This window comes from Allobosea sp. P4_H5 (assembly GCF_056400825.1).
In genome coordinates this window covers 385,022-440,678 of record NZ_JBFUKM010000004.1, presented here as the reverse complement: position 1 = coordinate 440,678, position 55,657 = coordinate 385,022, and the positions used below count along the sequence as shown (strand labels likewise).

The following is a 55,657-nucleotide window of genomic DNA, read 5'->3' as shown; positions in this document are numbered from 1 at the left end:
GATCGGCGGGAAGGTCATCTTCAACCAGCGCCAGTCGACGCTGGACTGCACGATCAGGAATCTGTCTGAGGACGGCGCACTGCTGGTATTTCCGAACAGCGTCGTCCTGCCCGAGCTGTTCGAGCTCTATTTTCCGCTGAAGCGCGAGAGCCGCATGGTGCGCAGCCGCTGGCGCGACAGCGAGCGCATCGGCGTCTCCTTCGCCGCCGCGACAAGGCAGGACGACGCCCCGATCCCGCTCGACCTGGCGCGACGGCTGCGTCAGCTCGAACAGGAAAACACGGCACTGAAGGCGCGCATCGTCGAGCTGACGGAAGGCGCCTGATTTCCGGCTGAATTTGGCCGGCTTGCGCCGCCGACATCGCGCCCCGTTTCGAGGGGATAGCGATGAAACGACTCTGGCTCGCTGCGGGCATTGCCGCCGTGGCTTTGGGCGCCACCGCATTCGTGCAGAACACCGCGCTGCTGGCGCCTGCAGCGACGGGGCGCCCTGTCCTATTGGCGCACCGCGGCCTGGCACAGACCTACCCATCCGGCGGCGTCACCGATACGACCTGCACGGCGAGCCGGATCAATCCGCCGGAGCACCCCTATCTCGAGAACACCATCGCTTCGATGGACGCGGCCTTCGCCGCGGGCGCCGACATCGTCGAATTCGACACCCACCCGACCACCGACGGCCAGTTCGCCGTGATCCATGACTGGACGCTGGACTGCCGCACGAACGGCACGGGCGTCACCCGCGAAAAGACGCTGGCCGAGCTCAAGGCGCTCGACATCGGCTATGGCTACACGGCGGACGGCGGCAAGACCTACCCGTTCCGCGGCAAGGGCGTCGGCCTGATGCCGTCACTGGATGAGGTGCTGGCGCGCTTTCCTGACCGGCGCCTGCTGATCAACGTCAAGAGCAACGATCCGCGCGAGGGCGAGGCTCTTGCCGAGCGCCTGCTGAAGCTCCCTCCGGCACAGCTTTCCCTGCTGATGGCCTATGGCGGCGATCGGCCGATCACGGTGCTGCGCCAACGCATCCCGACCCTGCGCACCATGTCCAAGGAGGCGGAGAAGCGTTGCCTGATCCATCACCTCGCACTCGGCTGGGCCGGACTCACACCGCAATCCTGCGAGCGGCAGCTGCTGCTGATCCCTTCCAACTACGCCAGCTGGATCTGGGGCTGGCCGGCGCGGTTCACTGGCCGCATGCGCGCCGCCGGCAGCGAGGTCATCGTCGCCGGCCCACTGGTCGGCGGAGACGGCTCCGCCGGCATCGACCGGGCCGAGGATCTGGCTGCTCTCAAGCGGCCCTTCCCCGGCATCTGGACCAACCGGATCGACCGGATCGCGCCGCTCGTGCAGGCCGAGCGGCGTTGAGGCAGCCTCAGCCTTTCGCCGGCTGCGCGACCGAGAGCACGGTCTTGCCTGCATAAGCCTTCACAATCTGCTCGCGCTTGCCATAGGGCAGGACGCGCTCGACATCGTCGAAACCGTTGGGCGCCAGCGCCTCGACCGCATCGATGACGCGCTCGGGACCACCGGCGCGGTTCATCGCGACGATCTCCGCCGTCGCCGGCAGACGCAGCGCCTCATAGGCGGCGAGCGCATGGCGCGGGTGCTCGGCCTTGACCAGGAGGTCGGCGAGGCAGCGCGCATCCAGGATCGCCTGCGATGCGCCGTTGGAGCCGACCGGATACATCGGGTGGGCGGCGTCGCCGAGCAGCGTCACCCGGCCATGGCTCCAGCGCGGCAGCGGATCGCGGTCGCACATCGGATACTCCCAGAAGGTGCCGCTCGCATGGATCAAGGCGAGGATGTCCAGCCCGGGCACGGTGAAGCGCTTGGCGAAGGGCAGCACGTCCTCCAGCCGCCCGGCCTTCGACCAGGCCTCCTTCGGCGGCGGCTTGGCGGGGTCGCCCGTGCGGATGTTGACGACCCAGTTGGTCAAGCGCGTGCCCGGCTTCTTGCCCTCGGCGATCGGGTAGAGCACCAGCTTGCCGGCCATGCCGCCGGCGATGATCATGCTCTCGCCATCGAGAAAGGCCGGCCAGTCGCAGGCGCCGCGCCACATCTGGACGCCGTTCCAGCGCGGCCCGCCCTGGTTCGGAAAGTAATGTGCCCGTACCGTCGAATGGATGCCGTCGGCTCCGATCAGGATATCGGCGCGCGCCGTTTCGCCGCCCTCACCCAGCTTCGCATCAGCGAAATGCGCGGTCACCCCGCCCTCGTCCTGCAGGAAGCCCTGCAGGCGGCGGCCGGTGCGAATAGCATCCGGCCCCAGCCGCTCCGCAACGGCATCGCGAATGACGCCCTGGAGCCGGCCGCGATGGATCGAGAACTGCGGCACCGGAGCGCCCGCGTGCAGTCCGCGCAGCTCGCGCCAGACGGTCTGGCCGAAGCGGTTCATGTAGACCAGCTCGCGTGTCCGGATCGCCACTGCATCGAGGGCCGGCAGCAGGCCGAGCTCGGCCAGTTCGCGAATCGCGTGCGGCAGCGTGTTGATGCCGACGCCGACCTCGCGGATCTCGCTCGCCTGCTCGTAAACTGTCGCGGCGATGCCGCGTGCGTGCAGCATCAGGGCCAGTGACAGCCCCCCGATGCCGCCGCCGATGATGATGGCCTTCATGCCGCGTTCCGCTCCCCTGAATTATTTCAAGCTTCAAATAATTCAGGGCAATTTGTCAATCGCTCCACAAAGCTGGTGAAAACCGCCGCAATTTCGCGGCTTTTGACAGGAACGAAGCCGATTGCTGTGCGTATGTACGGCCGTTGCCGTCGTGTTTCGGCGGCAAGCATGCCAAATGGCGGGTTCGTGCGCGAGAGCGCGTCGATTCGCCGCGTTGCGCCCGTATCCGTTGGGATTCGGCGCAGCGTCAATTTTAACAACATTGGTCTCTAGGAGGTTTTCATGACCAAGAACGAACTGATCGCCGCGATCGCGGACGAGACGGGCAAGACCAAGGCCGATGTCTCGGCCATCCTCGGCTCGCTCGCCGGCGTCGTCGCCAAGACGCTGAAGTCGGGCGGCGACGTCACGCTCGGCGGCATCGGCAAGCTGGCGGCCGCCAAGCGCGAGGCCCGCGAGGCCCGCAACCCGTCGACCGGCGCGACCATCAAGGTTCCGGCCAAGACGGTCGTGAAGTTCAAAGTCACCAAGGATCTGGCCGACGCCGTCGCCTGAGCCTTGTTAGACAGCGGCGGCCCAGAGCCGGGTCCGACCAGCCTGCCTCGCAGCTTGATCGGGACCGGCCCTAGGCCGCCGCAGCTTGACCTTGAGGCGCTGCTGGCCACAGTAGCGCGATGTTCCTCCGCCTCTTCACCGATCTGCGCGCTGCCAAGGTCCCGGTGACCTTGCGCGAATATCTGGCGCTGCTCGAAGGCGTCGAGGCCGATCTCGCCGAGTACCGCGTCGACGAGTTCTACTATCTCGCCCGCACCTGCCTGGTGAAGGACGAGCGGCATCTCGACCGCTTCGACCGCGTCTTCGCCGAGGTCTTCAAGGGCGTCGAGACCCTGGGCGAGGCCTTCGAGCAGGTCGGCATTCCCGAAGAGTGGCTGCGCAAGCTCGCCGAGAAATTCCTCACCGACGACGAGAAGGCCCAGATCGAAGCCCTCGGCTGGGAGAAGCTGCTCGAGACGCTGAAACAGCGCCTCGCCGAGCAGAAGGGCCGGCATCAGGGCGGCTCGAAATGGATCGGCACGGCCGGCACCTCGCCCTATGGCGCCTATGGCTACAATTCCGAAGGCGTGCGCATCGGCCAGGACAAGAACCGCAACTTCCGGGCGGTGAAGGTCTGGGACAAGCGCGAGTTCAAGGATTTCGACGACACGCGCGAATTGGGCGTTCGCAACCTGCGCATCGCGCTGCGCCGCCTGCGCAAATTTGCCCGCACCGGCGCGGCCGAGGAGCTCGACCTCGACCAGACCATCACCGAGACCGCCAAGCACGGCTATCTCGACGTCAAGCTTCGGCCCGAGCGGCACAACGCGGTCAAAGTGCTGCTCTTCCTCGATATCGGCGGCTCGATGGACTGGCATATCGAGTTGGCCGAGGAGCTGTTCTCGGCGGCGCGGGCCGAGTTCAAGCATTTCGAGCACTTCTACTTCCACAACTGCCCCTATGAGCGGGTCTGGAAGGAGAACCGGCGCCGACACGACCAGGTGATCCCGACCTTCGACGTGCTGCGCACCTACCCGGCCGATTATCGCCTCGTCTTCATCGGCGACGCCTCGATGAGCCCCTATGAGATCGCCATGCCGGGCGGCTCTGTCGAGCATTGGAACGAGGAGGCCGGCGAGGTCTGGATGCGGCGGCTGACCGAGCGCTTCCCGAAATCGGTCTGGCTCAACCCCGTCCAGCAGCATCTGTGGGGCTACACCCAGTCGATCCGTCAAATCGGCGGGCTGATGGGCGGCCGGATGTTCCCGCTGACGCTCGACGGCCTCGACGGTGCGATGAAGGCGCTGACACGCTGATCTCTATGCGATGCGATCCGTGGGCGTACCTTGGTGGAAAACCAACTGCCAACGCCCCTCGCGCCATATCCAGATCGAACTTCGCAGCGAGTGCGACGCGTTGCCCGCCACCTGACGAGTTGAGCGGTAGGTCAACAAGGCCACGCCATCGGCCAACTCTTTGACGCGGAAATGCGAAGCAGTTCGTTCGGCCAATTCGAGGCTGCCAGCTTCGCCAGCCAGCGCTTCGACGGTCTGCAGCTTGTCATAGATGCGGCCGGAACGGCCGAATTCGACAAAATCGTCGACCAGCAAATTGGCGACGTCGCCGGGCGCGGATCGCACCTGCGGCGTCAGAAGCCGCTCTTCGAGGCTCCGCAGCACCGCCAGCAATGCTTCATCGTCGACCTTCGGTGGGCTTCGATCAGCCATGTCATCTCCAAAGGCTCCAGCGAGAGCCAAGACAAGAGCGCGAGCAGAGGCTAGAGCCTGCATCATGGACAATCCCGACGATACAACCCTGCCCTTCTGGCGCCAGCGGCCGCGGCCGATCGGCTTCGAGATCGCCTATCGGCTCAAGGGCGACACGCTGGAGATCGATTCGACCCGCAAGGTCGATCAGGTCAGGCTCTCGGCCGTCGAGCAGGTGCGCTTCATCTATGCACCCAGCAATGTCTCGTCGAAGGGCTTCCGAACCCAGCTGCGGCTGAGCGATGGCCGGACGATCAGCTTCGGCAACCTGTCCTGGCGCTCGCTCACCGACATCGACCGCGACGATGCGCGTTATCATGCCTTCGTCGCGGCGCTGTCCGCCGCGATCGTGCGTGCCAATCCCAAGGTGCGCTTCCTCGCCGGCAAGCCCTATCTGCTCTGGCTGGCACTGGTGATCGCCGGCGGCGGCGCCATGCTGATGCTGACCTTCTTCAGCCTGCGCGCCTTCCAACAGGGCGCGACCGCCGCCGCGGGGCTCGGGCTCGGGCTCGCCGCGGCCTCGTTCTGGCAGGTCTGGCCGATGATCAGGCTCAACCGGCCGAGGGACCTCGCGAGCGGCGAGGTCCCCGACGATCTCGTCCCGGGCCGCCTCGCGGCCTGACGTTCGCTACCTGACCACCAGCACGGAGCACTTCGCCCGGCGCACGATGGTCGAGGCATTCGAGCCGATCACATAGGCGAGCATGCCAGGCTCGTGCGAGCCGATGACGATCAGGTCGGCACCGCTGGCATCGGCCTCGGCCAGGACCTCGCCATGGACCGAGCCGACCAGGACCTTGGCCGAGACGCGCTCAGCCGGAAGGTTCACCTTGGCGGCGATCTCGGCGAGCTTGGCTTCGGATTCGGATTGCTGGCCGGCATCGAAATCCGCTGGCACGAATTCCATGTAGGTGATCGGCACCAGCGAGCGGACATAGATCAGCCTGATCGAGCCTTCGGACTGGGTGGCGAACCCCTCGGCCGCGGTGATGGCAGGACCTGCCAGCTCGGCCTCGGCGAGATCGACCGGGACCAGAATCGATTTGTACATCGCATCCTCCTCCGGCGTGGCCCGCCCGGCCGCATGGTCGAACGATCGGAACCGACGCCTACACACTATGTCGGAGCACATTCCCCTATGGGAAGAGCGTCGCGTCGTCGCGATGGGCTCCAGCGTCCGACAGCGCGATCATGGCCGGTACAAACGCGGCCGTCCTTGCGGTCGATCAATCCGGCTGATGCATGCTGGCAGGGGTGGGCGGAATAGACCCGCTTCGTCATTCCGGGGCGACGCGTCTGCATCAAGCCCGGAACCCAGAGCCGATGCCGTTCCCGGAAATATATTTCGAGCCGAACTGCATCACGATAATGCGTATCGGTTCCAGGTCCCGGGCCCATCGCTGCGCGATGTCCCGGGAAAGACGACGTGCGTCCGGAAAACTCAGCCCTGGCGTGCCGGTGTGCGCACCACGAGACCGTCGAGATCGTCCCGCACCCTGATCTGGCAGGACAGGCGCGAATTCGGGCGGACGTCGAAGGCGAAATCGAGCATGTCCTCCTCCATCGGCTCGGCGTGACCGGCTTTCTCGGCCCAGGCCTCGTCGACATAGACATGGCAGGTGGCGCAGGCGCAGGCGCCGCCGCATTCGGCCTCGATGCCCGGCACGCCGTTGCGGACCGCGACCTCCATCACGGTCGACCCCGTCTCGCCCTCGACCGTGCGGCTGGTGCCCTGGGCGTCGATGTAAGTGATCTTCGGCATCGTGAACTCCGGCCGCCTGGCGACGGCTGCGCGGCTGGCGCGGTCGGGAGGAACCGGCCGGGCTTCCTGGCGGGCCACGGGCAGGTTCGCGAGAGGGACATCGTCCGCGAGCGGGGAGCCCACGGACATCGCATCTCTAGAAGATTTCGAAAGCACGCGAAACGACGATCTCCGCCGTGCCGCCCCTGCCGTCCTGCGGCGTCAGGCCGCGCAGTCGAGGCGGGAGATCACGGCGCGCGCCTCGGCCGCGGCGAGCGTCAGTGCGTCCAGCGCATCCTCGCGCGGTGCGGCGTCGGCCTTTGTCAGCTGCTGCTCGATCCGGTCGGCGGCCTCGGCCACCTGCCAGGCGCCGATGGCACGGGCAGCTCCCTTCAAGGTATGGGCGGCATCGCGGCCGACGCTGGCGTCGCCGGCATGGATGGCGCGCAGCTGGCGAGCGCATTGCTGGGCGAACAGCGTCAGCAGCTCGCGCTCCAGCTCGGCATCGCCGCCGCTCTGGCGGGCGAGATGCACGAGGTCGATGGCAGTCTGGGACATGGGGAACTCGGTTTTCTCTCGCGCTGCGGAACTCGCGCAGCCTTCTGACCCCTGATGAAGCGCCGTTATGGTGAATGAGGCGTTAACGACGTTTGTGAATCAGAAGGTCAAACGGGTTTCAATCCCTGCTTGCCTCAACTACCCTTCAAGACAGTAAACGATGGGCGTCGTGTCGCTTGTAGGATCCGGCTGGAGGCTGCCGGTTCCTGCTCTGCGGCGGACAGTGGCGCCCGTCGCAAGTAGCGTAGCGAGGCGGCATTCATGACCCGGCAGAACAAGCTCCAGGATCCGACCGAAGCGGCAATGTCGGCGATCGAGGAGGCGCTGAGGCTCGATCCGTCGAAGACCGAGGGTCAGGCTCCGGCCGAACCGAGGCTGCCCTCGACGGGGGAGAACGAGCTCAAGATCGAGCTGCCTCGTGTCGAAAGCGCTCCGGCCAGTGCCGAGCCTGTATCCGAACCGCTTCCCGCCCCCTCCCGCCCGGCCATCGCGCCGGACACCAGCCGCGTCGCCAATGACGACCGCCGGGATTCGTCGTCACTCGTCCAGGCCTTCGCCGCCCGGCCCTCCGGCCGACCCTATTGGCTTGCCGCCCTCACCACCTTGATCTGGGCCGGCGCGGTCGGCTTCACGCTGGTCAGCCGCTACGGCTCCTTCACGGAGGGCCTGCCGGCCGGCATGGCCGCCTGGGGTCCGGGCCAATGGGCGCTGCTGGCGCTCGGCGCCGGCACGCCGGTGGTGTTCTTCTTCGTGCTGGCGGCGCTCTATCGCCGGACGCAGGAGATGCGGCTGGTCTCGCGCGCCATGACCGAGGTCGCGCTGCGCCTGGCCGAGCCGGAAGTCGTCGCGACGGATTCGGTCCTGTCGCTGAGCCAGACCATCCGCCGCGAGGTCGCCGCCATGGGCGACGGCATCGAGCGCGCGGTTGCCCGCGCCGGCGAGCTCGAGACCATCGTGCGCGGCGAGATCGCGACGCTGGAACGCGCCTATGCCGACAACGAGATCCGGCTGCGCTCCCTCATCGACGAGCTGGTGACCCAGCGCGAATCCGTCGTCGGCAATGCCGAGCGGGTGAAGTTCGCGATCTCGGGCGCGCATGAGAGCATCACCAAGGACCTCGAGACCGCCAGCCGCTCGATCTCCGAGGCTGTTGCCGAGGCGGGCGAGCGCGTCACTTCGCGCCTGACCGACAAGGGCGACCAGATCACGCTGGCGCTGGGCCATGCCGGCGAGCGCATGGTCGACGAGATCAGTGGCCGCGGCAACGACCTGGTCGAGCGCCTGCAGTCGACGTCGCACGACGTCAGCGAGCGCATGACGAGCGCCAGCCAGTCCGTCACCGCCGTGCTCGACAACCGCGCCCAGGAAATCGCCGGTTCGCTGGAGCGCACCGGCGCCGTCCTCACCGAGGGCCTGACCGCCGGCGCCCGCGACGTCACCCGCGCCATCAGCGAGACCGGCGCGCAGGTCGTCGAGTCGCTGGCGAGCCGCGCCGAGACCGTCAACGAGACGCTGCGCTCGACCGGCGACACGCTCGCCGAGGAGATTACCCAGCGCGGCGCCACCGTCGCCGAGCGCTTCGAGCAGAGCGGGCGCACGCTGGTCGACCTGTTCGACACGCAGAGCAGCAGCCTGACCCAGCGCCTGACCGAGACCGGCGAGAGCCTGCGTACGTCGATCAGCAGCGAGGGCGAAAGCGTCACCACGCGCCTGGCCGAAGTCGGCCGAGGCGTACACATGCTGCTCGGCAAGCAGAACGAGCTCGTCGTCAGCCGCATCCAGGAGGCCGGCGACACCGTCCACGGCCTGATCGCCAGCCAGGGCGAGACGCTGGTCGGGAAGCTCGAAGGGACCGTCCAGACTGTCGACAGCCTGCTGCGCGAAAAGACCGATTCGATCACCCTGCGCTTCGACGAAGCCGGCAAGGGTCTGCACAACCTGATCGGCGAGCGCGGCGAGGAACTGACCGCGCGCATCTCCGCCGTCGGTGCGACCGTGCATAGCCTGTTCTCGGAAGAGGCGAGCAGCCTCGTCACCCGCCTCTCCGACCTCGGTCACGAGGTCCGCAGCACGATCGGCGAGCAGGGCGACCATCTGGTCGGCCGTCTGTCCGAGACCGGCCAGCGCCTGCAGGAGGCGATCAGCGAGCGCGGCGACGGGCTGGTGCTGCGCATGGCCGAGATCGGCCAGGGCGTCGAGCATGCGATCGGCGAACGCGCCGACAGCATCGTCAACCGCGTGGCCGATGCCGGCCGCAGCGTCGAGGTCATGATCGGCGAGCGCGGCGACGGCCTCGTCGCCAAGCTGTCCGAGACCACGTATGAGATCGAGCAGACGCTGGGCGGCCGCGCCGACGGCATCGTCGCGCGCATCGCCGATGCCAGCCGCGGCATCGAGAGCGTGATCGGCGAGCGCGGCGACGGCCTCGTCGCCAAGCTGTCCGAGACCACCGAGGAGATCCACCGGACGCTCGGCGACCGCGCCGAGGGCATCGTCGCCCGCGTCGCCCATGCCGGCCGAGACGTCGAATCGGCGATCGGCGAGCGTGGCGACGGGCTGATCGCCCGCCTGTCCGAGGTCGCGCGCGAGGTCCATGCCACGATCGGCGAGCGTGGCGACAGCCTCGTCGCCCGCCTGTCGGATGTCGGCACCGAGGTCCACACCGCGATCGGCAGCCAGCGCGAGACGCTGGTGACCCAGCTCACCGATGCCGGCGCCAGCGTGCGCAACATTCTCATCACCGAGGGCGAGGCGCTCAGCGGCCGCGTCATCGCGACCGGCCAGGACATGCAGGAGCTGCTCTCCGGCCAGAGCCAGGCCCTCGTCACCCGCGTCGCCGATGTCGGCCGCTCGGTGCACGGCCTGCTGGCGGAGCGCGGCAATGCCCTGATCGATCGGCTGGCCGAGGCCAGCGGCACCGCCCATCGCCAGCTGGACGAGACCGGCGAAGCGCTCGCCGCCAAGATCCTCGCCGCCAGCGAGACGGCAAAATCGGTCATTGACGACCAGCACAGCGGCTTCATCGCCCGCCTCGGCCAAGCCGGGGACGAGGTCGGAGCCCTACTCGGCACCCAGCGCGATGCGATCATCGCCGGCCTCACCGCCACCGGCCGCGAGGTCCATGGCCTCATCGGCGAGCAGAGCCAATCCCTGGCCGGCCGTCTCGACGAGGCGACCAAGGCCCTCGCCGATGCGATCAATGTCGACGGGCGTGAGATCGCCGACCGCGTCAGCGACGCGGCGACAGCCCTGCGCAGCACCTTCACGACCGAGGCCGAGCGCGCCAGCAGCCTGCTCGCCGCGACCGGCAAGGACGTGGTCATCGCCCTCACCCAGCAAGGCGGCCGGGTCAACCAGGCGCTCGCCGCCAATGCCGAGTCGCTGCTGCGCTCGGTCGATGCCCGCTCGCAGGCGCTCAACGAGTCGCTCGCCGGCAAGCACGATGCGCTGAACCGTCTCTTCGACGTCCAGGGCCGCGAGATCGAGGCCACGATCGGCGCTCGCCTCGGCGCCTTCGAGGAAATCATCGTCACCCGCGGCGGCACGCTGGCTTCCAAGCTCGGCCACGACGCCCGCTCCTTCACCGACTCGGTGACGCTGCGCCTCGGTCAGGTCGAGAAGCTACTTGGCGAGGAAGGTCAGGCGCTGGCCGAGCGGATCGGCGAACGCTCGCAGCACGCCGCCGAGACCATGATGGCGCGCACACAGGAAGCGGCGGCCGCCATGGAGACGCAGATCAAGATCTTCGAGGACCGCTCCAGCGCCAAGAGCGCCGAGATCGCGACCTCGCTCGACGGGCTCATCGCCCGCATCGACGGCAATCTCGGCTCGCGCGCCACGGCGCTCAACGAGGCGTTGGTCGAGCGCACGGTCGACATCGCCCGGGTCATGGCCGAGGGCGGGCGCGAGGTCACCCGTGCCCTTACCGCCAAGGCCGACGAGATCGGCGAGATCGTCACCTCGAAGAGCGAAGCGCTGACGCAGACGCTCGCTGAGAAGGCCGACAGCATCAATGCGACGCTGGGCGGGCGCGCCTTGCAGATCGCCGACACGCTCGACCAGAGCGTGGCGCGGTTCGAGGAACGCGTCGTCAACCGGCTCGACACGGTCTCCGGCACGCTCGACGCGCGCGGCAGCCAGATCGCGCAGACCCTGCAGGGCACCGCAGATTCGATCGCCGGCTCGCTCGGCGACCGCACCGAGGAACTGCGCGCCCTGTTCGACGGCAAGGGCACCAGCCTGATCACCCTGCTCGACGAGCGCGGCAACCAGATCGTCCAGACGCTGCAAGGCACCGCGGATTCGGTCACCGGCTCGCTCAGTGCCCGCACCGACGAGCTCCGCGCCCTGTTCGAGGGCAAGGGCACCGGCCTGATCACCCTGCTCGATCAGCAGGGCAATCAGATCGTCCAGACCCTGGAAGGCGCCGCGGCGTCGGTCGCCGGCTCGTTCAGTGCGCGTACCGACGAGCTGCGTGCCCTGTTCGACGACAAGGGCACCGGCCTGGTCACCCTGCTCGACCAGCACGGCAACCAGATCGCACAGACGCTGCAGGAGAAGTCGGACGGCATCTCGGCAGCACTCTCCGACCGTTCGAACGAGCTGCGCGCCGTGTTCGACGAGCGCGGCGGCGGCATCCTCAATGCGCTCGGCCATCGCGGCAGCCAGATCGCCCAGATCCTGCAGGAGCGCTCGGAGGGCATCGCTACCGCCCTCTCCGGCCGCACCGAGGAGTTGCGCGCCTTGTTCGACGAGCGTGGCGGCGACATGCTGAACACGCTCGACCAGCACAGCCGCAACCTGGCCCGGACCCTGACGGAGCAATCGGACGGGATAAGCTCGGCGCTGACCACGCGCACCGAGGAGCTCCGCGCCCTGTTCGACGAGCGCGGCAACGGCGTGGTCGATGCGATCGGCCGCAAGGGCGTGACGCTCGCCAACCAGTTCGCCAGCCTCGGCGAGGCCCTGGTCAACAACATCGAGAACCGCGGCAACAGCATGGTCGCCGGCCTGCACGAGCGCAGCACCGAGATCAGCCAGGCGCTCGAGCTTGCTTCGGGCGCGCTGCGCGAGACGATCGAGAGCGGCACCAACCACTCCGTCGAAGCGCTGCTCAAGACCAACGAGCAGCTACGCAGCGAGCTCGGCAGCATGCTCGGCCGCCTCGGCGAGGCCAACAAGCTGATGCAGCAGATCGTCACCGGCGCGAACAAGAATCTCGCGGCGGTCGAAGGCAGCCTGTCGGGTCGCGTCGAGGAGCTGCAGAACGTGCTCTCGACGGTGGTGCAGGAGACCAACCGGACGTCCGAGCAGGTCGCGAACCAGATCGCGACGCTGAAGGGCTATTCGGAAGGAACGCTGCGCGACACCGCAGCGCTGATCTCCCGGATCGACGCGCAGGGCTCGTCGATGACCGAGACCTCGCAGACCAATGCCGCGGCGCTCAACGCCGTCGCGCAGCGGCTGGAGCAGGTCGAGGCCCGCGTCGGCAATGTCCTGGCCGACCGCAAGGAGGCGCTGGAGCACCTGCACGGGCTGATCTCGACGCGCACCGATGACATCGAGCAGATCACCCGCTCCTTCTCGTCGGCGCTCGACGATTCGCTCAGCAACGCCGAGACGCGCACCCGCCAGCTCAGCACCGTGCTCGGCGACGCGGCCGAATCGACCAGCAGCGCCATCGCCCAGCAATTCGACTCGATCCGCGCCGCCAGCGGCCGCGAGCGCGAGGCGACGGCACTGGCGCTGCGCGCGGCCTATGAGGAGGTGGTGAACGAGGTCTCCGGCGAGTTTGCCAAGGTCACCGAGCGCTTCCAGAGCGCCGCCGAGGACATGCGGACCATGTCGGCGGAGATCCATCGCGAACTCGAGACGACCCGCACCGAGCTCAAGAAGGGCGTGCTCGACCTGCCGCGCGAGACGCAGGAATCGACTGCCGCCATGCGCCGCGTCGTCGCCGACCAGATCAAGGCGCTCAACGAGCTGACCGAGATCGTCTCGCGCTCCGGACGCAGCAGCGATGTCGCGCGCCCGCAGGGCGAGCGGCGGCCGACGACGAGCTATCAGCAGCCGGTCCCGGTCGTCAGCGCCGCGTCCTCGGTCGCGGTGCAGAGCGCCCCGGTGCTGACCGAGCCGCTGCGCGCCTCGATCGACCCGACGCCGGAGCCGGCCCGGACCGAGACGCAGGCGGTGCCGGTGCGCCCGGCCCCTGCCCCCGAGCCGGTGCGGCCCGAGGTTCAGCGTGCCGAGCCGGCTCGCCGCGCCGCCGTCGAGCAGCCTGCCCCCGCCAAATCGGGCTGGCTCTCGGATCTGCTCAGCCGCGCCTCGCGCGACGACCGGGCGCCGGAAGCCGCCAAGCCGACGGCTCACAGCATCGAGAAGCTCGATTCGCTCTCGGTCGACATCGCCCGGATGATCGACCATGACGCGGCCGTCGAACTCTGGGAGCGCTACAAGCGCGGCGAGCGCAACGTCTTCACCCGCCGGCTCTACACGCTGCAGGGCCAGCAGACCTTCGACGAGATCCGGCGCAAATACCGCCGCGACACCGAGTTCAAGGAGACGGTCGACCGCTATATCGAGGAGTTCGAGCGCCTGCTCGGCGAAGCCGCCAAGGACGATCGCGACTCGATGGTGGCGAAGACCTACCTGACCTCGGAAACCGGCAAGGTCTACACCATGCTGGCCCATGCCAGCGGGCGGTTCGAGTAGGAACCGGCCCTACGCTCAAATCAGAAAAGGCCGCCCGAAAGGGCGGCCTCTTTTTTTGTTCATCTGCTCACGCTCGAGACGCTAGCCAACTCTCCGCTTGGCCAAGCATGCTGCGAAGCTCGCCCTCAGCTTCGAAGCGTTGCGGTGTTTTGTCGGTACCTCGCAGAACGAACAGAGCTTCCTGCAGCGCCATCACATCCTCTTCGGCGGGGCCGATGTAACCGAATGGTAGCTCGTGTTGAGCGTAGCGGACCCAGTTTGACACGAGCTCCACGAAGGCAGTGCGTGCGCCCTGATGCTTCGGATCGAGCGCAATGGCCTTCCGGAAGCACTCGATCGGCGTCTCTCCGGCAGCGGCTGCGGCTGTACCGAAACTGTACATTCCAAGCAGGAAATGCGCGGCCGCCGAAACCGGATCAGCTTGAAGCCAGTCCTTAAGCGTTGGCAGAGCCAGCCGCCTCACGAGCGACTCCGGACAGAGCAGGCGTGGATCCGAGAATGCCTTGCGATGTTCCGTCAAACCCAGAATGAAAGCCTGCCGATCTATGAATGGCAGCTCCGTCGCACTATCGAGAAAATCTGCGAGCGCGCGCATTGCCGCTTTCCGGAGGCCCTTCGCTCGGAGGCTGCAATATTGCGACAAACCCAAGACATTTGCCGCCTTGGCTACTTCGGCAAGCTCATCCAGATCGTTATTGTTGGGCATTTCCTCCGCCCGGTCGCAGATGTGGCCCGTCAGCGCACCAATCCCGCCCCTCTCAGCGCGCCCAGCGGGCGATCTGGATCAGCACCTGCGACAGGGCCTGGTCGAGAGCCTGTGCCGCCCCTGCCCCGTCGGCGCCTCCCGGCACGCGAGCCGAGAACAGCTTGGCGCGCTGGACCTTGCCGCTGCGGTCGCCGATCAGCTTGGCGGTGATCTCGACCACGGCCTGACCGCTGGCCGCGTCGATGTTGAAGGCGCGGATATCGGTGTTGAGCTGGAAATCGGGGACGATCCGCTCGCCCGGCCGGCCGACGGCAGCGATACGGCTGCCGTTCTCGAAGGTCTGGATCAGGCGGGTCTGCACCAGATTGGGCACCCGGTCGGCCCATTGCGCCCCGCCGAGGAAGGAGAGTGCGCCGCTCGAATCCTTGACGATCAGCCGGTCGGAATCGAGTGCCTGCACCGCCGTCGGCTGCGCGACGATCAGCACCCCGCCGCCCCCGCCGATGCGGCCGAAATCGCGCGGCGCCGAGAGATCATAGGTGGTCGGCGCCGCCCCGCCGCTGCAGCCGGCCAGCAGCAACAAGCCTGCCGCCGCCAAGGACAGGGCGCGCAGACGACCACGAAGCAGCGAGGGCAGAATCGGCATGGTCATAACGGGCTAGCGCGATCCGCTGTATTGGGGAAGCGGCGGACGGCCGCCGAAGATGAACTGCTGGGGATTGCGTTCGACATTGCGCAAAACGCGGTTGAGATCCCCGAGCGTACGCTTGCCGTCGGAGGCGAGCGTCTCGAGATCGCGCAGGCCAGGGCCGGTGAAACGGCTGATGCCGGTAGTGATCTCGGCGGTGCGCTTGTCGAGATTGTCGGCCAGCACCCGAATCGATTTCGCGGCGCTGGCAACCTCGGCGAAGGCGCCCTGCCCGTCCTGCGTGTTCAGGAAGGACTGAGCCGCCTTGAGCACGCCCTCGACCTGGTCGGCGGCGCGATTGAGCTTGTCGGTGATCGAGGCTACATCCTTGACCGCCTTCGACACGTCGGCGCTCGAGCCGCCCAGCGCCGCGGTGAACTTGTCAAAATTGTCGATGATGCCGGTGATCTTGGCGCGATCGACCGAGCGGACCACTCCGGTCAACTCCTCGCTCAGCGTGCCGAGCTTCTGCGAAAGCGGCGCGATCGTATCGGCGATCTGGCCGAAGCTCGACATCAGCTTGTCGATGCTGCCGGAATTATCACCGAGCGCCTGCGAGAACTTCTCGACATTGCGGACGGTGTTGGTGATCGCGCCTGAATTGGTCTTGATCAGCCCGTCGAGATTGCCGAGCACCTCGTCGGCCTTCTTGGCGACATTGCGCACCGATTCGATGATGTCCTGCAATTCGGAACGTTCGGCGATGATGGTCGGCATCGGCTCGCCCGGCCTCGCCTGCAGCACGGCGGCATCGGGCTCGCCGCCGATCAATTGCAGGGCGACGACGCCGGCAAGCCCCTGCGCCTCGATGCGGGCGCGGGTGTCGACCCGCAGCGGCGTCGTGTTGTCGACCTCGATCACACCGAAGATGCGGCGCGGGTCATCGGGCTGCAGGCCGATCTGCTTGACCTCGCCGACGCGCAGGCCGTTGAAGAGCACGCTGGAGCCGCGTCCCAGGCCTGTGACCGTCCCGGTGAAGATGACCCTGACGTCCTGCTTGCGGCCGCCGCCGCCACTGCCGAACCAATAGGCGAAGCCGAACATCGCCGCGATCACGGCGAGGGTGAAGAGACCGACCAGGGCGTAATTCGCACGGGATTCCATCGCGGGCGTCCGTCACGTCCTCGTTTGATCGGGCATGCGGGCGCGGGCGCGCTCGCCGCCGAAATACGCCTTGAGCCAGGGATGATCGGAAGCCAGCATGGTGGCGAGCGGACCGACCGCGATGACACGCTTGTCCGCCAAGGCGGCAATCCTGTCGCAGGCTACATATAGACTGTCTAGATCATGGGTTACCATGAACACCGTCAGGCCCAAAGTCTGCTTGAGCGTCATGATCAGCTCGTCGAACTCGGCGGCGCCGATCGGATCGAGACCGGAGGTCGGCTCGTCCAGGAAGACGATCTCGGGATCGAGCGCCAGCGCCCGTGCGAGCGCCGCACGCTTGATCATGCCGCCGGACAGTTCGGAGGGTGTCTTATCGGCCGCATCGGGCTTCAACCCCACCATCTCGATCTTGAGCATGGCGAGCTCTTCCAGCAGACCCGGCGAGAGCTGGAGATATTCGCGCATCGGCACCTGGATGTTCTGCTTGACGGTCAGCGCCGAGAACAGCGCGCCCTGCTGGAACATCACGCCGAAACGACGTTCGAGCCGGCGCCTGCCGCGCGGATCGAGCTTGTCGACGTTCTCGCCGAAGACCTCGATGGTGCCGCGCTGCTTGCGCACCAGGCCCAGAATGGTGCGGGTCAGCACCGACTTGCCCTGGCCGGAGCCACCGACGAAGCCGAGAATCTCGCCGCGCATCACGTCGAGATCCAGGCCGTCCATGATCACCTTGTCGCCGAAGGCGACCTTGAGATCGCGAACGCGAATCACCGCCTCAGGCTCCGGCCCGGCCGCTGCGCTCGGCCCGATCGGGCCGGTCTGAGAGGGTCTGTCGAGCACGTTCGGCTCCCCTCACATCCTGATCGAGGCGAAGAACATCGCGAACAGCCCGTCGACCACGATCACCATGAAGATCGCCTTCACCACCGAGGCCGTCACCTGATGGCCCAGCGATTCGGCCGAACCCTTGACCGCCAGCCCCTCGATCGAGGCGATCAGGCCGATCACGAACGCCATGAACGGGGCCTTGATGAGGCCGACGGCGAAATGCTGCCAGGTGATCACCGATTTCAGGCGGTCGAGATAGGTGTCGAGGCCGATGCCGCCATAGAGCCAGCTCACCAGACCGGCGCCGACGAGGCCGGACATGGCCGAGATGAAGGTCAGGATCGGCAGCGAGATGATCAGCGCCAGGATGCGCGGCACCACCAGCACCTCGATCGGGTCGAGCCCCATCACCCGCAGTGCGTCGATCTCCTCGCGCATCTTCATCGAGCCGATCTCGGCCGTGAAGGCGGAACCGGAGCGGCCGGCGACCATGATCGAGGTCAGCAGCACCGAGAGCTCGCGCAGGACGAGGATGCCGGTCAGATTCACGACGAAGGCGGTGGCGCCGAAGCGCTGGAGCTGGAAGATGCCCTGCTGCGCGACGATGCAGCCGACCAGGAACGAGATCAGGATGATGATCGGCGCGCCGTTGAAGGCGATCAGCTCGACCTGGTTGACCAGCGATGGGCCGCGGAAGCGCCGCGGTCCGAACAAGGCGCCGACGCAGCCCGCCATCACTTCGCCGAGGAAGACGGCACCGCCGGCAAGGTCGCGGCCGAAGCGGGTGACCGCCTGGCCGATGTCGACGAGGACCGTGACAAGCCCGATCGGACGGACCGGCGGCTCGTAATCGGTGACATTGCGCTCAACCTCGCGCAGGAGCACCGCATGCTCCGGACGGCGGCTGGTCAGCTCGATGGCGACGCCCTTCGCCTCGCCTGCCTGCTTCACCTGGTCGAGCAGATAGGCGCCGAGCGTGTCGAGGCGCTCGATCGCCGACAGGTCGAGGCGCGCCTGGCGGACGCCGCCGACACGCTTGGTCAATTCGCTGGCCAAGGCTTCCAGCCGCGGGGCGCGCCCAACGCTCCAGCGGCCAGCCAGCGACACGACGAGGACGCCGCCATCGTCGCGATAGACCGCCTGCGGCTCAACGTCGTCGACGACAGCCATGACGGCTCGCCTGCTCCGAGATCACGTCGCCTTCGGGCGTTTCCGCCCGAATGCGAAAAACGTGATCGATTCCAAAGTTAGAGAGCATTGGTTCGGCGAAAAACCGGCTTCCACTTTTTCGCGCAATGCTCTCTGGTTCAGATTCGGCCCCAGAGACCTGTATTGCCGCGGGACTTGAGGATGGCAAGGGCCGCCAAGACCAGCCCGAGCAGCGCGACCGGCACCATGGCGAGGAACACGCCCGGCCCGAACAAGCGATAGAGATAGCCGGACAGCACGGTGGCGAGACCCATCACCAGCGCACTCACCGCGACGAGGCGCCCCTGCGCTGCCGCGCGGCGCGCCTCCGGAGACAGCGCCGACAGCGCCGCGAGCGTCCCGAGATGCATGCAGCCGAAAGTGATGCCGTGCAGCAGCTGCAGGAAGGCGGTGACGGCAAGGCCGGGATCGGCGCTCATCGCCGCAAAGCGCAGCGCGGCTGCGACCGCGGCGATCGCGATCCAGCGCAGGCCGGTGAGACCGCTTGCGGCAATGCTGCCCCCGACGAGGAAGACGGCGATCTCGGCAAGGACTGCAACCGCCCAGAGCCAGCCGACCGCCTCGCCGCTGAAGCCGATGCTGCGCCAATGCAGAGAGCTGAAGGCATAGACCGCCGCATGCGTGGCGTTGACGCAAGCCGCCGCCCCGACCGCGAGCCAGAACGGCAGCCCGAAGCCAGCCGCAGACGCTCCTCGCGGAGCGGCCGGCGAAATCCCCCCTGGCGGCGACGGGGCCTGCAGCGCGGCAAGCGCAGCGAGAGAACTGCTGCCGGCGAGGATGAAGGGGATCAGCCAGGCGCCGTGCTGCGCGATGAGGTAACCGCCCGCGAGATTGGAAAGCACGAAGGTCACCGAGCCCCAGAGCCTGACGCGGCCATAATCCTTCAACGCCCCGGCCTTCACCTGCGCGGTGGTCAGGACGTCGGCGAGCGGCACCACACCCGACAAGGCGATGGCGCTGAGCGCCGTCAGGACGGCGAGCGGCAGGAATTCCGCCTGCTGCGCCAGGATAAAATAAACCAACGCTGCCAACGCGTTGAGCAGCGCCAGCAGAATGTTCGGGCGCAGGCGGTCTCCGAGCCCCGTCACCGACGATGCCACGAAGACGCGCACCAGGATCGGAATCGCCAGCACATAGCCGATGTCGACATCGCCCAGCCCCTTGGAGGCGAGCCAGACTGGAAAGAATGGCAGATAGAAGCCCACGCCGAGGAAGTTCAGCGCGTGCATGAGCGAGAGGCGCAGAGCCAACACGCGCGAGAATCCGGTCCGGAGCGGCGGTGACATGCCTTTGGCAGCGATTTCTTAAAGAATCAGCAGCAATTTTGCTGATGGGCATCTTCGGTCGATGAAACACGATTCGGCCAGCCCATGGAGTGCAGCCTGGCCATGAGCGACGCGCGTTCGCTATCTCCGCTGAGCGCGGCCGACTATGATGCGATTTCCGCCGCCGTGATGGAAACGGCGCGCGGCCGCTGGTTCCTGTCTGAATATGCCAGGCGCAACCGGCAGACCGACACCGAGACGGTGCTGTCGGCGATCGCGCGCCTCGAACGGCTCTGCACGGTGCCGGTTGCGCTGCCGGATCTGGGGCCGGAATTCTCGGAAACCGCCCGCACCATCGCCGAATTGCGTGACGATCTCGACCGCGGCGGCGCCTCGGCCCGCCTGTCGGCGCGCATCCAGGAGACTACCGCCAGCATCATCGACGCGGCCGAATCCATCCAGGAGATCGCCTGGGCCCTGCGCGAGGCCGGTGCAGAGCCTGAGCTCTGCGACCGGCTCGACCGGCGCGCGACCGAGATCTACGGCGCGACCACGGTGATCGAGGCCGGCGCCAACCAGATCGAGAAGGTCGCCGACACCGTCGCCATGCTCGATGCGAGCTTGCGGGCTGCGGCCGACGTCGCGGTCGCAGCCGAGGAACCGCTTCCGGCCATGACCGCCGCGCCGGCGCACCCGACCGTGATCGACCCGGCGACCGACCTCGGTGACATCGATGTGGTCGATGCCGGAACGAAGCAGCGTGTGCCCCTGAATGAAACCGGCCTGCGCCAGCAGACGCAGCCCTATCGCCGGCGCAGCAGCACCCAGGTGGCCGAGAACGATATCGCCTTCGCCGATGTCGGTGCACCGGCAGAGTCGATCGTGCTGCCGGAAACGGCCAGCTCGGCGCGGCTCGAACTCAGCTATTCCGAGGCCGACCTGCGGGCGATCGCCTCGCTGCCGGTCGAGGACCGGCTGCACTTCTTCGGTTGAATTCTTCTCGCGCTCAGTTCTCGCGCTTCAGCGCGCTCTCGTGCCAGCGCCGCAGCAGGAGATGCGAGATCAGGCTGGTCGCCAGGAAGATGGCGATGCCCGAGAGCGAGATCATCAGCAGCGCCGCGAAGACGCGCGGGATCTTGAGCTGGTAGCCGGCCTCGAGGATGCGATAGGCCAGCCCCGATTCCGAGCCGCCCGTCCCGGCCACGAACTCGGCGACGACCGCGCCGATCAGCGCGAGCCCACCTGAGATCTTGAGACCCGCGAGGAAGTATGGCAGCGCCGCCGGCAATTTGAGGTAGCGCAGCGTCTGCCAACGTGTCGCGCCATGCAGCTGGAAAAAGTTGATCAGGTTGTGGTCGGCCGAATTCAGCCCGAGGATGGTGTTCGACAGGATCGGGAAGAAGGCGACGATCCAGGCACAGATCAGCAGCGACAGATTGATGTCGCCGGCCCAGATGATGATCAGCGGCGCGATCGCGACGATCGGCGTCACCTGCAGGATCACGGCATAGGGCAGCAGCGCCATCTCCAGCCATTTCGACTGAGTGAACAGCACGGCGAGCGCGACGCCGACGATCACCGCCGCCGCCAGCGCCATGAAAGTGATGCGCAAGGTGACCCATAGCGAAGTCGAAAGCGTGCCCCAGTCGGCGACCAAGGTCTGGCCGACCAGGAGCGGCCCGGGCAGCACATAGGACGGCACCTCGTTCCAGCGCACGGCGAACTCCCAGAGCCCGAGCACCAGGATGCCTACGGCGATCGGCGCGAGGATGCGCGGCCAGAAGCTCGCCGGCAGGCCGAGGATGGACGGTTCGGCGACGGCAAGCGGGCGGGCCTCTGCATCGGTGCCGTCGTGCGGCATGGCGGTCGTGGAGGACGGAGAACTCATGCGCCGATCGCCTCCTTGAGCTTGCCGGAGGCGAGCCGGCAGAGATGGGCGTATTCGGCCGAGGTCCGGAACAATTCGTCGCGCGGATAAGGCGCGGAGACGTCGAGGTCGGCCATGACGCGGCCGGGCCGCGCCGCCATCACCACGATGCGCTGGGAGAGATAGACGGATTCGAAGACCGAATGCGTGACGAAGACGGCGGTGAAGCGCTCGCGCCACCACAGGTTCAGGAGGTCGTCGTTGAGGCGGTGGCGGGTGATCTCGTCGAGCGCGGCGAAGGGCTCGTCCATCAGGAGGATCTTCGGGCGCATCACCAGCGCACGGGCGATCGAGACCCGCATCTTCATGCCGCCGGAAAGCTCGCGTGGGTAGGATGTCTCGAAGCCCTTGAGACCGACCAGCGCCAGCATCTCGGCCGCGCGCTCCTGCGCCTCCTGCTTGGGCACATGCTTCAGGACCAGCGGCAGCATGACGTTGGAGAGGGCGTTGGCCCAGGGCATCAGCGTCGGGTCCTGGAAGACGAAGCCGAGATCGCGCTCGGCCTTGCCTTCACTGCCTTGGCCGGCGCCGGGCCAGGTGATCGTGCCGGTGGACGGGCTGCCCAGTCTGGCAATCATGCGCAGCAGGGTCGACTTGCCGCAGCCGGAAGGGCCGAGCAGGCTGATGAACTCGCCGGTGCCGAGATCGAGATCGACGTCGCGCACGGCGATGGTGCCGTTGGCGAACTGCTTGGAGACCCGCCGGATCGAGACGAGCGGAGCCCCGCTCGCCTCGCCCGCCGCCGGATGTGTGCTCAGATAGGCTGTGTCCAAAGGCCTGATGATCCGTTGTGTGAAAGGCCGTCACTCCCGGGCTGAACGCAGCGCAGACCCGAGAATTTCCGGCGATAGATGCTCGGGGCAAGCCCGAGCATGACGGTCTTCAGGGCTTGCCGACGCCCTTGTTGATGAACTCCAAGCTGTAGGCCTTTTTCACGTCGACGCCTGCAGGGATGACGCCGGCCTCGGTCATGGTCTTGGCGAAGCTCGCCCAGCGCGCATCCGTCATGGCACCGATGCCGAGCGTCTTCGCATCGCCCGAGGTGACGATGCCGTTGTCGTTCATCACCTTGAGCGCGTAGTCGATCTTCTCCTGATCCATGTCGGGATTGTCCTTCAGGATCCGGGCGTTGGCGGCGGCGATGTTCGGGCCGCCTTTCATGTACTCAGCCCAGCCTTCGGCCGTCGCATCGACGAAGCGCTGCACGACCTCCTTCTTCTCCTGCACCATCTTGCGGGAGATCGTGATGGTCGTGTTGTAGTTCTCGAAGCCGGCATCGGCGAGGAGATGGACGACCGGCTCGACGCCGGCCTTGCGGATGACGAAGGGCTCGGAGGACAGAAAGCCCTGCTGGGTCAGCTTCTTGTCGGCCAGGAACGGCGCCATGTTGAAGGTGTAGGGCCGGATCTGCTCGTCGCGGAAGCCGAATTTCAGCTTCAGGAACGGCCAGAAGCCGACACGGGCCTGGGCCGCGATCAGGATCGGCTTGTCCTTGAGGGCGGCGAGCGAGTCGTTGCCCTGGCCGGGATGCGAGATCAGGACCTGCGGGTCCTTCTGGAAGATCGAGGCGATGCAGAGGAAGGGCAGGTTCTCCTGCGCGAAGCTCAGCGCCTCCAGCGAATTACCCATGATCATGTCGACGCGGCCGCCGAGCAGGAGCTGGGTCGGGTTCTGCTGCGGGCCGCCGGGGCGGATGTCGACGTCGAGCCCGTACTTCTTGTAGATGCCGTTGGCGGCGGCGAGATAGAAGCCGCCATGCTCGGTCTGGGCGCGCCAGTTGGTCTGGTAGCTGACCTTGTCGAGGGTCTGCGCGTTGACGCGCGCACCCGGCACCGGGATCAGCACCGAGGCGGCCGAGCCACCGAGCAGGCCGAGCGCAGCGCGCCGGTCGAGGCGATATTTCATCGTCATGGCCGAACCCCCTCCATCATGTCGCGAACCTGTCGCCGAACCGCGCGAACTCTGCGCCCGGCAAGCCGCTTGTATGCCACGGCCTGTGGGCCGCTGGAAATGCGTCGTGGCCGGCTTTCGCACAGACAGGCTTTGCCGGCGAGGCTCCAGCCCGCATGGCATGCGCGTGCCATCAGCCCTTCCCTCGTCATCTCCCGCCACTATGCTGGGCAGTCCTGTCGCCGTGAGGCAGCAGGCGCGAATCGCGGGGCCGGCCCGCAGCCTGATCGACGAGACCTCGAGACCATGACCGCACGCTTCTGGGGCGACCTGAAGACCACCGAGTTCGCCGGCCTCTCGCCCGAGGCGACCATCGCCGTACTGCCGCTCGCCGCGATCGAGCAGCACGGGCCGCACCTGCCTGTGTCGGTCGACACCACCGTGATGAACGCGATGCTGGCATTGGCGATGCCGCAGGTCCCGGCCGAGCTCGACGTGCTGGTGCTGCCGACCCAGGCGATCTGCAAGTCGAACGAGCACCTGCACTCGCCGGGCACGCTGACCATCTCTTGGGAGAGCGCGATCCGCAGCTGGATCGAGATCGGCGAGAGCGTGAAGCGCGCCGACCTGCGCAAGCTCGTACTCGTCACCTCGCATGGCGGCAATGTCGACCCGATGAAGGTGGTAGCGCGCGAACTGCGCGTCAGCCAGGGCATGTTCGCAGTCTCGACCTCCTGGAGCAATTTCGGCCTGCCGCCGGAGCTCTATGGCGAGATGGACGCCAAACATGGCATCCATGCCGGCGACATCGAGACCTCGCTGATGCTGCATTTCCGGCCCGACCTCGTCGACATGAGCAAGGCCGGCCGCTTCGTACCGCGGACCGTCGAGATGGCCGATGAAGGCTACAAATGGCTGCGGCCGACCGGCGCCCATCCCTTCGCCTGGATGGCACAGGACGTTCATCCGTCCGGTGCAGCGGGCGATGCCAGCCTTGCCACGGCCGAGAAGGGCAAAGCGACGGCCGAGTTCCAGGTCGCAGGCTTCGTCGAGCTGCTGGCGGATGTCGCGCGCTTCCCGCTGGCGAAGCTGCACAAGGCGGGGTGAGCCCGTCTTTCCGGGGCAGGCCGCAGGCCTGAGCCCGGAACCCATGAACACCGCATTTCTTCGTCATGGTCGGGCTTGTCCCGACCATCCACGTCTCTGTTTTTCGAGAGTGGTGTTCAAGACGTGGATGCTCGCCACAAGGGCGAGCATGACGAACTGGAACAGCGTCGTGTTCATGGGTTCCGGGATAGACGCTTCGCGTCACCCCGGAAAGACGGCCGGGCCTCAATCCGGATCGAGCAATCTCGGCCCGGCCCCCTGCTTGCCGAGCTCGTCCCAGGGATTGTGCAGCGGGCAACTCTTCACCGAGAGGCAGCCGCAACCGATGCAGTCAGTGAGGTGGTCGCGTAGCCGCGTCAGCCGGTCGATGCGGTGCTCCAGCTCCTCCTTCCAGGCCGCCGAGAGCCGGCTCCAGTCCTCGGCCGTCGGCGTCCGCTCCTGCGGCAGTGCCTTGAAGGCCTCGCGGATGGTCTTCAAGGGTATGCCGGTGCGCTGCGCCACCTTGATGATGGCGACGCGGCGCAGCACCTCGCGCGGATAGCGGCGCTGGTTGCCGGCGTTGCGGCGGCTACGGATCAGCCCTTCGGCCTCGTAGAAGTGCAGCGCGGAGACGGCGATGCCGCTGCGGCTCGCGACCTGGCCAACGCTGAGATCGTCGGCGAAGGGATTGCGGGCTGGGTGCTTCATGACGCTTGACCTTAACCTTACTTGAGGTCTTATAGAGATCGCTCCGCTGCACCGCCAGCCCTCTGGAGCCCTCCCATGCATCGCCCGCTCATCCCCCAGATCAAGGTTGCCGTGATCTATGGCAGCACCCGCCAGGGGCGCCTGTGTACCAAGGTCGCCGGCTGGACGATCGCGCAGATCGAGGGCGACGGCCCCTTCTCCGTCGAGAGCGTCGACCCCGGCGCCCATGATCTCGCCGAGCAGACAGAGCGGCTTGGCCGAGCCGACGCCTTCATCGTGGTCACGCCCGAATACAATCGCAGCTTCCCCGCCCCGCTGAAGGCGCTGATCGACGGAACCGGCGCACAATGGCGCGGCAAGCCGATCGCCTTCGTCTCCTATGGCGGGGTCTCGGGCGGCTTGCGCGCCGTCGAGCAACTGCGCCTCGTCTTCGCCGAATTGCACGCGGCGACGATCCGCGACGGCGTCTGCTTCGCCAATGCCTGGGACCAGTTCGACGGAACCGGCGGCCTGCGCGATGCCGATCGTGCCGAACGGGCGATGGCGACTATGCTCGGGCAATTGCACTGGTGGGCGAGTGCGCTCAGGACCGCCCGCAATACCGTGCCCTATGGCCAGTTCGCCGCCTGAGCTGCATCGCGCCCCGAAAAAGCACGGTGGTTTGCTCGCAGGAATCTTCTCGTGTCAGCAGCTTGTCGGAGGCGAATTCAATCTCAGGAAGGCTGAGGGTGAAAAATTTCCCCGAAACCTCAGCACCCTAACGCCGCGATGCAGTTTGCTTCACAAATTCGAACTGGTCGCGGCGGCGGCATCCGGCGAAGGATCGGGCAAACCGATCCCTCCCACTGCGGAGCCGCCATGCAGCTCAAACTCCTGCGCAACGCCCTGCTCAAGTTGAGCTATGCCGGCAAGACCCTGCTGATCGATCCCGATTTCGGCGAGAAGCTCAGCCGCCGCTCGATCGCCGGCAAGTCGCAGAACCCGATGGTCGACCTGCCCGAACCGATCGAGGACATCCTCGCCGGCGTCGACCACGTCATCGTCTCGCATCTGCATGCCGACCATTTCGACGAGGTCGCCAAGACCAGGATCCCGAAGGATATCCCGCTGATCTGCCAGCCCGGCAACGAGGACGCGATCCGGGCAGCCGGCTTCAGCAATGTCGAGCCGCTCGAATGCTTCATCCGGATCGGGCCGATCGTGGTCAAGTCGCAGCCGGCCCAGCATGGCACCGGACCGGTCGTCGAGGTGATGGGCAAGGTGATGGGCTTGACGCTGGAAGCGCCGGGCGAACCTTCAGTCTACTGGTGCGGCGACAGCGTGCTCTATCCGCCGTTGCAGGAGGCTGTCGCCAAGGCCGAGCCCGATGTGATCGTCACCCATTCCTGCGGCGCGCTCTGGGACGGCACGCTGATTGTGATGGATGCGCAGCAGACGCTCGATCTCGCCGAGCAGGCACCGCAGGCGGTGATCGTCGCGACCCATATGGAAGCGCTCGACCATGCCAGCGTCAGCCGGCAGGCGCTGCGCGAGGCGGCCGAGGCCCGCGGCATCGGCCGCGACCGGCTACTGATCCCGGCCGATGGCGAGACGATCGAATTGAAGGCGCCGGTGCAGGCCTAAAGCGGAACGATTCCGTCATTGCGAGCGAAGCGAAGCAATCCAGGGAGACGTAGAGCTCCGCGGCCTCTGGATTGCTTCGTCGCTACGCTCCTCGCAATGACGGGCTTCGCCCTTACTCCCCCGCCTTGAGCTGCTTGGCGTAGATGTCCTTGTAACTCTCGCGCAGCAGGTTCTTCTGGACCTTGCCCATGGTGTTGCGCGGCAGGTCGGCGACGATGAAGACCTGCTTGGGCAGTTTGAACTTGGCGAGGCGTTGCTCGAGCGCCTTGGCGATGCCAGCAGCGGAGATGTCGGAGCCGGCCTTCGCCACCACCACGGCGGTGACGCCCTCGCCGAAATCAGGGTGCGGGCAACCGATCACGGCGCTCTCGATCACGCCCGGCATCTCGTCGATCTCGGCCTCGACCTCCTTGGGATAGACGTTATAGCCGCCGGTGATGATCAGGTCCTTGCCGCGCCCGACGATATGGACATAGCCGGCGGGATCGATCTTGCCGAGGTCGCCGGTGATGAAGAAGCCATCGGGCCGGAATTCGGCCGCCGTCTTCTCGGGATTGCGCCAATAGCCCTTGAAGACGTTGGGGCCCTTGACCTCGATCATGCCGATCTCGTCGCGGGCGAGCTCCTTGCCGCTCTCCGGATCGGTGACGCGCGCCGACACCCCCGGCAGCGGTAAGCCGACCGTGCCCGCCACCCGCTCCCCATCATAGGGGTTCGAGGTGTTCATGTTGGTCTCGGTCATGCCGTAGCGCTCGAGGATGGCGTGGCCGGTGCGCTCGCGCCATTCGCGATGCGTCTCGGCCAGCAGCGGCGCCGAGCCGGAGACGAAGAGGCGCATGTGCTTCACCGCCTCCTTCGACAGGCGCTGGTCCTGCAGCAGGCGGACATAGAAGGTCGGCACGCCCATCATGCTGGTCGCCCTGGGCAGGTACTTGAAGACCTGCTCCGGATCGAACTTCGGCAGCAGGATCATCGCCGCGCCGGCGAACAGGATCACATTGGTCGCGACGAAGAGGCCGTGGGTGTGGAAGATCGGCAAAGCGTGCAGCAGCACGTCAGCCTTGGTGAAGCGCCAGTAGTCGACCAGCGCCAGCGCGTTCGAGGCGAGGTTGTCATGGCTGAGCATGGCGCCCTTGGAGCGGCCCGTCGTGCCGGAGGTGTAGAGGATGGCAGCGAGATCATCGGCGCCGCGCGCGACGTCGGCGAACTCGGCCGAGGCGGCATTGGCCTTGTCGAGCAGACTGCCGGCGCCGACGCCGAGCGTCTCCAGCTTTGCGCCCGCCTTCCCGGCGAAGGGCTTCAGCGCCTCCGCCTTGGCGGGATCGCAGACGAAGACGGCCGGCTCGGCATCGCCAAGGAAATACTCGATCTCGGCCGGGGTATAGGCAGTGTTGAGCGGCAGGAAGATCGCGCCCGCGCGGACGGTGCCGAGATAGAGCATCAGCGCCTCGATGCTCTTCTCGACCTGGACGGCGACGCGGTCGCCCGGCTTCACGCCGAGCGCCACCAGCGCATTGGCGAAGCGGGCGGAGACCGCGACCATGTCGGCATAGGAATAGGTCCGGCCGTCATCGAGGAACGCGAAGGGCGCGGTCGGCGCCGGCATGCGGGCCTTGATCAGGTCGAACAGATGATTGCCCATGATTTCGGGTCCTTTCAGGCGTTTCCGTTGTCTTTGGTCACTTGGTAGCCGGCCGCAGCTGCTTCTTCACCGAGGAGGAAGCGACCACGGTGTTGCGGCTGGCGAAGGCCTCGTGATTGGTCTCGATGTCGTCGAGATCGTAGCGGTAATTGACCATCACGCCGTGCGACTCGCGTTCGCCCCGGTCGGAGAGATTGCCGCCGACATTGATGCGCTCCAGCCGCGCGCCATTGCCGAGATGGAAGCGGGCGACGGGATCGATCACGCGGCCGGAGGAGGTCCTCGCCCGCAGCATGTACTGCGCCATCATCTGGCCGAGCAGCTTGTCGCGGCGCGCGCGGGTGACCTCGTCCTGTTTTGCGACCTCGGCCGGCGCCTGGAGCAGCAACGCCGCTTCCTCATTGGTCAGGCCGAGCCCGGCGGGCTCCGCCAGTTCCTGACCGAGCCAGCGCGCGAAGCCCGGCACCGGCGAGAGCGTGACGAAGAGGTCGAGGCCGGGCAGTTCGCGCTTCAGATCCTCGGCGACCTGCTTGATCAGGAAATTGCCGAAGGAGATGCCGCGCAGGCCCTCCTGGCAATTCGAGATCGAATAGAAAACCGCGGTGGTCGCCGAAGAGGCCGGCAGCACCTCGCGGTCCTCGCTCAGCACGTCGACGATGCGGCTCGGGCTCTCGCGGGTCAGCGCGACCTCGACGAAGATCAACGGCTCGTCGATCAGCTGCGGGTGGAAGAAGGCGAAGCAGCGCCGGTCGGCCGGCTCGAGCCGGCGGCGCAGATCGTCCCAGTCCTTGATGGCATGGACCGCCTCGTAGCGGATGATCTTCTCCAGCACATTCGCCGGGGTGGTCCAGTCGATGCGGCGCAGCACGAGGAAGCCGCGATTGAACCAGGAGCCGAACAGGTGCCGGAAGTCGGCATCGACCGCCTTGAGCTCCGGCTCCTGCTTCATCGCCTCGAACAGGCTCTCGCGCATGCGCACCAGCACATGTGTGCCGCCGGGCGCGAGATTGAGCCGGCGGAACAGCTCCTGTCGACGCGGCTCGGAGGCGAGATGGAGCTGGCCGATCGCCTCGGCATCGGGATTGTCGCGATAATGCTGCAGCGCAGCGTCAAGCCGTTCGCGATCGGGGCCGAAGCGCTCCTGCAGCAGGCGGAAGAAGGCGAGCCGGCCAGTCTCGTCGAGCTGCTCCCAATCCTCCAGCACGGCCTGTGCCAGCGCCATGCCCGAGGCCTCGCCGCGGCCCGAGAGCAGGTCCTCGCAGAGTTTGTCGAGCGGCCGCCGGCGGTTCGAGGCGAAGCGCTCGAAATTGATCAGCGCCCGGCCACGATCGGCGACGCTGGTCAGGAGATCGCCAAGAAACGCCATCTGCACCCCCAAAGGCTTGGTGTCAGCGCCATCCTATACGAGTTTGCCGCAGTGCAAACGCGGGCAGCCGCGACACGATCGCGCTACTTCAACAACTCCCAGGCCTTGAGGAAGAAGTCGGGCGCGCCGAAGTTCCCCGACTTCAGCGCCACCACCATATCCGGCCCGTCGACGACGCGGGTCCAGGGCACGCCGGGATCGATCTCAGGGCCGATCTCCAACGTGCGGATGGCAAGGCCCTGCACGACCGCGCCGGAGGTCTCGCCGCCGGCGACGAGCAGGCGAGAGACGCCGCCGGCGTTCAGCAGACGCGCGACCTCGGCGAAAGCGTGCTCGACGATCTCGCCGGCCTTCTCGCGGCCGAGCTTGTCCTGCACCGAGGCGACCTCCGCCGGATCGTCGCTGGAGTAGACGAGAAAGGGCTTGTCGGCCGGCTGAGCCAGGGCCCAGTCCGCCAGCTCCTTCGCTGTCTGCCCGCCACCGGCCAGCGCCAGTGGGTCGACCTTCAGCGCGGGAATGCCGGCTGCGAGTGCCGCCTTGATCTGGCCGCGCGTCGCGGCCGAGCAGCTGCCGGAGATGATGCCGGCGCGGCCGGCCGGCGCGGCGAGATGCGTCGCGGTCTCGCGCCAGGGCAACAGCCCCGCCTTGCGGAAGTTCTCGGGCAGGCCCATCGCGATGCCGGAGCCGCCGGTGAGCAGGACATGGTCGGAAATGGCCTCGCCGAGCACCATCAGATGGCCGTTGTCGAGCGCGTCGGTGACGACATAACGCACGCCATCCGCCGCCAGCTCAGCCAGGCGCTTGCGCACGGCAGCCGCGCCCTGGTTGACGGCGGCATAGGAGGCGAGCCCGACCTTGTGGGCGGCCTGCGCGCCCATCAAACGCATCAGGTTCGAATCCCGCATCGGCGTCAGCGGGTGGTCCTTCATCGAGCTCTCGTGCAGCGGCACCTCGCCGACGAAGAGATAGCCCTGGAAGATCGAGCGGCCATTGGCCGGGAAAGCCGGGCAGACGATCGCCTGATGGGCGCCTAGGCGCTGCATCAGCGCATCCGCCACCGGGCCGATATTGCCCTTGGCGGTCGAGTCGAAGGTCGAACAGTATTTGAACAGGATCTGCCGCGCGCCGGCCGCCAGCAGCGCTTCGCAGGCAGCGAGCGAATCCGCCACGGCCTCGGCGACAGGGTTGGTGCGCGACTTCAGCGCGACGACGACAGCATCGGCCTCAGGGAGGCTGGCGCCGGCTGCGGGCGCGCCGATGACCTGGACCGTACGCATCCCGGCGCGGTTCAGCATCAGGGCGACGTCGGTCGCGCCCGTCATGTCGTCGGCAATCACACCCAGCAGCATCACTAGACCTTTCCTGTGCCGCGCCGCCTCGAATGCGCGCGTAGTCGACGGAATCTTGCATACCAGAATTCGTGCGCGCGGCGACAGACCTTGGTCGCCCTGCCGCCATGCGGGCACCGGCGGTATCCGATCGTCACACTGTATCCATTGCACCAATCGCGGCGGCGTGGAATGTTCGCGGCAACGCCCGGCTGGAGCAAGCCGAGCCTATCGACGATCACCGAAAAATGCGCCAGCTTGGTACCGAATGGGACCAACTCAGAATGACCCGCGGAACTCCCGCAAGCGCCGAAGAGCGCGGGAGCGCCACTCAGCGGGCCAGCATCAACACAGAACAATAAGGGGAACAGCCATGAAGCGTATCGTTCTGCTGGCCTCGGCGGCCTTGCTCGGCCTCGCCGCACTTCCGGTCCAGGCCCAATCACCATCGACATTGCGGATTGGTCTCCAAGAAGACCCCGATATGCTCGATCCGCACAAGGCGCGCACCTTCGTCGGCCGCATCGTCTTCATGGGCCTGTGCGACCGGCTCGTCGACATCGATCCGGAGCTGAAGATCACCCCGCGGCTGGCGACCGAGTGGTCGTTCTCAGGCGACGGTCTGACGCTGACGATGAAGCTCAGGACCGACGCCAAGTTCCATGACGGCGAGACCTTCAACGCCGAGGCGGCCAAGGCCAATATCGAGCGGGCGATGACGCTGCCGGATTCGCTGCGGAAGTCCGAGCTCGCCTCGGTCGAAAGCGTCAGCGCCCCGGACCCGGCGACGCTGGTGTTCAAGCTGAAGCGCCCCGATGCGACGCTGCTGGCCCAGCTCACCGACCGCGCCGGGATGATGCTGTCGCCCAAGAGCCTCGGCCCCGACATCACCGCCAAGCCGGTCTGCTCCGGCCCCTACCAGTTCGTCGAGCGCGTCCAGAACGACCGGATCGTGCTGGAGAAGTTCAAGGGGCATTGGGAGGCGGACAAGTACCAGTTCGACCGGATCGTCTACCGCGCCATTCCCGACACCACGGTTCGCCTCGCCAATCTGCGCGCCGGCGAGCTCGATATGCTGGAGCGGCTGGCACCGACGGATGTGAAATCGGCCCAGGGCGACAAGAACCTGAAGGTCCTGAGCACCGCCAATCTCGGCTATCAGGGCATCACCATCAACACGAACCATACCGACGCCGCCAACCAGCCGATGGGCAAGGACAAGCGGGTCCGGCAGGCGCTGTCGCTCTCGATCGACCGGAAAGTGCTGAGCCAGGTGGTGTTCGAGGGGCTCTATGCGCCGATGAACCAGCCCTTCAACCCGGGCAACCAGTATCTCTCCGCCGCCCTGCCCGTGCCGGAGCGCGACGTCGCCAAGGCCAAGGCGCTGCTGAAGGAGGCCGGGGTCGCCAAGGTTTCGGTCGAGCTCTTCGTCACCAACAACCCGGTCGACGCCCAGCTCGGCCAGGTGATCCAGGCGATGGCCCAGGAAGCCGGCATCGACATCCAGATCCGCTCGAGCGAGTTCGCCAGCCAATTGCGTGACCAGCAGCAGGGCAAGTTCCAGATGAGCCGGATCGGCTGGTCCGGCCGCATCGACCCCGATGGCAACATCCATCCGTTCGTGACGACCAAGGGCAACCAGAACGACGGCAAGTATTCCAACGCCGAGGTCGACAAGCTGCTCGACGAAGCCCGCACCATCTACGACGTCGCCGAGCGCAAGAAGCGCTACGACGCGGCGCAGAAGATCCTGCAGGACGAGCTGCCGATCGTTTATCTCTACAACCAGACCGTCTTCTTCGCGCTGCGCTCCAACATCCAGGGCTTCGTGATCAATCCCGACGGGATGATCCGGCTCTCGGGGCTGAAGCGGTCGTGAGCACGGGCGGCGCCCTGTCCCCTTCCCCCCGCTTGCGGTGGGGAAGGGTTAGGGATGGGGGGCCGGAAAGCCGGAGCTCCATCCTCAATCGCCTCGCCGAGCGGCACCGCCCCCCACCCCACCCCTCCCCGCCGCAAGCGGGGGGAGGGAGAAGACAGCCATGCTCGCCCTGATCGGCCGACGCCTCGTGATCGCGATCCCGACACTGTTCCTGGTGTCGCTGTTCGTGTTCGCCCTGCAGCGGGCGCTGCCGGGCGATCCGTTCCTGGTTATCGCCGGCGAGGAGCGCGACCCCGAGGTGATCGCGCGCCTGCGCGAGATCTACCGGATGGACGATCCGATCGTGGTGCAGTTCTTCGCCTGGCTCGGCCAGGTGATCCAGGGCGATTTCGGCCGTTCGCTGCGTACCGGCGAGCCAGTGCTCGGGCTGATCATCCAGAAGCTCGGCGTCACATTCCAGCTGGCGGTCGCCTCGATGCTCATCGCGATCGGCATCGGCATCCCCGCCGGCATCATCGCTGCCAGGCGTAAAGACACGCTCGCCGACTATTCCGCGAGCGCAGTCGCGCTGTTCGGCCTCTCGGTCCCGCATTTCTGGCTCGGGATCATGCTGGTCCTGCTGGTCTCCGTCGAATTGCGCTGGCTGCCAGCCTCGGGCTTTGAATCGATCTTCAGCGACCCGCGCGCCGCGATCGAACGGATGATCATGCCGGCCTTCGTCCTCGGCGGCGGCCTCGCCGCCTCGCTGATGCGCCATACCCGCTCGGCCATGCTCGAAGTGCTGCAATCCGACTATGTCCGGACGGCGCGCGCCAAGGGGCTGGCCGAGGACGCCGTGATCAACCGGCACGCGCTGCGCAATGCGTTGGTGCCGATCATCACCCTGTCGACGATCCTGTTCGGCGAGTTGCTCGCCGGCGCCGTGCTGACCGAGCAGGTCTTCACCATCCCCGGCTTCGGCAAGCTGATCGTCGATGCGGTCTTCAACCGCGACTACGGCGTCGTCCAGGGCGTCGTGCTCTGCACCGCGATCGGATTCATCGTCATGAACCTCCTCGCGGATGTGCTCTACATTCTCGTCAATCCGCGCCTGAGGGACGGCTGATGGGCGCCATGACCGTCCGCGCCACTGGTGCGACCCTTCAGGGCCGCGGCTCCTTCCGTAAGCTGATGCGCAGCCGTTCGGCCCGGATCGGCGGCCTGATCGTGCTCGTCTTCGTCGCGATGGCGCTGCTGGCGCCGCTGCTGCCGCTCGCCGACCCGCTGAAGTCGAACTTCCTCGCCATCCGCAAGCCGCCCTCCGAGCTCTACTGGTTCGGCACCGACGAGCTCGGCCGCGACCAGGTTTCGCGGCTGATCTTCGGCGCACAAGCCTCGCTGCTCGCCGGCATCATCTCGGTCGCGATCGCGCTGGTGGTCGGCGTGCCGATCGGCCTGATCGCCGGCTGGTATGGCGGCTGGATCGATGCGGTGATCTCGCGCGTCACCGAAGCGCTGCTCGCCTGCCCCTTCCTGATCCTGGCGATCGCGCTCGCGGCCGTACTCGGCCCGTCGCTGACCAATGCCATGATCGCGATCGGTCTCTCCTTCGCGCCGATCCTGATCCGGCTGGTGCGCGGACAGGTGCTGGCGATCAAGAACGAGGAGTTCGTCGACGGCGCCCGCGCCATCGGCGGCGGCAAGCTCTACATCCTGTTCCGCCATGTTGCGCCGAACACGCTCTCGCCGATCATCGTGCAGTCGACCCTGTTCATGGCGCAGGCGATCGTGCTCGAAGCCGCCCTCTCCTTCCTCGGCCTCGGCCAGCAGCCGCCCTCGCCGTCCTGGGGCCAGATGCTCAACGTCGCCAAGAACTTCATGGAGCAGGCGCCGTGGATGTCGGTTGCGCCCGGCGTCGCCATCTTCCTGGCGGTCCTGGGCTTCAACCTGCTCGGCGACGGCCTGCGCGACGCGCTCGACCCCAAAGAATCCTGACCTGCCTGTCCAAGGAACCTCCTCATGTTCACCACCCGCCCCGAAATCCTCGGCACCTTCGGCGTCGTCACCTCGACGCATTGGCTCGCGACCGCCTCCGGCATGGCGATGCTGGAAAAGGGCGGCAACGCTTTCGATGCCTGCGCCGCCGCCGCCTTCGTGCTACAGGTGGTCGAACCGCATCTCGTCGGCCCTGCCGGCGACATGCCGGCCGTGTTCTATTCGGCCGAGACCAAGAAGGTCGAAGTGCTCTGCGCCCAGGGACCGGCGCCGGCGGCTGCGACGATCAAGGCCTATAAAGACCTCGGCATCGACATCATCCCCGGCGACGGCCTGCTCTCGACCGTGATCCCCGGCGCCTTCGGCGGCTGGATGACGATGCTGCGCGACCATGGCCGCCTGCCCCTGCGCGAGGTGCTGGAGCCGGCGATCGGCTATTTCGAGAATGGCCACCCGATGCTGCCGCGGGTCTCGGACACGATCGCGGGCCTGAGCGACCTTTTCACCCGGGAATGGCCGACCTCGGGCGCCGTTTATCTTCCGGGCGGCAATGTTCCAAAGGGCCGCGAACTCTTCCGCAATCCGGCGGCGGCCGCGACCTACAAGCGCATCCTCGCCGAGGCGGAAGCCGTCGGCGGCGACCGGCAGAAGCAGATCCAGGCCGCTTATGACGCCTGGTACAAGGGCTTCGTCGCCGAGGCGATGGACGCCTTCTGCCGGACGGAAGCGCCGATGGATTCGACCGGACAGCGTCACAAGGGCTTGCTCACCGCGCAGGACCTGGCCGGCTGGACGCCGCATTACGAAGCGCCGGCGAGCGTGACCTATCACGACTGGGAGGTGTTCAAGATCGGCCCCTGGGGCCAGGGCCCGGTCTTCCTGCAGACGCTGAAGATCCTGGAGGGCTTCGACCTCTCCGCGATGGGCCCGGCGAGCCCCGAGTTCATCCACCACGTCACCGAGGCGATGAAGCTCGCCTTCGCCGATCGCGAGGCCTATTACGGCGACCCCGATTTCGTGAAGGTGCCGCTGGCGGCGCTGTTGTCGGAGGATTATGCCCGCGGCCGGCGCGAGCTGATCGGCAACGAGGCCTCGCTCGAAATCCGCCCGGGCGCCGTCGCCGGCTTCGAAGCCCAGGTCGCGCAGGCGCTCGCCAATATCCGGATTGCCGGCCAGCATGGTGCCAGGGGTGGCGCGACCGTCGGCGAGCCGACCTTGGCCTCGATGGTCGCCTCCTCGCGGCGTGGCGACACCGTGCATATCGACGTGATCGACCGCTGGGGCAACATGGTCGCGGCGACGCCCTCGGGGGGCTGGCTGCAATCCTCGCCGGTGATCCCGGAGCTCGGCTTCCCGCTGAACTCGCGCGCCCAGGCCTTCTTCCTCGAAGAAGGCCTGCCCTCCTCGCTCGCGCCCGGCAAGCGCCCGCGCACGACGCTGACCCCGACGATCGCCTTCGAGAACGGAGAGCCGCGCCTCGCTTTCGGCACGCCGGGCGGCGACCAGCAGGAGCAATGGCAGCTCGGCATGTTCCTGCGCCGGGTGCATCATGGCCTCAACCTGCAGGAGGCGATCGACCTGCCGCTGTTCCACACCCAGCACTTCCCCTCGACCTTCTATCCGCGCGAAGCCCGGCCGGGGCATCTCACTGTCGAGGAGAGCGTCGGCGAGGCGACATTGGCCGAGCTCACCCGTCGGGGCCACAAGCTGGAGAAGGCGCCGGCCTGGACAGTGGGGCGCCTGACCGCTGCCGAGAAGAGCGCCGATGGCCTCTTGCGCGCGGCCGCGACCCCACGTCTGATGCAGGCCTACGCCGCCGGGCGCTAGGAGGCCTGCTTCCATGACATGGTCCATTGTCGCTCGCGATGCCGCGACCGGCGCCTTTGGCGTCGCCGTCTCGACCTGCGCCTTCGCTGTCGGCGCACGCGTGCCCTATGGCTGCGGCCGGGTCGGCGCGATCGCGACGCAGGCCTTCGTCAACCCGCTCTACGGCGTCGACGGCCTCCGACTACTGCAGGAAGGGCGGTCCTCGGTCGAGATCATCGCCAATCTGACCGCGGCCGATGAAGGCCGCGCACACCGGCAATTCCATCTGATCGACCGCGACGGCCGCACCGCGTCCTATACCGGCAATGCCTGCATCGACTGGTGCGGGGCGGTGAACGGGCCGCAGGTCTCGGTCGCCGGCAACATGCTGGCCGGGCCGGAGGTCGTCCAGGAGACGCTGAAGGCTTATGTCGAGAACTCAGGTCTCGACTTCGACGAACGGTTGCTGGTGGCGCTCGAAGCCGGCGAGAAGGCCGGCGGCGACAAGCGCGGCCGGCAATCCTGCGCGATCAGGATCTGGGCAAGCGAGCCGGTGCCGAGCTTCGACATCAGGGTCGACGACCATGCCGAGCCGCTCGCCGAATTGCGCCGGATCTGGCGGGTGGCGCATCAGCGCTCCGTGCCGTTCCAGCAGGCCTCGCCCTCACGGGCGCGGCCGGCCGGCGTCACCGACCGGGACGAGCTCGATCGGCTGTGCGCGGAATATGCCGCGGCGTGGAATGCGCGGCATCCGGAGTGACGGTCGTCGGAGCCGATCGTCATGCTCGGGCTTGACCCGAGCATCTCGGAAACCAGTGCCTTCTCGTCATGAGATTCTCGGGTCGGCGCTGCGCGCCGCCCGAGAATGACGGCTGATCTCAAGCCGCCTTGGCGGCCCGCCCCTCGGCCGCCCACTTGGCGTACCAGCTCTTGAAGCGGCGCCATTCGGTCTCGACATAGTTGCGCTGCGCGTCGGAGAGCCTGTCGGCGTCGTTGAAGTGGCGCTCATAGGCCTTGTGGCCCTCCAGCACCATCAGGTGCTTGTAGTAGAGCACGAGGTCGACGCCCTCGTCGAAGGACGAGAGCACATAGAGCGCCCGCTCCAGCTCGAGCGCATCACGCTCGGCCTGCGGGTCGCCCGCAGCGGCCTTCTGCGAAAGCGCGACGAGGTGCAGCACCTCCTTGGGCAGGGCATTGCCGATGCCGGTGATCGCGCCGCCGGCGCCGCAGCGGATGAAGCCGTGCGTGACCTGCGTGTCGACGCCGACCATCAGGGTCAGCTTGGGATCGCGGTTGGTGATGTGCTCGGCCGCATAGGTCAGCGCTGCGCCGCCGCCGAACTCCTTGAAGCCGACGAGATGCGGGAAGCGCGCATTCAGCGCGAAGAAGAGATCGGCCTTGGTCTCGTAGCCGTAATAGGGGCTGTTGTAGATCACCGACGGCAGGTCGACCGCCGCTTCCAGGATGCCCTCGAAATGGGCGCGCTGGGCCTGCAACGAGGAGCCGCGCGAGAGCACACGCGGGATGACCATCAGCCCTTGCGCGCCGGCCTTCTTGGCATGGGCGGCGAGTGCGGCGGCGCGCTTGGGGTTCTGCGCGCCGGTGCCGACGATGAGCGGGATGCCGCCCTTCACCAGGGCCTCGACGCCCTCCATGCGCTGCTCGTCGGTGAGCAGCGGCCAGTCGCCCATCGAGCCGCAATAGACGACCGCGGACATGCCGGCGTCGATCAGGTGGCGGCCGGTGCGCACCAGCTCGGCGTAGTCGACGTCGCCCGCGGCGGTGCAGGGGCTCATCAAAGCGGGGATGGTGCCGCTGAAGATGTTCTTGGTCATGGCAGGGGTCCGCTCACGGGAGGAAATGCGGCTGCGGGCCTCTCGCCCGCAGCCATGATGATAGCCTAAAAAAATCAGGCCGTGATCGCCTTGCCGGCCTTGCGCAGATCGGCCAGCACCGGCGCCTTGGGCAGCCAGATCTTGTCGAACTCGGCGATGACCGCCTCGGCGTCCTTGGGATTGGCGAGCTTGAAGTTGGCGCCGGCCGCCTTGAACTGCTCGACCAGCTTGGGCTCGTTGACGGCGAGCGCGTCGATCTGCTCGTCGAGCGCGGCCCGGACCGTCTTCTGGATCAGCTCGCGATCGGCGGCCGGCATGCCCTGCCAGACGCGGCCCGAGGCGAGCGCGATCACCGGCATGAAGATCGCGTTCATCTGCAGGATGGTCTTCGAGACCTTGTCGAAGCGCTGGTTCCAGGAGAACTCCAGATCGGCCTCGAGACCGTCGACCTGGCCGTTGGTCATGGCGTCGAAGACCTGCGGCGTCGGGATCGGCGTCGGAGCGGCGCCGAGCAGCTGGTAGAAGTCGCGATAGACCGGCGTCGGGTTGATGCGCAGCTTCATGCCCTTGATGCCGGCGACGCCATCGATCTCCTTGGCGGCGAAGACGGCGCGCATGCCGGTGATGCCCCAGGCCATGCCGACGCAACCGGTCTCGCGCGGCAGGACGTCGAACAGCTTCATCGCGACGGGGTCACGCACCAGCTTGGCGATCTTGGCGGTGGAGTCGACGATATAGGGCGCGGTGATCGCGCCGATCGCCGGGACGCGCGAGCCGAGCTCGGCGGCCATGATCCAGCCCATGTCGAGCGCGCCGGACTGCATCTGCTGCAGCATCGCCGCCTCGTTTCCGAGCTGGCCGGAGTGGAAGACCGTGAGATTCAACCGGCCGTTGGTCTCGGCCTTCAGGCGCTCGCCGACCTTGACGGCCGCGACGTTCCAAGGATGGCCGTTCGGGGTCAGGATGCCAAGGCGCAGCTCCTTGCTCTGGGCGAGCAGCAGCGCCGGCTTGGCGATCGGCAGGGTCGCGGCGGCGGCGATGAGATGACGGCGTGAAATGGTCATGACGGAACTCCCCTTATTGGTTGACGGACGAACTCACTTCACCAGGACCAGCGACAGCCATGGGTAGATCGAGAGCAAGACCAGGAGGACGCAGGAGATGATGAAGAAGGGCAGCGTCACCAGGAACATCTTGCCGGGCTTGGCTCCGGTCACCGCGGCGGCGACGAAGAAGCACAGGCCGACCGGCGGCGAGAGCAGGCCGAGCACGAGATTGATCACCACGACGACACCGAAATGGCGGGGGTCGATATTGTAGACCTCGGTCGCGATCGGCAGCAGGATCGGCACCGTCATGATCAGGCCGGGAATGCCGTCGATCACCGTGCCGATGATCAGCAGGATGACGTTGACCAGCAGCATGAACGTCACCGGATCCTTGGCGATCGCCTGGATCGAGGCGGCGACGGCCTGCGGGACCTTGCCGTAGACCAGCACCCAGGAGAACACGGCGGCAGCGGCGACGAGGAAGAGCACGATCGCCGAATAGACGCCGGCCCGCAGCATCATCTGCGGCATCTGCTTGAATTTGAGTTCCTTGGTCCAGTAGCAACCGATCAGCGCCGCCGCGACCGAGCCGACCGCCGCCGCTTCCGTCGCATTGGCGAAGCCGCCGAGGATTGAGCCGACGATCACGATCGGGATCAGCAGCGTCGGCGCAGCGCCCAGCACGATCTTGACCCGCTCACGCAAAGAGAGCTTGTCGCCGGCCGGATAGTTGTAGACGAAGCCCATGCCGGCGATGACGAGGAAGAACAGCAGCGTCAGCAGCACGCCCGGCACGATGCCGGTGATCAGCATGTCGCTGACCGAGACCTGCGCCAGCACGGCGTAGACGACGAACATCACCGAAGGCGGGATGATCGGGCCGAGCATGCCGCCATAGGCGGTGAGGCCGGCGGCGAAGTCCTTGTCGTAGCCCTTGCGCTCCATCTCGGGGACCATGACCTGCGCCATGATCGCGACCTGGGCCGTCGCCGAGCCGAGGATCGAGGAAACGAACATGTTGGCGAGGATGTTGACATAGGCCAGGCCGCCCTTGAGCGAGCCGACGAAGGCCATGGCGAGGTCGACGATGCGGCGGGTGATACCGCCGCCATTCATGATCTCGCCGATCAGGATGAAGAGCGGGATCGCGATCAGCCCGTAGCTGTCGACGCCGCCGAACATTTGCAGCGGGTAATTCGGCAGCAACTGCATGTTGCTCGTCGCCGCCATGTAAATGAGGGCGCCGAGGCACAGGCACAGCGCGATCGGCACGCCGGCCAGCATGATTCCGAAGAAGGCTCCAATCGTGATGGCCATCAGTTCACCACCCCGTCGGCATTGGCGGCCGTGAAGCCGGGCAGCTCCTGCCTGGCGACCAGGCCGAGATCCTCGAACAGGTTCGCCAGCGCATGCAGCGTCATGGTGGCGGCGAAGAGCGGCATGATCAGGTAGATTACCCAGGTCGGCCAGTTCAGGGTCTGGGTCCGCTCGGTGTAGATGAAGTTGAAGGACTGCCCGGCATATTCCCTGGCATCGAAGCCTGCCTGGGCGATGCCGACCGGATCAAGCCAGAGCCAGCACATCACCCCGAGGGCAATGCCGAACAGGATGACGCCGAGCGTTGCGATCACCCGGAAGATCGCCGCCCCCCGTTCCGAGAAGCGATCGGTCAGCATGGTCACCGCGAAATCGAGCCGCATTCGGGTCATCGCGGAGGCGCCGATGAAGGTCAGCCAGACGACGCTGTAAACCGCTGATTCGTCGATCCAGTAGATCGGATAGCCAGTATAGCGCGTGACGACGTTGAGCAGGATCAGCGCCGAGAGCAGGATCATCAGCGCCTGGATGGCGCGGTGCTCGACCCGGAGCAGGCCTCCGGACACAGCGACGATCGCCTCCGGCACGGCCATGGAGCGGCCTTTCGCCGCGACAGCTTCGTTGTTCATTCTTGCCTTCCCCTTGCCGCTTTGTAGATTGTATAAAATCTACATGTCAATGGCGTTCGGCATGGCGATCCACTACGGTGCAGTCGATGTCCCCTCCCCTGAAGCACCGCACCCTCGCCTCTGCGATCGTCGATCGGCTCCGCCAGGAGATCCTCGACGGCAGCTATCCGGCCGGCTCGCAATTGCGGCAGGACGCGCTGGCGCAGGCCTATGAGGTCAGCCGCATCCCGGTGCGCGAGGCGCTGTTCCAGCTAGAGGCGGAGGGATTCGTCCGGATCGTGCCGCACAAGGGTGCGATCGTCTCGGGGCTCTCGCTGGACGAGATCAATGACGTTTTCGAGCTGCGCAAGCTGCTGGAGCCGCGGCTGCTCGCGAGCTCAGTGCCGGCGCTGACGCCGGAGGATTTTGCTGCTGTCGCCGGAATGGAAGCCGCCTTCGAGAAGGCGATGACGGCGCGCGACATCAGCCGCTGGGGGCTCCTCAACGCCGATTTCCACATGGCGCTCTATGCCCGCGCGACGCAGCCGCGCACGCTCGCGATCGTGGCGGGGCTGCTGCAGACGAGCGACCGCTATACGCGGTTGCAATTGCAGCGCAGCTCCTCGATCGAGCGGGCGCGGACCGAGCACAACGAATTGATCCGACTCTGCCGCTCCGGGACGTTGAAGGAGGCCGGACGGTTGCTGGTCGACCATATCGAGCTGGTGCGGCGGGATCTGGTGGCGTTCCTGGAGGAGCGCGGGAAGGGGTAGCTGAGCGGCGCGCCAATGCAGGCGATGGCAGACAATACGTACGCGGGATCCCCTCTCCTGTAAGGAGAGGGGTAGGGGTGAGGTGTTCGGGAGCTGAATCGTCGGCCTGAACCCGACCGCGCAGTCGGCGCTCGCGGCACTGGTCAAACGACCTACACCTCACCCTGCCCTCTCCTTACAGGAGAGGGTTCCCCGCGCTCTTCAGAACCGTTTCGCCTACCTTCTCAGGTCAGCTTGCCGCGCGCCGCCACCGGCAATTCGCCGATCAGCTTGTCGCCGCGCACCGTCACCAGCCGATCGACCATGTTGACGACGACGCAGACATGGTTCGGCACCACCCGCACGACCTCGCCGACATTGGGCCGCTCGTTGCTGCCGGAGAGGTCGAGGAAACCGTGCTCCTCAGCGAATTGCGCGATCCTGGCCAGCGGGTATTCGAGGATGTAGCCGTGGCCATCGAGCCCGCCCTTGTCGCTGGTCAGCGTCTTCGAGCCGGAATCGAGGATGCCACGCTCCGGCCCGGCCCGGCTGACGACCGTCGCGTAGACGGTCAGCGCGCAGTCCTCCAGCTCCGCCACTCCGGCCGCGATCTGCATGCGGTCGTTGAAGATCGAGGTGCCGGAGCGATGCTCGGTCGAGCCCTTGAGCTTGCCGATGTTCGGGATGTTGGGCGAGCCACCGGTCGAGATGATGCCGGCTTCGAGCCCGGCCTCGCGCAGGCCGGCATTGGCGGTGTCGAGAAAGTCCTGCGTCGCCGGCCAGCCGGTCTCCGGCGGGTACATCAGGAAGCCGGCGAAGGTCAGGCCCTTGGAGGCGGCGATCTGCCTGGCGAGCTCCACCGCTTCGCCGGGGGTCTCGACGCCGGCGCGCTTGCGGCCGGTGTCGCACTCGACCACGACCTCGAGATTGCGCCCGGCGATCTCGGCGGCCTTGGGCAGGCCGGCGATGGTGACGGGATTGTCGGCGGCGACGATCATGCGAACGCGGCGCTGCAAAGCGCCGAGGCGCCCGAGCTTCTCCTCGCCCAGAATGTTGTAGCTGATCAGGATGTCGTCGATGCCGCCATCGGCCATGACCTCGGCCTCGCCGAGCTTCTGGCAGGTGATGCCGCGCGCGCCGGCCGCGACCTGCATGCGCGCCAGCTCGGGCGACTTATGCGTCTTGATGTGCGGGCGGTTGGCGACACCGGCGGCGTCGCAGGCAGCCTGGAGCCTGGCGATATTGGCCTCGACCTTGTCGAGGTCGATGACGACCGCCGGCGTGCCGTAGACGCGGGCGATTTCCTCTGCGAGCGCGGTCACGGCAGCACCCGGACGATGACTTCGATCTCGACGGTCATGTTGTTGGGCAGCGAGCCCATGCCGACGGCGGAGCGGGCATGGCGGCCATTATCGCCGAGCACGGCGACGAACAGGTCCGAGCAGCCATTGATGACCTTGGGATGCTGCGAGAAGTCGGGGGCGGCATTGACCATGCCCAGCAGCTTCACGACCTCGATCTTGTCGAGCGAGCCGGCTGCCTTCTTCATCGCCGCCAGCAGGCCGAGACCGGTCTGCTTGGCGTGCTCATAGGCCTCCTCGATCGAGACGTCGGCGCCGACCTTGCCGGTCGGATAGGTGCCGTCGGCACGCTTGGGGCCCTGGCCGGAGAGGTAGATGAAATCGCCGACGCGCTTGAAGCTGACATAGGTCGCGACCGGGGTCGGGACGTCGGGCAGGGTCAGGCCCAATTCCTTGAGCTTGTCATCGGCACTCATGCGTTTCTCCCATCGTCTTTCAAATCGCGGACCAGATAGCGGGCCGCATCGTCATAGCTCGCAAGCTTGCGGGCAAGGGCTTCGTCATGCGCCTCGCGAAAGCCCTGGCGACGCCAGAAGCCGGCCGAGTTGCCGACGGCGACCAGCGCCATGCGGACAAAGCCCGATGCGCGGGCATGCACTGCCAGCCAATCGACGCAGGCCGAGGCGGCACCACCGCCGCGTGCGCCCGGCAGCAGAGCGAGGTCGTGGATGTAGTAGGCATCGGCATCATCAGGCAGCGCGCCGAGCAGGCTGTCGAGCGCCGGCACCTGGCCGAGCCGCCAGGGATGGCTCAGCACATAGCCGCCGAGCCTCTCTGCGCCCGCCAGCACGAGGCAGCCGGCCGGATGGAGCGCGAGCCGCTCGGCGAAGACTGCTTCGCTCTCCGGATAATCCGGGTGCACCTCAGCCGCCACGGCCATGATGGCCGGCAGGTCGGCGGTGGCCATGGTGCGCCATGATGGTGAGGGCATGCTCATCGGAGCAACTATGCGTCATGCTCGGGCTTGCCCCGAGCATCTCGGGCTGGAGAAGGCTCCAATCGGCGCCCTCTTGTCACGAGATTCCCGGGTCTGGGCTTCGCTTCGCCCGAGAATGACGCCCGTGTCCTACGCCGCCTCGACCTTCTTGAACTTGTTGCTGCGCTTGGGGTGCCACCAGGCGCCCTTCAGCACCACGCCCTCGGAGACGATCTTGCGATCGCCCATCAGGTGCTCGCCGACGACGTCGACATAATCGAACTTGCCTTCCTTGACGGTGAGCACAGTCGCGTCGCCGAGCGAGCCGACCTTGAGCGAGCCGTATTCCGTCCGCTTCAGCGCCATCGCCGCATTCACGGTCGAGGCGGCGATGACGTTGTTCAGGCTCATGCCCATGCAGAGGAACTTCGACATGGTGGTGACCTGGTCATAGGCCGGGCCGTCGATGCAGAGCTTGTGCACGTCGGAAGAGATCACGTCGGGCTCGAAGCCGTTGGCGAGCATGGCGCGCGTCGTCTTGAACGAGAACGAGCCCTTGCCGTGGCCGATGTCGAAGATGACGCCGCGCTTGCGGGCCGCGAGCACCTCGGGCTTCACCGTGCCCTGCGCTGTCGCAGGCGCGTTCGGGAACGGGCGGAAGGCGTGGGTCAGCACGTCGCCGGGGCGCAGCATGCCGATCACCTCCTCATAGGATGGCGGCGGATGGTCGATATGGCACATCAGCGGCATGCCGACCTCGTTGGCGACCTGCAGCGCGATGTTGAGCGGCACCGTTCCGGAGGTGCCGGAGGCGTGCAGGCCGACGCGCACCTTGATGCCGACGATCAGGTCACGGTTCTTGTCGGCGACCTCGACGCAGTCGATCGGGTTCATCAGGCGCAGATCGCCGCTCTCGCCGACCATGACGCGATGGTCGAAGCCATAGATGCCGGCATGCGAGACGTGGAGATAGGCGAGGATGCGCGCTTGGCTCTTCTCGATCACATGCTTGCGGAAGCCCGGCCAGTTGCCGGGCCCGGCCGAGCCGGTGTCGACCGAGGTGGTGACGCCGGAGGCGCGGCAGAACTCGTCGGCGTCGATGCCGAGCGAGGTGCCGCCCCAATAGACATGGGTGTGCAGGTCGATCAGGCCCGGCGTGACGATGTAGCCGGAGACGTCACGGATCTCCTTGGCTCCCTTCAGGTCCTTGCCGAAACCCGAGACCTTCCCGCCGGTGAAGGCGACGTCGAGGATGCCGTCATGCTTCTGCGACGGGTCGATCACCCGTCCGCCCTTGAGGATGAGATCGTGAGTCATGACTGCTCCTTGGGGAAACCGGGCGGCGGATGCGTCGCATTCAGTCGAAGCTGGCCGTAGCGCCCAATTGGAAGAGGGTAAAGACCTCGTCGAAGTGATCGCGCAGGCCGGGGATGTAGAGCTGCGAGATGGTCGGATCCTGGATCGGAACGTATTTTGCGCCGCCGTCGCGGGAGTCGGCAGCCCCGAGATAAGCGGGCAGGCCACGCCCCTTATAGGCATCGAGGCGAACCTTGGGGCGAGCGATCACCAACGAACCGCAATCGCCCCATTCATAGGGAATCGCGAAGAAGAGCTTGGCGGCATAGGCGAGCCGCGACGAGCGGACCGTGTTGGCATAATCCTGGATCGTGCCCCGGCGCCGCGCGGCCTGCTTCACCTTGATGAAGACCTCGTAGTCGGCCCACCAGGGGCCTTCGGCTGCTGCTTTCCAATTGTTGGCGAAACGCGTCGAGTCGCAGAAACGGAAATAGTACTGCCCGACGTTCAGATGGACGCGCTGAACATGCGACATGCCGCCGTTCTGCGGCCCGCTCGACAGGCCGCGCGCGGATCTGTCGTGACGGATGATGTCAGCCTGATGGGCCGGGTTGTCAGAGACGAAGCAGGTCTTGTTGAAGGGTTCGGCGACCATGTCGGCACTCCTGTCGAAGCGCCGCATCCATCGACTCGACGAGCGGATGCGGCATCGGGGAGCCTTTGGCCTGATCAGACCCGGTTCCAGGCCGCGCCTCGGGAATGCGGCGCATGCGCCGGCAGCACTCACGCGATCACCGCGCCCTTGCGCTCGACGATCATGCCGTAGGTTTGCGGCTCGCGATGCCTGGCGAAGTTGAAGGTCGAGTTCTTGTAGCTGTTGCCGAGATCGAGATCGCAGCGGGCAACGACGAGTTCGTCCCCCTCGGTCACCGCCTGCGCCACCACCTCTCCCGTCGGGGCGATGATGCAGGAGCCGCCGATCTGGTCGACGCCGGCCTCCAAACCCGCCTTGGCGACGCCGACGACCCAGGTCGCGTTCTGATAGGCGCCGGCCTGCATGACCAGCTGGTTGTGGAAATTGCCGAGCCGGTCGTGCGCCGGCGCCGGCGGGTTGTGCTTGGGCGTGTTGTAGCCGAGCACGATCATCTCGACGCCTTGCAGCCCCATGACGCGATAGCTCTCGGGCCAGCGCCGGTCGTTGCAGATCATCATGCCGAGCCGGCCGCCCATGGTTTCCCAGACCGGCCAGCCGAGATTGCCGGTCTCGAAATAGCGCTTCTCGAGATTCTGGAAGACGGCGTCGGGGCGGTGCTCAGGATGCCCCGGCAGATGGATCTTGCGGTATTTGCCGACGATCCTGCCAGATTTGTCGACGATGATCGCGGTGTTGAAGCGGCGCTTGCGGCCGTCCTCGAAGGCCAGTTCCGGATAGCCGAGATGGAAGCCGATGCCGAGCCGCTCCGCTTCGGCGAAGAGTGGCGCCGTCTCGTTCGAGGGCATGGCGCTCTCGAAATACCCGTCGATCTCGGCCTCGTCCTCCATCCACCAATGCGGGAAGAAGGCGGTGAGCGCCGCTTCGGGATAGATGACGAGGTCGCAGCCATTCGACTTCGCCTGGCGCATCAGCTCCACCATCCGGGCAACGGCGGAGCCGCGGCTCTCCTCGCGCTGGATCGGCCCGAGCTGGGCTGCGCCGACGGTCAGGATACGAGGCATCGGAAGGCTCCTGCTGTACTTGTTCGTTGCTCGAGGATGCTGCCGGAGGCGAACACCGCTATCCCTGTGCGCCATTGCGCAGTTGCCCTTACGGCAATACCGTCGGGCGTTCCCTCTGGGCTCGGTCCGGACGCGCCGGCCGCGGCTGCCGGGGCAGCATCCAGCTTCGGATCAAGGCCATGGCCACGTTCAATGTCGTCCGCTTCCGCATCAAGCCCGGGCGTGAGGCCGAATTCCTCGACGCCCATCGCCAGGGCAAGGCCAACTGGCCGGGCCTCGCGCGTGGCCACATCATCAAGACCGGCGACCACACCTATTGCCTGATCGGCGAATGGGAGGACCTCGCCGCCTTGAAGGGCGCCCGCGACCAGATGATCGCGACGCTGGGCAGCTTCCGCGACACGCTCGAGGACCTTGGCGGTGGCTTCGGCGTCACCGACGCGGTGTCCGGGGACGTCGTCCTCGACCTGCGGGCCTAGCGTCCGGCCATCAGCGCCATTACCGAAGACGATCATGGCACCACGCGAGCGAATTGGCCGGCCAGCGGGCCAATTCGACGAACGGATCGGGCTTGGTACTGGCCCGATAGCCACGCATGCCATGACGTCGAACGCCTTCAGATGCTCTTGGCCAGCCTGGGATCGAGCGAGTCGCGCAGGCCGTCGCCAAGCAGGTTCACGGCGAGCACGGTGATCGACAGGAACAGCGCCGGGAAAAAGACGATGTGCGGCCGAACCTGCCAGAGCGCCCTGCCCTCGGCCATGATGTTGCCCCAGGACGGCGTCGCCGGCGGCACGCCGGCGCCGATGAAGGACAGGATCGCCTCGATGATCATGGCGCTGGCGCAGATATAGGTCGCCTGCACCGTCATCGGCGCGATCGTGTTGGGCAGGATGTGCTTGATGATGATGCGCGGCACACGGGCGCCGTTCGAGATCGCCGCCTCGACATAGGGCTGCTCGCGCAGGGAGAGGACAACGCTGCGCACCAGGCGGGCAACACGCGGAATCTCGGCGATGGTGATGGCGAGGATGACGTTGCCGACCGAGCCGCGCGTCAGCGCCATCAGCGCGATGGCGAGCAGGATCGGCGGGATCGACATCATGCCGTCGATGACGCGCATGACGATGCCGTCGGCCCAGCGCACGAAGCCGGAGAACAGCCCGATCGCAAGGCCCACGACCGAGGCCAGGATCGCGACAGAGAAGCCGACGATCAGCGAGACGCGGGCGCCATAGACGACGCGCGAATAGATGTCGCGGCCGAGCATGTCGGTGCCGAACCAGTAGAGCTCGGACGGCACACGGGTGCGCCGCGCCGTCGAGATCGCAGTCGGATCGACCGTAAAGAGCAGCGGCGCGAAGACGGCGATGACGATCATCGTCAGCAGCAGGAAGCCGCCGATCGCGACCGAAGGGTGCTTGCGCAGATAAGAGCGCTTGGGCGGCTTGACGCCCGCGCCGATGTCATCCGCCAGGGGCAGTGGGGCAGCTGGAGCGGTCAATAGCGTATCCTCGGGTCGACGAGGGTGTAGATCAGGTCGACGGCCAGGTTCACCAGCACGTAGACGAACGAGAAGATCAGCACGACGCCCTGGATGACCGGATAGTCGCGCCGCAGGATCGCATCGAGCGTCAGCCGGCCGAGGCCGGGAATGGCGAAGACGCTCTCGGTGACGACGGCGCCGCCGATCAGGAGCGCGACGCCGATGCCGATGATGGTGACGACCGGCACCGCCGCGTTCTTCAGCGAATGCAGGAAGAGCACGTCACGGTTGCTGACGCCCTTGGCCTGGGCGGTGCGGACATAGTCCTGCTGCAGCACCTCGAGCATGGTCGCGCGGGTGATGCGCGCGATCAGCGCGATATAGACCGTGCCCAGCGTGATCGAGGGCAGGATCAGGTTCTTGAACCAGGGCCAGATGCCCTGCGCGATCGGCGTGTAGCCCTGCACCGGCACCCAGTCGAGCTTGAGCGCGAAGACATAGGCGAGCAGGTAGCCGATCACGAAGACCGGCACCGAGAAGCCGAACACCGCAAAGCCGACCACGGCACGGTCGACCCAGGTGCCGGCCTTCCAGGCCGCGATGACGCCGAGCGGCACGGCGATCGAAACCGCCAGGATCAGCGTCAACACCATCAATGACAGCGTCGGCTCGATGCGCTGGCCGATCAACTGCGTCACCGGCAGCGAGGTGAAGATCGAGGTGCCGAGGTCGCCCTGCAGCACCCGGAAGAACCATTCGCCGAAGCGGACCAGATAGGGCCGGTCGAGGCCCAGGCTGGCGCGGATGCGCTCGACGTCGGCGGGTGAGGCCTGGTCGCCGGCGATCACGGCCGCCGGATCGCCTGGCGCGATGTAGAGGAGCGAGAAGACGAACAGCGCCACGAAAGCCATGACGGGGATCGTCGAGATAATGCGTCTGACGATGAAAGCGAGCATCGAACCCCTGAGTTGCCGCTGCTGGCGCCGGACTTTTCGGGATCGCGACCCCGAAAAGTCCGGCGGCTTGATTGGAGCCGCGCCCCGGGGTCAGCCGGGCCGCAGGCTTGCTCGGTCTCAGGCCTTGGACACGCCCCAGAAGAAGGGCAGCGGGCCGCTGGTCACACCGGTGACGTTCTTCCGCCAGGCCTGGTAGCCGAGATAGAAGCCGGTCGGCGCATAGACGACGTTCTCGACGGCGGCCTTGTTGAGGCGGTCCATCGCCGCCTTCTCCTCGGCCATGTCCTTGGCGTTGAACCAGTTGGTGACCTCGGTCTCGACCGCCGGCACGTCCGGCCAGCCGAACCAGGCCTTTTCGCCATTCGCCCGGATCGCCGTGTAGGAGGACGGGTTGAGGCAGTCTGCACCGGCATGCCAGGTGTGGAACATGCTCCAGCCGCCCTGGCTCGGCGGGGTCTTCTGGGCGCGGCGCGCGCCGACCGTGCCCCAGTCGGTGGCGACGAAGTCGACCTTCAGGCCGATGCTCTTCAGCAATTCGGCGGTAACGTCGCCCATCGCCTTGGTCGCCGACATGTCCTGCGCCACGACGCAGATCACCGGTTCGCCATTATAGCCGGACTCGGCGATAAGCTTCTTGGCGGCCGCAACGTTCTTCATCTTCAGCATGTCGCCGCCCGCCTCGGTATAGAGCGGCGTGCCGGGCGTGAAGAAGCCGGGCAGCGGCCTCCAGAGCTTGTCGTCGTCGCCGACGATCGAGCGCATGAAGTCTTCCTGGTTCATCGCCGTCAGCACCGCCTGGCGCACCTTCAGATTGTTGAAGGGCGGATGCAGGTGGTTCATGCGGAAGGCGCCGATATTGCCGAGCGGGTCGCCGATATCGACGTTGATGTCCTTGTGGCCCTTGAGCACAGGCACGAGGTCGGAGAGCGGGGTCTCCCACCAGTCGACCTCGCCGCTCTGCAGCGCCGCGGCTGCGGTCGCCGCGTCCGGGATGATCACCCATTCGACGCGGTCGACCAGGATGTTCTTGCCGCCGGCGAGCCAATCGGCCTTCTCGGAGCGCGGCACATAGTCGGCGAACTTCTCGAAGACCGCCTTGGCGCCCGGCACCCATTCATTGCGGGCGAACTTCATCGGCCCGGAGCCGACATATTCCGTGATCTGCGTGAACGGATCGGTCTTGGCGATGCGCTCGGGCATGATGAAGGAGCACGGCGCGTTGTTCTTGGCGAGCGCCAGCAGCATCTTCGGGAAGGGCTGCTTGAGCTTCCATGTCCAGGTGCGGTCGTCGACGGCGGAGAGCTCGTTCTCGATCGCCTTGATCATCAGACCCATCGGGTCGCGGGCCTGCCAGCGCTTCAGGCTCTGCACCACGTCCTTGGCGAGCACCGGCGTGCCGTCATGGAATTTGAGGCCGGAACGCAGCTTGAAGGTCCAGGTCAGGCCGTCGGAGGAGACCTCCTCGCCCTCGACCATCTGGCGCTGCGGCTGGAACTTCGAATCGATGCCGTAGAGCGTGTCCCAGACCAATGCCGCGGCATTGCGGACGACGTATTGCGTCCCCCAGATCGGGTCGAAATTGGCGAGGTTGGCCTGCGGCACGAAGCGCAGCGTCTTGGCTGCCGCGCCCTGCGAGAGCGCCGGCATGGCGAGGCCGCCGGTTGCTGCCAGAACGCCGGTCCCGGCGGCGGTCTTCAGAAAATTCCTGCGGTCCATCTTGTACTCTCCCCTGAAGCGGCGGCGGCCTCTGATCGGGCAACCTTGCCTAGAGTGTGGGCAGAAAAATCTGCACCTGACAACACGCTTGACGGGTCGCTACGACAAGAATTGGCCCTGCAGGGTTCGTGCCAGACGGAACCGGTTTGCGGCTCACGACATCGTTTGCAAGCAAACGACACGCAAAGCCGGGGGGCCGGCGCAGAAAATTGCGCCGATCCCCTTAAATCGATTTGATCGGCGCATCGACACGCGCGAAAGGACGCGCAGACTCGAAAGATGCAGCCGCCTGCATGACGAGCGCATCATTGCCGAAGGCCCCGACGATCTGCAGGCTCGCCGGCAATCCGGCCGAGGTCAGCCCACAGGGCACGGCGGCGGCCGGCTGCTGGGTGATGTTGAAGGGGTAGGTCAGCGGCGTCCAGCGCGTCCAGTCCTCGCCATAGCCGCCATGCTCGGGCGTGTTCCTGCCGACCGCGAAGGCCGGCAGCGGCAGCGTCGGCGTCAGCAGGAGATCGAAGCGCTCATGGAACTGCGCCATCTGATAGGCGAGCGCATTGCGCTGATATAGCAGGGCATCGACGTAGGCGGCGCTCTCGATCCGCTCGCCCATCTCGGCGACAGCGACGAGGCCGGGATCCATCTGTGCGCGCCCGGCCGCATCGGTGCTGCGCAAGGCCAGCGCCGCGCCGGCCGACCAGAGCGTCATCAGCGTTGCGATCGGATCGTCGAAGCCGGGGTCGACCTCCTCGACGGTCGCGCCCAGTTCGCGGAAGGTCAGCGCCGCCGCATGCGTCAGAGCCGCGATCTCCGGATCGACCAGCGCGTCACCGCCGAGACGGGGCGACCAGGCGATGCGCAGGCCGCGCACGCCGCGATCGAGCCCAGCCGTGAAATCGGGCGGGGCATCCTTGAAGGCGGTCATGTCGCGCGCATCGGGCCGGCCGATCGCATTCATGGCGAGAGCGGAATCGCGTACGGTGCGGGTCAGCGGGCCGAGATGGGCGAGGAAGCCCATCACCGAGGCGGGCCAGGCCGGCACGCGGCCATAGGTCGGCTTGAGACCGAAGACGCCGCAAAAGGCGGCCGGAATGCGGACCGAGCCGGCGCCATCGGTACCGAGATGAATGCAGCCGAGATTGAGCGCTGCGGCCACCGCCGCGCCCGATGAAGACCCGCCCGGGCCAGTCGAGATGTCCCAGGGATTGCGGGTGATGCCGGAGAAGGGCGAATCGCCGACGCCCTTCCAGCCATATTCCGGCATGGACGTCTTGCCGAGGAAGACGCAGCCGGCCTCGCGCAGCCGCGCCGCCGCCGGCGCGTCCTGCTGGAACGGCGCATCGGAAGCGAGAGCCGAGCCGCGCCGCATCGGCCAGCCGGCGACGCCGAGATTGTCCTTGATCGTCACCGGCACGCCATCGAGCGGGCCGAGCGCCTCGCCCTTCAGCCAGCGGCCCTCCGCAGCTTGCGCCATGGCGAGCGTCACGGGCTCGTCGCGGACGACGAAGGCGTTCACCTCCGGCTCGAAGCGCTCGATGCGGGCGAGCGCGTCCCTGGCGACCTCGACCGGCGAGAGTTCGCGCGCGGCATAGAGGTCGCCGAGCTCGGCGGCGGAGAGAGAGGCGATGCTGGTCATTGATCTACCCCGTCAGGCGTTGGCGGCGCGCCAGGCGGCGCTGAGCAGGACATTGGCGCCGGCGACCATGTCGTCGTCGCTGCTGAGCTCGGCCGGGTTGTGCGAGAGCCCGCCGATCGAGGGGATGAAGACCATCGCGGTCGGGCAGAGTCGCGACATCATCTGCGCGTCATGGCCGGCCCCCGAGATCATCCGGCGGATCGGCAGGCCGAACTCGGCGGCGCTCGCCTCGACGCTGGCGATCAGTTCCTCGGCGAAGGGCGTCGCCGGGAAGCGGGCGAGATCGCGGAAGCTGATGGCGATGTCGTCGCGAGCCGCCAATTCGGCGCAGAACTTGCGGACGGCAGCCTCGGCCTCGGCCAGCGGCGCATCGAGCGGGTTGCGCAAATCGAGCGTCATCACGACGGTCTCGGGCACGACGTTGACGTTGCCGGGCCAAGTGCGGATCACGCCTGAATTGGCGAGCTGGCCCGGGATCGTCTTGGTCAGTTCGTTGGCGAAGATGTTGATACGGGCAGCGGCGAGGCCGGGATCCTTGCGATAGCGCATCGGCGTGGTGCCGGCATGGCTCGGCCGGCCCGTCAGCGTCAGCTCGAGCCAGCAGATCCCCTGGATGCCGGTGACGGCGCCGAGGCCACCGCCCTCGCTCTCCAGGATCGGTCCCTGCTCGATATGCAGTTCGAGATAGGCATGCGCCGGCAGGAAGCCGGGCTGCTCCGGCCCGTGATAGCCGATGCGGTTCAGCTCCCTGCCGAGCACGGCGCCGTCGGCGTCCTTCTCGGCATGGGCGGCAGCGACGCTCATCCCGCCGGCCCAGACATAGGAGCCGAGCATGTCGGGATGGAAGCGGGCGCCTTCCTCATTGGTGAAGGCGATCACCGCCATGTCGCGCTTGGGCGTCACACCGGCATCGCGCAAGGCCGCCAGCACCTCGACGCCGCCGATCACGCCGAGCGCGCCATCGAAGCGACCGCCGGTGCCGACCGTATCGATATGCGAGCCCATGATCACCGCCGGCCCGTCCTCCTGGCCCTTGAGGATGCCGACGATATTGCCGATCGCATCGACGCGGACATCGAGGCCGAGCGCCTTCAGTTCGGCGACCAGCCAGTCCCGCCCCTGCTTGTCTTCATCCGTCAACGCAAGGCGCCGGCAGCCGCCTTCCGGCGTCGCCCCGATCTTCGACAGGGCCGCCAGCCGCGAGAGCAGGCGCTCCCCATCGATCCGCAGATTGGTGCTCATCGCGTCGGCTCTCCATAGGCGCTCTGTTCAGGCCCCCAGCAGGCCGGAACGGGCGCTCGCGCGCAAGAGGCAGATTGGGCGACACGACGCGGGCCGGCAGCGCGCCACGCGCAGGGCGCGGTCCAGCCCGGCGCGCCGAGGACTTTGAAGGAGCACTCTGCCCAGATAAAAGGCAATCATCATGTCGCAGATTGCCCTGCCTTATCGCTCGGGGAGCCCCTGGCTCACCGAGGTCAAAGCCATGCTGGCGCTGAGCTGGCCGATGGTGCTGACCAATGTCGCCCAGACGGCGATGACGGCGACCGACGTGATCATGATGGGCCATCTCGGCCCCGACTCGCTGGCCGCCGGCGCGCTCGCCTCGAATCTCTACATGGCCTTCCTGATCTTCGGCATCGGCGTGATGGCGGCGGTCGCGCCGATGGTCGCGATCGAGCTCGGGCGGAACCGGCATTCGGTGCGCGACGTGCGCCGCACCGTGCGCCAGGGCTTCTGGGTGGCGGCGACCATGGCCGGCCCGATGTGGCTCTGCCTCTGGCAAGCCGAGGCGATCCTGACGGCGATGGGCCAGAATCCGGCGCTGGCGAAAGCTGCCGCTTCCTATCTACACACGCTGCAGTGGGGGCTCCTGCCCTTCTACTTCTATCTTGCCTTGCGCGGATTCCTCGCAGCGCTGCAGCGGCCGTTCTGGGTCTTCGTGACCGTGCTCTTCGCGGTCGGCTTCAACGCCTTCGCCAACTGGGTGCTGATGTTCGGACGGCTCGGTTTCCCGGCGCTCGGCCTACCCGGCTCTGGGATGGCAACGGCGCTGG

Annotated in this window: 51 protein-coding genes (2 of these 51 cut by a window edge); 18 read left to right on the top strand and 33 right to left on the bottom strand. The window is 66.8% G+C overall.

Annotated features, from left to right (window positions below):
* Together AC1DS0_RS11210 and AC1DS0_RS11205 are read left to right on the top strand one after the other, a co-directional pair.
* Positions 1-325 carry the 3' portion of a PilZ domain-containing protein gene (locus AC1DS0_RS11210; protein ID WP_476814412.1) on the top strand. Its footprint begins 56 nt before the window's first position, so only the last 325 of its 381 coding nucleotides appear in the window; its start codon lies beyond the left edge, outside the window; it ends in the stop codon at positions 323-325.
* 62 nt (positions 326-387) lie between these two features.
* Entirely contained in the window at positions 388-1,368 is a 981-nt protein-coding gene (locus tag AC1DS0_RS11205; protein ID WP_476814411.1) for a glycerophosphodiester phosphodiesterase family protein, read from the top strand.
* 7 nt (positions 1,369-1,375) lie between these two features.
* Here the strand turns inward: AC1DS0_RS11205 and AC1DS0_RS11200 are convergent, their stop codons facing one another.
* Positions 1,376-2,617, bottom strand: coding sequence for a flavin-dependent oxidoreductase (locus tag AC1DS0_RS11200; protein WP_476814410.1), 1,242 nt, complete (start codon positions 2,615-2,617; stop codon positions 1,376-1,378).
* A gap of 282 nt (positions 2,618-2,899) precedes the next feature.
* Here AC1DS0_RS11200 and AC1DS0_RS11195 point away from each other — a divergent pair, with 282 nt between their 5' ends.
* Entirely contained in the window at positions 2,900-3,172 is a 273-nt protein-coding gene (locus AC1DS0_RS11195) for an HU family DNA-binding protein (RefSeq protein WP_066468590.1), read from the top strand.
* Positions 3,173-3,291: 119 nt separating this feature from the next.
* Positions 3,292-4,467 carry a vWA domain-containing protein gene (locus AC1DS0_RS11190; protein WP_476814409.1) on the top strand — a complete coding sequence of 392 codons (1,176 nt, stop codon included), beginning with the start codon at positions 3,292-3,294 and terminating at the stop codon, positions 4,465-4,467.
* Between the two features lie 3 nt (positions 4,468-4,470).
* Here AC1DS0_RS11190 and AC1DS0_RS11185 read toward each other — a convergent pair whose 3' ends face one another.
* Entirely contained in the window at positions 4,471-4,878 is a 408-nt protein-coding gene (locus AC1DS0_RS11185) for a nuclear transport factor 2 family protein (RefSeq protein ID WP_476814408.1), read from the bottom strand.
* Positions 4,879-4,942: 64 nt separating this feature from the next.
* Here AC1DS0_RS11185 and AC1DS0_RS11180 point away from each other — a divergent pair, with 64 nt between their 5' ends.
* A complete protein-coding gene (locus tag AC1DS0_RS11180; RefSeq protein ID WP_476814407.1) occupies positions 4,943-5,539 on the top strand; it encodes a hypothetical protein in 597 nt (198 codons plus the stop codon).
* A gap of 6 nt (positions 5,540-5,545) precedes the next feature.
* Here AC1DS0_RS11180 and AC1DS0_RS11175 read toward each other — a convergent pair whose 3' ends face one another.
* The 3 genes from AC1DS0_RS11175 to AC1DS0_RS11165 form a co-directional block, all read right to left on the bottom strand.
* On the bottom strand, positions 5,546-5,968 hold the full coding sequence (locus tag AC1DS0_RS11175; RefSeq protein WP_152017214.1) for a universal stress protein: 423 nt from the start codon (positions 5,966-5,968) through the stop codon (positions 5,546-5,548).
* 390 nt (positions 5,969-6,358) lie between these two features.
* A complete protein-coding gene (locus tag AC1DS0_RS11170; RefSeq protein ID WP_152017537.1) occupies positions 6,359-6,679 on the bottom strand; it encodes a 2Fe-2S iron-sulfur cluster-binding protein in 321 nt (106 codons plus the stop codon).
* Positions 6,680-6,880: 201 nt separating this feature from the next.
* Positions 6,881-7,216, bottom strand: coding sequence for an Hpt domain-containing protein (locus AC1DS0_RS11165; protein WP_476814406.1), 336 nt, complete (start codon positions 7,214-7,216; stop codon positions 6,881-6,883).
* 261 nt (positions 7,217-7,477) lie between these two features.
* Here AC1DS0_RS11165 and AC1DS0_RS11160 point away from each other — a divergent pair, with 261 nt between their 5' ends.
* A complete protein-coding gene (locus tag AC1DS0_RS11160) occupies positions 7,478-13,927 on the top strand; it encodes an apolipoprotein A-IV repeat region-like domain-containing protein (RefSeq protein ID WP_476814405.1) in 6,450 nt (2,149 codons plus the stop codon).
* A gap of 67 nt (positions 13,928-13,994) precedes the next feature.
* On the opposite strand, the gene AC1DS0_RS11155 is transcribed toward AC1DS0_RS11160, so the two are convergent.
* The 6 genes from AC1DS0_RS11155 to AC1DS0_RS11130 form a co-directional block, all read right to left on the bottom strand.
* Entirely contained in the window at positions 13,995-14,633 is a 639-nt protein-coding gene (locus AC1DS0_RS11155) for a hypothetical protein (protein WP_476814404.1), read from the bottom strand.
* A 52-nt stretch (positions 14,634-14,685) separates the two neighbouring features.
* A complete protein-coding gene (locus AC1DS0_RS11150; protein WP_476814403.1) occupies positions 14,686-15,285 on the bottom strand; it encodes an ABC-type transport auxiliary lipoprotein family protein in 600 nt (199 codons plus the stop codon).
* A gap of 6 nt (positions 15,286-15,291) precedes the next feature.
* Positions 15,292-16,425, bottom strand: coding sequence for an MlaD family protein (locus tag AC1DS0_RS11145; protein ID WP_476814402.1), 1,134 nt, complete (start codon positions 16,423-16,425; stop codon positions 15,292-15,294).
* Between the two features lie 12 nt (positions 16,426-16,437).
* Positions 16,438-17,151, bottom strand: coding sequence for an ATP-binding cassette domain-containing protein (locus AC1DS0_RS11140; protein ID WP_152017535.1), 714 nt, complete (start codon positions 17,149-17,151; stop codon positions 16,438-16,440).
* Positions 17,152-17,280: 129 nt separating this feature from the next.
* The gene (locus AC1DS0_RS11135) at positions 17,281-18,426 is read right to left on the bottom strand and encodes an MlaE family lipid ABC transporter permease subunit (protein WP_476814401.1); all 1,146 of its coding nucleotides are present in this window, start codon (positions 18,424-18,426) and stop codon (positions 17,281-17,283) included.
* 137 nt (positions 18,427-18,563) lie between these two features.
* The gene (locus AC1DS0_RS11130; protein WP_476814400.1) at positions 18,564-19,718 is read right to left on the bottom strand and encodes an MFS transporter; all 1,155 of its coding nucleotides are present in this window, start codon (positions 19,716-19,718) and stop codon (positions 18,564-18,566) included.
* Positions 19,719-19,853: 135 nt separating this feature from the next.
* Here AC1DS0_RS11130 and AC1DS0_RS11125 point away from each other — a divergent pair, with 135 nt between their 5' ends.
* Entirely contained in the window at positions 19,854-20,723 is an 870-nt protein-coding gene (locus AC1DS0_RS11125; protein ID WP_476814399.1) for a hypothetical protein, read from the top strand.
* A gap of 13 nt (positions 20,724-20,736) precedes the next feature.
* Here the strand turns inward: AC1DS0_RS11125 and AC1DS0_RS11120 are convergent, their stop codons facing one another.
* The 3 genes from AC1DS0_RS11120 to AC1DS0_RS11110 all read right to left on the bottom strand — a co-directional run bounded on the left by AC1DS0_RS11120 (position 20,737) and on the right by AC1DS0_RS11110 (position 23,568).
* Positions 20,737-21,618: an ABC transporter permease gene (locus AC1DS0_RS11120; protein WP_476814398.1), complete on the bottom strand. Its 882-nt coding sequence runs from the start codon at positions 21,616-21,618 to the stop codon at positions 20,737-20,739.
* Complete coding sequence (locus AC1DS0_RS11115) at positions 21,615-22,430, bottom strand: ABC transporter ATP-binding protein (RefSeq protein WP_476814397.1); 816 nt, start codon at positions 22,428-22,430, stop codon at positions 21,615-21,617. The genes AC1DS0_RS11120 and AC1DS0_RS11115 overlap by 4 nt, the downstream gene beginning before the upstream one ends.
* Positions 22,431-22,539: 109 nt before the next feature.
* A complete protein-coding gene (locus AC1DS0_RS11110; RefSeq protein ID WP_476814396.1) occupies positions 22,540-23,568 on the bottom strand; it encodes an ABC transporter substrate-binding protein in 1,029 nt (342 codons plus the stop codon).
* Positions 23,569-23,853: 285 nt separating this feature from the next.
* Between AC1DS0_RS11110 and AC1DS0_RS11105 the strand changes: the two genes are divergently transcribed.
* Entirely contained in the window at positions 23,854-24,654 is an 801-nt protein-coding gene (locus AC1DS0_RS11105; RefSeq protein WP_476814395.1) for a creatininase family protein, read from the top strand.
* A 225-nt stretch (positions 24,655-24,879) separates the two neighbouring features.
* Here AC1DS0_RS11105 and soxR read toward each other — a convergent pair whose 3' ends face one another.
* Positions 24,880-25,341 (bottom strand): redox-sensitive transcriptional activator SoxR, encoded by a 462-nt coding sequence (gene soxR / locus AC1DS0_RS11100; RefSeq protein WP_476814394.1) that lies wholly within the window; start codon positions 25,339-25,341, stop codon positions 24,880-24,882.
* Between the two features lie 75 nt (positions 25,342-25,416).
* Here soxR and AC1DS0_RS11095 point away from each other — a divergent pair, with 75 nt between their 5' ends.
* On the top strand, positions 25,417-25,971 hold the full coding sequence (locus AC1DS0_RS11095) for an NADPH-dependent FMN reductase (RefSeq protein WP_476814393.1): 555 nt from the start codon (positions 25,417-25,419) through the stop codon (positions 25,969-25,971).
* A gap of 228 nt (positions 25,972-26,199) precedes the next feature.
* A complete protein-coding gene (locus tag AC1DS0_RS11090) occupies positions 26,200-26,964 on the top strand; it encodes an MBL fold metallo-hydrolase (protein WP_476814392.1) in 765 nt (254 codons plus the stop codon).
* 112 nt (positions 26,965-27,076) lie between these two features.
* Here the strand turns inward: AC1DS0_RS11090 and AC1DS0_RS11085 are convergent, their stop codons facing one another.
* From AC1DS0_RS11085 to otnK, 3 genes are all read right to left on the bottom strand, one after another.
* Positions 27,077-28,606, bottom strand: coding sequence for a malonate--CoA ligase (locus tag AC1DS0_RS11085; protein WP_476814391.1), 1,530 nt, complete (start codon positions 28,604-28,606; stop codon positions 27,077-27,079).
* A 37-nt stretch (positions 28,607-28,643) separates the two neighbouring features.
* The gene (locus tag AC1DS0_RS11080) at positions 28,644-29,972 is read right to left on the bottom strand and encodes a malonyl-CoA decarboxylase (protein WP_476814390.1); all 1,329 of its coding nucleotides are present in this window, start codon (positions 29,970-29,972) and stop codon (positions 28,644-28,646) included.
* Positions 29,973-30,055: 83 nt separating this feature from the next.
* Entirely contained in the window at positions 30,056-31,321 is a 1,266-nt protein-coding gene (gene otnK, locus AC1DS0_RS11075) for a 3-oxo-tetronate kinase (protein ID WP_476814389.1), read from the bottom strand.
* A gap of 352 nt (positions 31,322-31,673) precedes the next feature.
* On the opposite strand from otnK, the gene AC1DS0_RS11070 reads away from it, so the two are divergent.
* The 5 genes from AC1DS0_RS11070 to AC1DS0_RS11050 all read left to right on the top strand — a co-directional run bounded on the left by AC1DS0_RS11070 (position 31,674) and on the right by AC1DS0_RS11050 (position 37,719).
* Entirely contained in the window at positions 31,674-33,179 is a 1,506-nt protein-coding gene (locus AC1DS0_RS11070; protein ID WP_476814388.1) for an ABC transporter substrate-binding protein, read from the top strand.
* Between the two features lie 160 nt (positions 33,180-33,339).
* Positions 33,340-34,284: an ABC transporter permease gene (locus AC1DS0_RS11065; RefSeq protein WP_476814387.1), complete on the top strand. Its 945-nt coding sequence runs from the start codon at positions 33,340-33,342 to the stop codon at positions 34,282-34,284.
* 8 nt (positions 34,285-34,292) lie between these two features.
* A complete protein-coding gene (locus tag AC1DS0_RS11060) occupies positions 34,293-35,153 on the top strand; it encodes an ABC transporter permease (RefSeq protein WP_476814445.1) in 861 nt (286 codons plus the stop codon).
* A 24-nt stretch (positions 35,154-35,177) separates the two neighbouring features.
* Positions 35,178-36,980, top strand: a complete 1,803-nt coding sequence (locus tag AC1DS0_RS11055; protein WP_476814386.1) for a gamma-glutamyltransferase family protein — start codon at positions 35,178-35,180, stop codon at positions 36,978-36,980.
* A gap of 13 nt (positions 36,981-36,993) precedes the next feature.
* Entirely contained in the window at positions 36,994-37,719 is a 726-nt protein-coding gene (locus tag AC1DS0_RS11050) for a DUF1028 domain-containing protein (protein WP_476814385.1), read from the top strand.
* Positions 37,720-37,837: 118 nt separating this feature from the next.
* On the opposite strand, the gene AC1DS0_RS11045 is transcribed toward AC1DS0_RS11050, so the two are convergent.
* From AC1DS0_RS11045 to AC1DS0_RS11030, 4 genes are all read right to left on the bottom strand, one after another.
* Positions 37,838-38,794 (bottom strand): dihydrodipicolinate synthase family protein, encoded by a 957-nt coding sequence (locus AC1DS0_RS11045; RefSeq protein WP_476814384.1) that lies wholly within the window; start codon positions 38,792-38,794, stop codon positions 37,838-37,840.
* A gap of 74 nt (positions 38,795-38,868) precedes the next feature.
* Positions 38,869-39,858: a TRAP transporter substrate-binding protein gene (locus tag AC1DS0_RS11040; RefSeq protein ID WP_476814383.1), complete on the bottom strand. Its 990-nt coding sequence runs from the start codon at positions 39,856-39,858 to the stop codon at positions 38,869-38,871.
* A gap of 33 nt (positions 39,859-39,891) precedes the next feature.
* Entirely contained in the window at positions 39,892-41,160 is a 1,269-nt protein-coding gene (locus tag AC1DS0_RS11035) for a TRAP transporter large permease (protein WP_476814382.1), read from the bottom strand.
* A complete protein-coding gene (locus tag AC1DS0_RS11030) occupies positions 41,160-41,789 on the bottom strand; it encodes a TRAP transporter small permease (RefSeq protein ID WP_476814381.1) in 630 nt (209 codons plus the stop codon). Before AC1DS0_RS11030 ends, AC1DS0_RS11035 begins: the two co-directional genes overlap by 1 nt.
* Positions 41,790-41,875: 86 nt before the next feature.
* Here AC1DS0_RS11030 and AC1DS0_RS11025 point away from each other — a divergent pair, with 86 nt between their 5' ends.
* Entirely contained in the window at positions 41,876-42,541 is a 666-nt protein-coding gene (locus AC1DS0_RS11025) for a GntR family transcriptional regulator (RefSeq protein WP_476814380.1), read from the top strand.
* A 224-nt stretch (positions 42,542-42,765) separates the two neighbouring features.
* Here AC1DS0_RS11025 and AC1DS0_RS11020 read toward each other — a convergent pair whose 3' ends face one another.
* From AC1DS0_RS11020 to AC1DS0_RS10995, 6 genes are all read right to left on the bottom strand, one after another.
* The gene (locus AC1DS0_RS11020; protein WP_476814379.1) at positions 42,766-43,842 is read right to left on the bottom strand and encodes an alanine racemase; all 1,077 of its coding nucleotides are present in this window, start codon (positions 43,840-43,842) and stop codon (positions 42,766-42,768) included.
* On the bottom strand, positions 43,839-44,297 hold the full coding sequence (locus AC1DS0_RS11015) for a RidA family protein (RefSeq protein ID WP_476814378.1): 459 nt from the start codon (positions 44,295-44,297) through the stop codon (positions 43,839-43,841). Before AC1DS0_RS11015 ends, AC1DS0_RS11020 begins: the two co-directional genes overlap by 4 nt.
* The gene (locus tag AC1DS0_RS11010; protein WP_476814377.1) at positions 44,294-44,788 is read right to left on the bottom strand and encodes a GNAT family N-acetyltransferase; all 495 of its coding nucleotides are present in this window, start codon (positions 44,786-44,788) and stop codon (positions 44,294-44,296) included. The genes AC1DS0_RS11015 and AC1DS0_RS11010 overlap by 4 nt, the downstream gene beginning before the upstream one ends.
* A gap of 159 nt (positions 44,789-44,947) precedes the next feature.
* On the bottom strand, positions 44,948-46,114 hold the full coding sequence (locus AC1DS0_RS11005) for an amidohydrolase/deacetylase family metallohydrolase (protein WP_476814376.1): 1,167 nt from the start codon (positions 46,112-46,114) through the stop codon (positions 44,948-44,950).
* A gap of 40 nt (positions 46,115-46,154) precedes the next feature.
* A complete protein-coding gene (locus AC1DS0_RS11000; protein ID WP_476814375.1) occupies positions 46,155-46,748 on the bottom strand; it encodes a hypothetical protein in 594 nt (197 codons plus the stop codon).
* A gap of 128 nt (positions 46,749-46,876) precedes the next feature.
* Positions 46,877-47,809 (bottom strand): N-carbamoyl-D-amino-acid hydrolase, encoded by a 933-nt coding sequence (locus tag AC1DS0_RS10995; RefSeq protein ID WP_476814374.1) that lies wholly within the window; start codon positions 47,807-47,809, stop codon positions 46,877-46,879.
* 179 nt (positions 47,810-47,988) lie between these two features.
* Between AC1DS0_RS10995 and AC1DS0_RS10990 the strand changes: the two genes are divergently transcribed.
* On the top strand, positions 47,989-48,288 hold the full coding sequence (locus AC1DS0_RS10990) for an antibiotic biosynthesis monooxygenase (RefSeq protein ID WP_476814373.1): 300 nt from the start codon (positions 47,989-47,991) through the stop codon (positions 48,286-48,288).
* A 137-nt stretch (positions 48,289-48,425) separates the two neighbouring features.
* Here the strand turns inward: AC1DS0_RS10990 and AC1DS0_RS10985 are convergent, their stop codons facing one another.
* The 5 genes from AC1DS0_RS10985 to AC1DS0_RS10965 form a co-directional block, all read right to left on the bottom strand.
* Positions 48,426-49,292 (bottom strand): ABC transporter permease, encoded by an 867-nt coding sequence (locus AC1DS0_RS10985; RefSeq protein ID WP_476814444.1) that lies wholly within the window; start codon positions 49,290-49,292, stop codon positions 48,426-48,428.
* 17 nt (positions 49,293-49,309) lie between these two features.
* Complete coding sequence (locus tag AC1DS0_RS10980; RefSeq protein ID WP_476814372.1) at positions 49,310-50,251, bottom strand: ABC transporter permease; 942 nt, start codon at positions 50,249-50,251, stop codon at positions 49,310-49,312.
* A gap of 117 nt (positions 50,252-50,368) precedes the next feature.
* Positions 50,369-51,967: an ABC transporter substrate-binding protein gene (locus AC1DS0_RS10975; protein ID WP_152017178.1), complete on the bottom strand. Its 1,599-nt coding sequence runs from the start codon at positions 51,965-51,967 to the stop codon at positions 50,369-50,371.
* Positions 51,968-52,190: 223 nt separating this feature from the next.
* On the bottom strand, positions 52,191-53,603 hold the full coding sequence (locus AC1DS0_RS10970) for an amidase (RefSeq protein ID WP_476814371.1): 1,413 nt from the start codon (positions 53,601-53,603) through the stop codon (positions 52,191-52,193).
* Positions 53,604-53,615: 12 nt separating this feature from the next.
* The gene (locus tag AC1DS0_RS10965) at positions 53,616-54,845 is read right to left on the bottom strand and encodes a M20 family metallo-hydrolase (protein ID WP_476814370.1); all 1,230 of its coding nucleotides are present in this window, start codon (positions 54,843-54,845) and stop codon (positions 53,616-53,618) included.
* Positions 54,846-55,026: 181 nt separating this feature from the next.
* On the opposite strand from AC1DS0_RS10965, the gene AC1DS0_RS10960 reads away from it, so the two are divergent.
* On the top strand, positions 55,027-55,657 hold the 5' portion of the coding sequence (locus AC1DS0_RS10960; protein ID WP_476814369.1) for an MATE family efflux transporter. Its footprint extends 779 nt past the window's final position; the window shows 631 of its 1,410 coding nt (coding positions 1-631); its start codon is at positions 55,027-55,029; its stop codon lies beyond the right edge, outside the window.

Bases quoted from the DNA above. Each gene is read 5' to 3' on its own strand.
- AC1DS0_RS11065 (WP_476814387.1), top strand. From the start codon at position 33,340: ATGCTCGCCCTGATCGGCCGACGCCTCGTGATCGCGATCCCGACACTG.
- AC1DS0_RS11055 (WP_476814386.1), top strand. From the start codon at position 35,178: ATGTTCACCACCCGCCCCGAAATCCTCGGCACCTTCGGCGTCGTCACC.
- AC1DS0_RS11080 (WP_476814390.1), bottom strand. From the start codon at position 29,972: ATGGCGTTTCTTGGCGATCTCCTGACCAGCGTCGCCGATCGTGGCCGG.
- AC1DS0_RS11180 (WP_476814407.1), top strand. From the start codon at position 4,943: ATGGACAATCCCGACGATACAACCCTGCCCTTCTGGCGCCAGCGGCCG.
- AC1DS0_RS11030 (WP_476814381.1), bottom strand. From the start codon at position 41,789: ATGAACAACGAAGCTGTCGCGGCGAAAGGCCGCTCCATGGCCGTGCCG.
- AC1DS0_RS11135 (WP_476814401.1), bottom strand. From the start codon at position 18,426: ATGGCTGTCGTCGACGACGTTGAGCCGCAGGCGGTCTATCGCGACGAT.
- AC1DS0_RS11160 (WP_476814405.1), top strand. From the start codon at position 7,478: ATGACCCGGCAGAACAAGCTCCAGGATCCGACCGAAGCGGCAATGTCG.
- AC1DS0_RS11150 (WP_476814403.1), bottom strand. From the start codon at position 15,285: ATGACCATGCCGATTCTGCCCTCGCTGCTTCGTGGTCGTCTGCGCGCC.
- AC1DS0_RS11060 (WP_476814445.1), top strand. From the start codon at position 34,293: ATGACCGTCCGCGCCACTGGTGCGACCCTTCAGGGCCGCGGCTCCTTC.
- AC1DS0_RS11200 (WP_476814410.1), bottom strand. From the start codon at position 2,617: ATGAAGGCCATCATCATCGGCGGCGGCATCGGGGGGCTGTCACTGGCC.
- AC1DS0_RS11155 (WP_476814404.1), bottom strand. From the start codon at position 14,633: ATGCCCAACAATAACGATCTGGATGAGCTTGCCGAAGTAGCCAAGGCG.
- AC1DS0_RS10965 (WP_476814370.1), bottom strand. From the start codon at position 54,845: ATGAGCACCAATCTGCGGATCGATGGGGAGCGCCTGCTCTCGCGGCTG.
- AC1DS0_RS10990 (WP_476814373.1), top strand. From the start codon at position 47,989: ATGGCCACGTTCAATGTCGTCCGCTTCCGCATCAAGCCCGGGCGTGAG.
- AC1DS0_RS10995 (WP_476814374.1), bottom strand. From the start codon at position 47,809: ATGCCTCGTATCCTGACCGTCGGCGCAGCCCAGCTCGGGCCGATCCAG.
- AC1DS0_RS11170 (WP_152017537.1), bottom strand. From the start codon at position 6,679: ATGCCGAAGATCACTTACATCGACGCCCAGGGCACCAGCCGCACGGTC.
- AC1DS0_RS11205 (WP_476814411.1), top strand. From the start codon at position 388: ATGAAACGACTCTGGCTCGCTGCGGGCATTGCCGCCGTGGCTTTGGGC.
- AC1DS0_RS11050 (WP_476814385.1), top strand. From the start codon at position 36,994: ATGACATGGTCCATTGTCGCTCGCGATGCCGCGACCGGCGCCTTTGGC.
- AC1DS0_RS11120 (WP_476814398.1), bottom strand. From the start codon at position 21,618: ATGAGTTCTCCGTCCTCCACGACCGCCATGCCGCACGACGGCACCGAT.
- AC1DS0_RS11025 (WP_476814380.1), top strand. From the start codon at position 41,876: ATGTCCCCTCCCCTGAAGCACCGCACCCTCGCCTCTGCGATCGTCGAT.
- AC1DS0_RS11195 (WP_066468590.1), top strand. From the start codon at position 2,900: ATGACCAAGAACGAACTGATCGCCGCGATCGCGGACGAGACGGGCAAG.
- AC1DS0_RS11175 (WP_152017214.1), bottom strand. From the start codon at position 5,968: ATGTACAAATCGATTCTGGTCCCGGTCGATCTCGCCGAGGCCGAGCTG.
- AC1DS0_RS11145 (WP_476814402.1), bottom strand. From the start codon at position 16,425: ATGGAATCCCGTGCGAATTACGCCCTGGTCGGTCTCTTCACCCTCGCC.
- AC1DS0_RS11010 (WP_476814377.1), bottom strand. From the start codon at position 44,788: ATGGCCACCGCCGACCTGCCGGCCATCATGGCCGTGGCGGCTGAGGTG.
- AC1DS0_RS11085 (WP_476814391.1), bottom strand. From the start codon at position 28,606: ATGGGCAATCATCTGTTCGACCTGATCAAGGCCCGCATGCCGGCGCCG.
- AC1DS0_RS10980 (WP_476814372.1), bottom strand. From the start codon at position 50,251: ATGCTCGCTTTCATCGTCAGACGCATTATCTCGACGATCCCCGTCATG.
- AC1DS0_RS11125 (WP_476814399.1), top strand. From the start codon at position 19,854: ATGAGCGACGCGCGTTCGCTATCTCCGCTGAGCGCGGCCGACTATGAT.
- AC1DS0_RS11005 (WP_476814376.1), bottom strand. From the start codon at position 46,114: ATGACTCACGATCTCATCCTCAAGGGCGGACGGGTGATCGACCCGTCG.
- AC1DS0_RS11000 (WP_476814375.1), bottom strand. From the start codon at position 46,748: ATGGTCGCCGAACCCTTCAACAAGACCTGCTTCGTCTCTGACAACCCG.
- AC1DS0_RS11185 (WP_476814408.1), bottom strand. From the start codon at position 4,878: ATGGCTGATCGAAGCCCACCGAAGGTCGACGATGAAGCATTGCTGGCG.
- AC1DS0_RS11190 (WP_476814409.1), top strand. From the start codon at position 3,292: ATGTTCCTCCGCCTCTTCACCGATCTGCGCGCTGCCAAGGTCCCGGTG.
- AC1DS0_RS11165 (WP_476814406.1), bottom strand. From the start codon at position 7,216: ATGTCCCAGACTGCCATCGACCTCGTGCATCTCGCCCGCCAGAGCGGC.
- AC1DS0_RS10975 (WP_152017178.1), bottom strand. From the start codon at position 51,967: ATGGACCGCAGGAATTTTCTGAAGACCGCCGCCGGGACCGGCGTTCTG.
- AC1DS0_RS11105 (WP_476814395.1), top strand. From the start codon at position 23,854: ATGACCGCACGCTTCTGGGGCGACCTGAAGACCACCGAGTTCGCCGGC.
- AC1DS0_RS11140 (WP_152017535.1), bottom strand. From the start codon at position 17,151: ATGGACGGCCTGGATCTCGACGTGATGCGCGGCGAGATTCTCGGCTTC.
- AC1DS0_RS11040 (WP_476814383.1), bottom strand. From the start codon at position 39,858: ATGACCATTTCACGCCGTCATCTCATCGCCGCCGCCGCGACCCTGCCG.
- AC1DS0_RS11070 (WP_476814388.1), top strand. From the start codon at position 31,674: ATGAAGCGTATCGTTCTGCTGGCCTCGGCGGCCTTGCTCGGCCTCGCC.
- AC1DS0_RS11095 (WP_476814393.1), top strand. From the start codon at position 25,417: ATGCATCGCCCGCTCATCCCCCAGATCAAGGTTGCCGTGATCTATGGC.
- otnK (WP_476814389.1), bottom strand. From the start codon at position 31,321: ATGCTGCTGGGTGTGATTGCCGACGACATGACGGGCGCGACCGACGTC.
- AC1DS0_RS11015 (WP_476814378.1), bottom strand. From the start codon at position 44,297: ATGAGTGCCGATGACAAGCTCAAGGAATTGGGCCTGACCCTGCCCGAC.
- AC1DS0_RS10970 (WP_476814371.1), bottom strand. From the start codon at position 53,603: ATGACCAGCATCGCCTCTCTCTCCGCCGCCGAGCTCGGCGACCTCTAT.
- AC1DS0_RS11110 (WP_476814396.1), bottom strand. From the start codon at position 23,568: ATGACGATGAAATATCGCCTCGACCGGCGCGCTGCGCTCGGCCTGCTC.
- AC1DS0_RS11090 (WP_476814392.1), top strand. From the start codon at position 26,200: ATGCAGCTCAAACTCCTGCGCAACGCCCTGCTCAAGTTGAGCTATGCC.
- soxR (WP_476814394.1), bottom strand. From the start codon at position 25,341: ATGAAGCACCCAGCCCGCAATCCCTTCGCCGACGATCTCAGCGTTGGC.
- AC1DS0_RS11035 (WP_476814382.1), bottom strand. From the start codon at position 41,160: ATGGCCATCACGATTGGAGCCTTCTTCGGAATCATGCTGGCCGGCGTG.
- AC1DS0_RS11045 (WP_476814384.1), bottom strand. From the start codon at position 38,794: ATGACCAAGAACATCTTCAGCGGCACCATCCCCGCTTTGATGAGCCCC.